At 41.9% G+C, this 57671-nt stretch carries 42 protein-coding genes and 2 pseudogenes (1 of these 44 running past the window's edge); 10 read left to right on the plus strand and 34 right to left on the minus strand.

Annotation, left to right across the window (positions count from 1 at the left end; genetic code table 11):
* Positions 1 to 413: 413 nt before the first annotated feature.
* The 12 genes and pseudogenes from ligA to rfbC form a co-directional block, all read right to left on the minus strand.
* Complete coding sequence (ligA, locus tag ACUYLD_RS14220) at positions 414 to 2429, minus strand: NAD-dependent DNA ligase LigA (protein WP_250266763.1); 2016 nt, start codon at positions 2427 to 2429, stop codon at positions 414 to 416.
* Between the two features lie 90 nt (positions 2430 to 2519).
* A complete protein-coding gene (pcrA, locus tag ACUYLD_RS14225) occupies positions 2520 to 4844 on the minus strand; it encodes a DNA helicase PcrA (protein WP_061831733.1) in 2325 nt (774 codons plus the stop codon).
* 41 nt (positions 4845 to 4885) lie between these two features.
* Complete coding sequence (locus ACUYLD_RS14230; RefSeq protein ID WP_446675341.1) at positions 4886 to 5596, minus strand: heptaprenylglyceryl phosphate synthase; 711 nt, start codon at positions 5594 to 5596, stop codon at positions 4886 to 4888.
* A gap of 126 nt (positions 5597 to 5722) precedes the next feature.
* Positions 5723 to 6595 carry a phosphatidylinositol-specific phospholipase C/glycerophosphodiester phosphodiesterase family protein gene (locus ACUYLD_RS14235; protein WP_446675342.1) on the minus strand — a complete coding sequence of 291 codons (873 nt, stop codon included), beginning with the start codon at positions 6593 to 6595 and terminating at the stop codon, positions 5723 to 5725.
* Between the two features lie 106 nt (positions 6596 to 6701).
* A complete protein-coding gene (locus ACUYLD_RS14240) occupies positions 6702 to 8102 on the minus strand; it encodes an undecaprenyl-phosphate glucose phosphotransferase (RefSeq protein WP_322163113.1) in 1401 nt (466 codons plus the stop codon).
* Positions 8099 to 9007: a glycosyltransferase family 2 protein gene (locus ACUYLD_RS14245; protein WP_061831728.1), complete on the minus strand. Its 909-nt coding sequence runs from the start codon at positions 9005 to 9007 to the stop codon at positions 8099 to 8101. Before ACUYLD_RS14245 ends, ACUYLD_RS14240 begins: the two co-directional genes overlap by 4 nt.
* Before the next feature lie 372 nt (positions 9008 to 9379).
* On the minus strand, positions 9380 to 9472 hold the full coding sequence (locus ACUYLD_RS14250) for a putative holin-like toxin (protein ID WP_219727884.1): 93 nt from the start codon (positions 9470 to 9472) through the stop codon (positions 9380 to 9382).
* Between the two features lie 184 nt (positions 9473 to 9656).
* Positions 9657 to 10298, minus strand: coding sequence for a hypothetical protein (locus tag ACUYLD_RS14255; protein WP_446675343.1), 642 nt, complete (start codon positions 10296 to 10298; stop codon positions 9657 to 9659).
* Between the two features lie 15 nt (positions 10299 to 10313).
* Positions 10314 to 10601, minus strand: a pseudogene (locus ACUYLD_RS14260) (glycosyltransferase); the annotation flags it as partial.
* A 157-nt stretch (positions 10602 to 10758) separates the two neighbouring features.
* On the minus strand, positions 10759 to 11631 hold the full coding sequence (rfbD, locus tag ACUYLD_RS14265) for a dTDP-4-dehydrorhamnose reductase (protein WP_446675344.1): 873 nt from the start codon (positions 11629 to 11631) through the stop codon (positions 10759 to 10761).
* Position 11632: 1 nt separating this feature from the next.
* Complete coding sequence (gene rfbB, locus ACUYLD_RS14270) at positions 11633 to 12652, minus strand: dTDP-glucose 4,6-dehydratase (protein ID WP_446675345.1); 1020 nt, start codon at positions 12650 to 12652, stop codon at positions 11633 to 11635.
* Positions 12653 to 12679: 27 nt separating this feature from the next.
* Positions 12680 to 13225 carry a dTDP-4-dehydrorhamnose 3,5-epimerase gene (gene rfbC, locus ACUYLD_RS14275; protein ID WP_446675346.1) on the minus strand — a complete coding sequence of 182 codons (546 nt, stop codon included), beginning with the start codon at positions 13223 to 13225 and terminating at the stop codon, positions 12680 to 12682.
* 83 nt (positions 13226 to 13308) lie between these two features.
* On the opposite strand from rfbC, the gene ACUYLD_RS14280 reads away from it, so the two are divergent.
* A complete protein-coding gene (locus ACUYLD_RS14280) occupies positions 13309 to 15183 on the plus strand; it encodes a hypothetical protein (RefSeq protein ID WP_446675347.1) in 1875 nt (624 codons plus the stop codon).
* 68 nt (positions 15184 to 15251) lie between these two features.
* Here the strand turns inward: ACUYLD_RS14280 and ACUYLD_RS14285 are convergent, their stop codons facing one another.
* The 8 genes from ACUYLD_RS14285 to ACUYLD_RS14320 form a co-directional block, all read right to left on the minus strand.
* The gene (locus tag ACUYLD_RS14285; protein WP_250266768.1) at positions 15252 to 16355 is read right to left on the minus strand and encodes an acyltransferase family protein; all 1104 of its coding nucleotides are present in this window, start codon (positions 16353 to 16355) and stop codon (positions 15252 to 15254) included.
* A 59-nt stretch (positions 16356 to 16414) separates the two neighbouring features.
* Positions 16415 to 17143: a sugar phosphate nucleotidyltransferase gene (locus tag ACUYLD_RS14290; protein WP_061831721.1), complete on the minus strand. Its 729-nt coding sequence runs from the start codon at positions 17141 to 17143 to the stop codon at positions 16415 to 16417.
* Positions 17144 to 17156: 13 nt separating this feature from the next.
* Positions 17157 to 18296 (minus strand): hypothetical protein, encoded by a 1140-nt coding sequence (locus ACUYLD_RS14295; protein WP_446675348.1) that lies wholly within the window; start codon positions 18294 to 18296, stop codon positions 17157 to 17159.
* Between the two features lie 69 nt (positions 18297 to 18365).
* A complete protein-coding gene (locus ACUYLD_RS14300; RefSeq protein ID WP_446675458.1) occupies positions 18366 to 22202 on the minus strand; it encodes a glycosyltransferase in 3837 nt (1278 codons plus the stop codon).
* 42 nt (positions 22203 to 22244) lie between these two features.
* Complete coding sequence (locus ACUYLD_RS14305; RefSeq protein WP_013312205.1) at positions 22245 to 22658, minus strand: adenylyltransferase/cytidyltransferase family protein; 414 nt, start codon at positions 22656 to 22658, stop codon at positions 22245 to 22247.
* A complete protein-coding gene (asnB, locus tag ACUYLD_RS14310) occupies positions 22655 to 24193 on the minus strand; it encodes an asparagine synthase (glutamine-hydrolyzing) (protein ID WP_446675349.1) in 1539 nt (512 codons plus the stop codon). The genes ACUYLD_RS14305 and asnB overlap by 4 nt, the downstream gene beginning before the upstream one ends.
* A gap of 13 nt (positions 24194 to 24206) precedes the next feature.
* On the minus strand, positions 24207 to 25514 hold the full coding sequence (locus ACUYLD_RS14315) for an ABC transporter ATP-binding protein (RefSeq protein ID WP_028542103.1): 1308 nt from the start codon (positions 25512 to 25514) through the stop codon (positions 24207 to 24209).
* 10 nt (positions 25515 to 25524) lie between these two features.
* On the minus strand, positions 25525 to 26313 hold the full coding sequence (locus ACUYLD_RS14320) for an ABC transporter permease (protein WP_235306448.1): 789 nt from the start codon (positions 26311 to 26313) through the stop codon (positions 25525 to 25527).
* Positions 26314 to 26463: 150 nt separating this feature from the next.
* Between ACUYLD_RS14320 and ACUYLD_RS14325 the strand changes: the two genes are divergently transcribed.
* Positions 26464 to 28920 carry an O-antigen ligase family protein gene (locus tag ACUYLD_RS14325; protein WP_446675350.1) on the plus strand — a complete coding sequence of 819 codons (2457 nt, stop codon included), beginning with the start codon at positions 26464 to 26466 and terminating at the stop codon, positions 28918 to 28920.
* 83 nt (positions 28921 to 29003) lie between these two features.
* On the opposite strand, the gene galU is transcribed toward ACUYLD_RS14325, so the two are convergent.
* Positions 29004 to 29885, minus strand: coding sequence for a UTP--glucose-1-phosphate uridylyltransferase GalU (gene galU, locus ACUYLD_RS14330; RefSeq protein ID WP_013312210.1), 882 nt, complete (start codon positions 29883 to 29885; stop codon positions 29004 to 29006).
* Positions 29886 to 30073: 188 nt separating this feature from the next.
* Between galU and ACUYLD_RS14335 the strand changes: the two genes are divergently transcribed.
* Both ACUYLD_RS14335 and ACUYLD_RS14340 read left to right on the plus strand, forming a co-directional pair.
* Entirely contained in the window at positions 30074 to 31105 is a 1032-nt protein-coding gene (locus ACUYLD_RS14335; protein ID WP_061831713.1) for a glycosyltransferase family 2 protein, read from the plus strand.
* A gap of 14 nt (positions 31106 to 31119) precedes the next feature.
* Positions 31120 to 31557 (plus strand): GtrA family protein, encoded by a 438-nt coding sequence (locus tag ACUYLD_RS14340; RefSeq protein WP_257785374.1) that lies wholly within the window; start codon positions 31120 to 31122, stop codon positions 31555 to 31557.
* A 136-nt stretch (positions 31558 to 31693) separates the two neighbouring features.
* On the opposite strand, the gene ACUYLD_RS14345 is transcribed toward ACUYLD_RS14340, so the two are convergent.
* From ACUYLD_RS14345 to ACUYLD_RS14360, 4 genes are all read right to left on the minus strand, one after another.
* On the minus strand, positions 31694 to 34204 hold the full coding sequence (locus ACUYLD_RS14345) for a U32 family peptidase (protein ID WP_185156289.1): 2511 nt from the start codon (positions 34202 to 34204) through the stop codon (positions 31694 to 31696).
* A gap of 423 nt (positions 34205 to 34627) precedes the next feature.
* On the minus strand, positions 34628 to 35068 hold the full coding sequence (locus tag ACUYLD_RS14350; protein WP_061829971.1) for a GNAT family N-acetyltransferase: 441 nt from the start codon (positions 35066 to 35068) through the stop codon (positions 34628 to 34630).
* Positions 35069 to 35261: 193 nt separating this feature from the next.
* Positions 35262 to 37175, minus strand: a complete 1914-nt coding sequence (locus tag ACUYLD_RS14355) for a stalk domain-containing protein (protein ID WP_446675351.1) — start codon at positions 37173 to 37175, stop codon at positions 35262 to 35264.
* A gap of 49 nt (positions 37176 to 37224) precedes the next feature.
* Positions 37225 to 38469 carry a S1C family serine protease gene (locus ACUYLD_RS14360; protein ID WP_322172732.1) on the minus strand — a complete coding sequence of 415 codons (1245 nt, stop codon included), beginning with the start codon at positions 38467 to 38469 and terminating at the stop codon, positions 37225 to 37227.
* Between the two features lie 358 nt (positions 38470 to 38827).
* Between ACUYLD_RS14360 and ACUYLD_RS14365 the strand changes: the two genes are divergently transcribed.
* Positions 38828 to 40453 (plus strand): nitrite/sulfite reductase, encoded by a 1626-nt coding sequence (locus tag ACUYLD_RS14365; protein WP_446675352.1) that lies wholly within the window; start codon positions 38828 to 38830, stop codon positions 40451 to 40453.
* Between the two features lie 319 nt (positions 40454 to 40772).
* On the opposite strand, the gene ACUYLD_RS14370 is transcribed toward ACUYLD_RS14365, so the two are convergent.
* From ACUYLD_RS14370 to uvrB, 3 genes are all read right to left on the minus strand, one after another.
* Entirely contained in the window at positions 40773 to 41984 is a 1212-nt protein-coding gene (locus ACUYLD_RS14370) for a hypothetical protein (RefSeq protein ID WP_446675353.1), read from the minus strand.
* Positions 41985 to 42394: 410 nt separating this feature from the next.
* Positions 42395 to 45256, minus strand: a complete 2862-nt coding sequence (gene uvrA, locus ACUYLD_RS14375; protein WP_430151737.1) for an excinuclease ABC subunit UvrA — start codon at positions 45254 to 45256, stop codon at positions 42395 to 42397.
* A gap of 172 nt (positions 45257 to 45428) precedes the next feature.
* The gene (uvrB, locus tag ACUYLD_RS14380) at positions 45429 to 47420 is read right to left on the minus strand and encodes an excinuclease ABC subunit UvrB (RefSeq protein ID WP_235306456.1); all 1992 of its coding nucleotides are present in this window, start codon (positions 47418 to 47420) and stop codon (positions 45429 to 45431) included.
* Between the two features lie 208 nt (positions 47421 to 47628).
* Between uvrB and ACUYLD_RS14385 the strand changes: the two genes are divergently transcribed.
* Positions 47629 to 48456, plus strand: a complete 828-nt coding sequence (locus ACUYLD_RS14385; RefSeq protein WP_028542113.1) for a flagellar motor protein — start codon at positions 47629 to 47631, stop codon at positions 48454 to 48456.
* On the plus strand, positions 48440 to 49255 hold the full coding sequence (locus tag ACUYLD_RS14390) for a flagellar motor protein MotB (protein WP_446675354.1): 816 nt from the start codon (positions 48440 to 48442) through the stop codon (positions 49253 to 49255). Before ACUYLD_RS14385 ends, ACUYLD_RS14390 begins: the two co-directional genes overlap by 17 nt.
* A gap of 236 nt (positions 49256 to 49491) precedes the next feature.
* On the opposite strand, the gene ACUYLD_RS14395 is transcribed toward ACUYLD_RS14390, so the two are convergent.
* Both ACUYLD_RS14395 and ACUYLD_RS14400 read right to left on the minus strand, forming a co-directional pair.
* Positions 49492 to 49719, minus strand: a complete 228-nt coding sequence (locus ACUYLD_RS14395; RefSeq protein WP_071558163.1) for an aspartyl-phosphate phosphatase Spo0E family protein — start codon at positions 49717 to 49719, stop codon at positions 49492 to 49494.
* Between the two features lie 206 nt (positions 49720 to 49925).
* The gene (locus tag ACUYLD_RS14400; protein WP_061829973.1) at positions 49926 to 51335 is read right to left on the minus strand and encodes a DNA-binding protein; all 1410 of its coding nucleotides are present in this window, start codon (positions 51333 to 51335) and stop codon (positions 49926 to 49928) included.
* Positions 51336 to 51590: 255 nt separating this feature from the next.
* On the opposite strand from ACUYLD_RS14400, the gene ACUYLD_RS14405 reads away from it, so the two are divergent.
* The gene (locus tag ACUYLD_RS14405) at positions 51591 to 51980 is read left to right on the plus strand and encodes a helix-turn-helix domain-containing protein (protein ID WP_023990609.1); all 390 of its coding nucleotides are present in this window, start codon (positions 51591 to 51593) and stop codon (positions 51978 to 51980) included.
* A gap of 84 nt (positions 51981 to 52064) precedes the next feature.
* Here ACUYLD_RS14405 and ACUYLD_RS14410 read toward each other — a convergent pair whose 3' ends face one another.
* Positions 52065 to 53462 carry a helix-turn-helix domain-containing protein gene (locus ACUYLD_RS14410; RefSeq protein WP_061829963.1) on the minus strand — a complete coding sequence of 466 codons (1398 nt, stop codon included), beginning with the start codon at positions 53460 to 53462 and terminating at the stop codon, positions 52065 to 52067.
* Positions 53463 to 53504: 42 nt separating this feature from the next.
* A pseudogene (locus ACUYLD_RS14415) lies at positions 53505 to 54901 on the minus strand (helix-turn-helix domain-containing protein).
* 296 nt (positions 54902 to 55197) lie between these two features.
* Here ACUYLD_RS14415 and ACUYLD_RS14420 point away from each other — a divergent pair.
* Entirely contained in the window at positions 55198 to 55773 is a 576-nt protein-coding gene (locus ACUYLD_RS14420) for an RNA polymerase sigma factor (protein WP_061829961.1), read from the plus strand.
* Complete coding sequence (locus ACUYLD_RS14425) at positions 55745 to 56884, plus strand: DUF4179 domain-containing protein (protein ID WP_322158781.1); 1140 nt, start codon at positions 55745 to 55747, stop codon at positions 56882 to 56884. Before ACUYLD_RS14420 ends, ACUYLD_RS14425 begins: the two co-directional genes overlap by 29 nt.
* 56 nt (positions 56885 to 56940) lie before the next feature.
* On the opposite strand, the gene ACUYLD_RS14430 is transcribed toward ACUYLD_RS14425, so the two are convergent.
* Both ACUYLD_RS14430 and ACUYLD_RS14435 read right to left on the minus strand, forming a co-directional pair.
* Positions 56941 to 57303, minus strand: a complete 363-nt coding sequence (locus tag ACUYLD_RS14430; RefSeq protein WP_061829959.1) for a hypothetical protein — start codon at positions 57301 to 57303, stop codon at positions 56941 to 56943.
* Positions 57304 to 57372: 69 nt separating this feature from the next.
* Positions 57373 to 57671 carry the 3' portion of a hypothetical protein gene (locus ACUYLD_RS14435; RefSeq protein WP_061829958.1) on the minus strand. It continues 28 nt past the right edge of the window, so only the last 299 of its 327 coding nucleotides appear in the window; its start codon lies off the right edge, out of view; its stop codon occupies positions 57373 to 57375.

The following is a 57671-nucleotide window of genomic DNA, read 5'->3' on the forward strand; positions in this document are numbered from 1 at the left end:
CGTTCGTCCTGAGCCAGGATCAAACTCTCCATTAAAGACCAACCGAAGTTGGTTTATAGAAAGAGCGATAAGCTCATTTTTAATGCTAGCGATTCTTCTTTATAAAAGAAGAAATCTTTGTTTCATCATCCATTTGTTCAGTTTTCAAAGAACTTGTCTGTTCTCGTTCGTTCAACGAGCCAGGAATTATATCATATCATGTTGGTTGCTTTCTTGTCAAATCTTTTTTTCAATTATCTTTTCAGCAACCTCGCTTCAAGAAATGATACTCTCAAAGCAACGTCTAATAATATATCATGCCTAAAGTTATTTAGCAAGCATTTATTTATATCTATTTTATTTCCTACTATACAACAGATAATAAGGCAGCCACCCCGCCCCAGAGCGGAATGACTGCACTCATTGCAAAACTATTATTCTTGTTCCAGCAGTCTGATAAATTCATCCTCATCTTCTATGGTGTCAATTCCGAGCTGTTGGGCCTTAGCCAGCTTACTCCCAGCCTTTTCACCAGCTATGACTAGATCCGTCTTTTTCGATACAGACCCCGCAACTTTGGCTCCCAGCGCCTCCAGCTTGGATGCAGCTTCGTCACGCGTAAGCTGATGCAAGGTACCTGTAAGCACGACCGTTTTGCCACTGAAAAAGCTGTCTGTCTTCTTCTCCTGTGGAGCTTCAGGGGCCTGAGCTTTCACCCCTAGAGACAGCATCTTTTCAATTCCCGCCTGAGTAAATGGATCTGCAAAGAAAGCAACAATGCTTTCGGCTACGATCCCGCCCACATCCGGTAGTTCTATCAGTTCTTCCACCGTAGCGGACATCGTCTTGTGCAAATCACGGTAGTGTTCAGCCAACATGCGTGTTGTTGCTTTACCGGTATTTGGTATACCTAGAGCATAAAGGAAAGAAGCCAAATCTCTCTCTTTACTCTTTTCAAGTGCTGCCAAGAGGTTACTGGCCTTTTTCTCACCAAACCGCTCCAGCTTCACAAGATCATCATATTGGAGTGTATACAGATCCGCAGGCTCGCGCACTTCCAGTTCGTCATGCAGCTGTATGGCCGTTTTGTCACTGAATGTCTCAATATCCATAGCATCACGTGATGCAAAATGGGAAATACGAGCTACAATTTGTGGTTTACAACCCAGCTTATTGTCGCAAAATAAATGGGCACCTCGCTGCTGCAACGGAAACCCGCAGGCTGGACAATGATCTGGTACGACAATTTCCTCTCCGTCGTGCTCAGATGTTACCTTTCCTAATATCTCCGGAATGACATCGTTTGAGCGACGGATAAACACACGTGCACCCAAAGCAAACTTCAGGTTTTTGCGCTCGATGTCACCAGCATTGTTCAGTGTACAATTTTGTACAGTGACTCCCGCCAGTTCTACCGGCTCTACCCTTGCAAGTGGGGTGATTTTACCCGTTCGTCCTACATTCCACTCAACCGAGTTAAGCACCGTAGTTGTTTCCTCGGCTTCGAACTTATAGGCCACCGCCCAGCGCGGGAATTTATCGGTATACCCGAGAGCCTCACGTGTGCGCATATCTGTAATTTTCAATACTGCCCCATCAATGAGGTAATCCAATCCGGCACGAGATTCTTCAATCTCAATCAGTTGCTCCATTACATCTTCAAAATTATCAAAGTAAGTCAAGTAAGGGTTTACCTTAAAATGATTTTCACGCAGGAAAGTCATCATTTCCTGGTGGCTGTTAAACTGGATCCGGTCTGCATAACCCACATTGTAGAAAAATGCATTCAATCGCCGTTCTGCTGTCACTTTGGGATTCAAGTTACGCAAAGCGCCAGCTGCGGCGTTGCGTGCGTTTTTAAGAGGGTCTGCGGCAGTCTCATTATATTTGGACAGTACAGAGAGATTCATTATCCCTTCTCCCTGAACTTCAATAGTTCCATTTCGAAAAGGAATTGTAAGTGGCACGGATTTAATTGTTTTTACCTGCGCCAATATCCCCTCACCCACCACACCATTACCGCGGGTAGAAGCCTGTACCAGCTGTCCATCAGTATACGTCAGGTTAAGCGTTAGACCATCAAATTTAAGTTCTATCGCATAACCTGGAGATGGCAAAGGTTGCTCTGGGTTCTTGGTATTGTAATCATTGACCAGCTTCACGACACGCGCGTTCCATGCACGCAGCTGTTCCATATTCTGAGCTTTATCAAGGCTCCATAATGGGGCAAGGTGGCGATGCGGTGTGAACCCTTTGAGTAACTCCCCGCCCACACGCTGTGTCGGCGAATCCGGCAGCACAAGACCGCTCGTCTGTTCAAGCGCTACCAGCTCGTCATAAAGCACATCATATTCTTTGTCGCTGATCTTGGGTTCATCCAGTGTGTAGTAATGATAGTTATATGTGTTCAGTTCAGCAACAAGCTGCTCCATCCTGTGCATTGGGTTCATGCAGGCGTATCCCTCCGGGAACTTCATCAGGGCAGAGGTCCTAAGCCAAGCTGCCACTCATGAGGTTCGAGATTTAATGATGTTTGAGATTTATTCTACTTTTGTAATCGGTGCAAAGCCAGCTAACAGTCGTTTAACCCCTACTGGAGCCGGGAAAGCAATTTGAAGCTCCATATCATTCCCCGTCCCTTTTACAGCTACAATAGTTCCAATCCCCCATTTACCATGCTGTACCTTGTCTCCAGCAGCAAAAATGGAGGGGCCTCCTGCCGAAGCAGCCGGAGTGGGTTTCGCGGATGAGGATGTCGTTACTGTTACGCGAGGTGACGCGGAAGCGGACGAACCACTACGGCTCATCGTATCAAACGAGCGTTCTCCACCAAAGTTGCTGCCACCACCTTTATTCAGTCCGCGCCCACCATAAGATCCGCCTACATTGCCTGAACGACGGTAGCGGTCACGTTTGATGATCGTATCCTCTTTTAACTCGTCCGGAATCTCTTCGAGAAAGCGGGAAGGCGGGTTAGCTGTGGTGCGGCCAAACAGAGTGCGCATCTGTGCGCATGTAAGGAACAGTTGCTCCTCTGCACGGGTGATCCCGACATACGCCAATCTGCGCTCTTCCTCCAGCTCTTCGTTATCCAGAAAGGCACGACTATGGGGGAATACTCCCTCCTCCATACCGACAATAAATACGATGGGAAACTCCAATCCTTTGGCGCTATGCATGGTCATCAATACAACCGCATCGCTTTGCTCTTCTTCATCGTCATTCATGGAATCAATATCGGCAATCAGCGCAAGGTCGGTCAGGAAGGAGACGAGTGACTTGTCTTCCGCTCCTTTTTCAAATTCCATGGTTACCGACAGGAACTCATCAATATTCTCCAAACGTGAACGTGACTCGAGTGTATTCTCGTTTTGCAGCTCCAATCGATACTGAGTGGTTTCCAGCATTTTTTCTGTTAACTCGGTAACTGACAGGTAGTCTACCATCCGACTTAAACCTTCGATCATATCGTAAAACTCTACCAACGCATTGCGCGTACGTCCTGCAAAGCCCAAATCGTCTACAACTTGAAGGACACGGAAAATTGAAACTCCACGTTCTGCTGCAGCTGCCTGCAATTTGCCGACGGTGGTGTCTCCGATGCTTCGTTTTGGCACATTAATGATTCGGATCAAGCTGATGTCGTCGTCAGGATTGGAGAGCAGGCGAAGATACGCCAGCAAATCCTTAATTTCCTTCCGATCATAGAACTTGATACCGCCCACGATCTGGTAAGGAATATCCGATTTAATCAAAATTTCCTCCACAACCCGAGACTGAGCATTCGTACGATACAAAATGGCATGATGGCTATAGGTTTTGCCCGCATTAATATTCTTATGAATTTCGGAGGCGATAAAGTAGCCCTCATCATGCTCAGAGTCAGCACGATAAACTTTAATCTTGGCTCCGCCTTCTTTGTCAGTCCATAGTTTTTTCGGCTTGCGGCCTGTATTTTGACCAATAACTTCGTTGGCAGCATTGAGAATATTTGAGGTGGACCGGTAGTTCTGCTCCAGCAAAATGGTGCGCGCTTCCGGGTAGTCCTCTTCAAAATTCAAAATGTTGCTAATATCCGCCCCCCGCCACCGATAGATGGATTGGTCACTGTCACCTACTACGCAAATCCGGTGATGCTTGTCGGCCAGCATTTTGCACAGCATGTACTGCGCACGGTTCGTATCCTGATATTCATCAACATGAATGTATTGAAATTTTTTCTGATAGAAATCCAGTACCTCAGGTACTTCTTTAAAGAGCTGAATCGTTGCCATGATCAAATCATCAAAATCAAGAGAGTTGTTATTTTTGAGTCGTTGTTGGTACTTGGTATATACCTTCGCCACAATCCCCTCAAAATAGTCGCCAATCTTGCGTTCATACATTTCGGGAGTGACCAGTTCATTTTTAGCCGTACTCATCATAGACTGAACCGCTTTGGGTTCAAACTTTTTGGTGTCTATATTCAGATCCTTCATGCAGCTCCGAATGACAGACAATTGATCCGTAGAATCCAAAATGCTGAAATTCGAGGTAAATCCAATCCGCTCGATATCCCGACGTAAAATACGTACACACATCGAGTGGAAGGTGGATACCCACACATCTCTTCCCTGTGGGCCAATCAGCTTGGATACGCGATCCTGCATCTCACGCGCGGCCTTGTTCGTAAAGGTAATCGCCAAAATGCCCCATGGAGCTGTCTTGCGGGTCGCGATGAGGTAGGCTATTCGGTGCGTGAGCACCCGTGTTTTACCACTGCCTGCGCCAGCCATAATCAGCAGCGGACCATCTACCGCCTCCACAGCCTGACGCTGAGGCGGATTAAGGCGAGCTACCGCCTCGTGTATATCTATTGATTGCATGCGTGCATGCTCCTTTCCCTGAGCTTCCATAAATTCACGTTCTATACTTCCAATTTCACAGCTACCGTCTCCAGCGCTTTCGCCAAGTCACGATAAATGATGTTTCCTACTACAATGGTGTCACAAACGGTAGCCGCTTGTAACGCGGTAGATTTATCCACGATACCTCCCCCGTATAGGACACGAGAGCGCTCCGTACTGCGATGTATTTTCTGCACCAGCTCCATATCCCCAAAAGCACCGCTATATTCCACATATACAATCGGCAGATGCATGAGCTTGTCAGCAATCTGTGCATATGAGACGACAGATGAAGCACCCAGCGAAGTATCTGCTCCGGTAAGCTTAGCGACCGTAGAATCACCGTTCAAAACAATATATCCTTCCGCCACAAGCAAATCCCACGGGATCATATAACCGAACTGTTCAATCGCTCGTTGGTGCTGCCCTAGAATCCAATTACTGTCAGTGGTATTTAGTACCATGGGAATCATATATAGATCAAACCCTGGCACTACTGCCTCCAGATCGGACACCTCAAGCACACACGGCACCTCATAACGCCGAACTCGCGACAGCAAATCCACCGTATTTTCATAGGTAATACCTGAGGAACCTCCTACCATAATCGCATCCGTACCAGACATACACACGGCGTCAAGCGCACCATCATCCAGTTCCTTGTCAGGATCAAGCTTAAACACATGCCTCCATGATTGAATTGAATCTGCCAACACACATTCCTCCAGCATTCATTGCTTTTGTCATGATCCAGGCGAGCCGAATTCCAATATCCAAAAGCGTTCTATGCTAAGTCTATGATAGTGCTTAAAAGGTGTCAATGTTCGTATCAAATGGGAACACCCCGTTCAGACAACTCATGGTCGTAAAGCATACAACCAACTGCGTTCACTAAGTTCTTTTTCCGTTAAAATATCTGTATAGAAACCTCGTACACCCATCTGTTCATACTCAGCCGCATCCTTCAACTCATTAATGGTATTTACGTAGCACACCGCCCCTGCCTGACGCAAACTTTCCACTAAAGCACCACTCACCCGACTCTCTGGTAAAGTTACTGCCGTTATATCATTTTGTTGTACAAATCGAATGATCTGGTCGTCCTTATCTTCTGTGGCATAGAGCGTATAAATAATGGATGGGTAAGGATAAATACTTCGTAACGTCCGCAACATTTCTTCATTATAAATTTGAGGAACAATACGGGACAAAAGCTCGGGATTTTTCTCCTGTGCCTGACGGGTCAGTTGTGCAAACAACTGTTTGATTTGGACAGGGTCCTGTTCTTTCGTATCGGTCACAATATAAGCATCCGGGTATGTTTCCAATAAATCCAATACATCCTTCCAATCTACTGGGGTATAGGAACCGTGTATGGGGGTGTTCTTGAATTGATGATAGCTCCAAGGTTTCCCGCCCTGTTCCGTAGCAACTGCATGTTCCTGTTGCATTTGCTCTGTAAAAGATTCTGTCCATTCATGGCGCGCCACCAATTGTCCATCCGATGTAAACATCAGGTCGACCTCGAATACGCGGCTACCTTTTTTATAATTTTCCACAAACGCTTCACGCGCATTAGTATAGGCCAAACCATCAACGGCTCCCATGGCATGCGAAATCACACGGTGCGCGGTAAAGCCAGTATGTTCTTCTGTAGATTTTCCTTTGTATGCCAGTAAAAATGTGCCGATTAACATTAAAAGAATAACCGCAACAATCAATCGTTTCATGGGGTGTCACATCCTTTTCGTACAGGTCAATACCCCACATACGCATGCTCAAAACAACTGCCAGACGCAAAAGCACCCTCCGGCTAAACCGAAGGGTGCTTCTGTATTAATACGCGTTCTTGAAACCGTTGCGAATCGTGCGGAAAATAATTTTAATATCGAATAAGAGCGACCAGTTCTCAATATAGAAGATGTCATGCTTAATCCGTTCCTCAATAGATGTATCTCCACGCAACCCGTTGCTCTGTGCCCAGCCTGTGATTCCAGGACGAACATGATGCTTCACCATGTATTTTGGAATTTCCTCACGGAACTGATCCACATAATAGGGTCGTTCTGGGCGCGGACCAACGACACTCATATCACCCAGCAGAACGTTGAAAAATTGAGGCAGCTCGTCGAGACTCGTTTTACGAATAAAAGTACCAAAACGTGTGCGTCTTGGGTCATTAGCAGTCGTCCAACCCGTATCTTCAGTTCCAGGAGGCAGTACCTTCATCGAACGAAATTTGTACATTCGGAAGGTGCGACGATTCAAGCCCACCCGCTCTTGCTTAAAAATGATGGGCCCTCTGGATGTGATCATTACACCAATCGCCACTGCAAGCATGATCGGAGACGTCAGAAGAATCGCGAATAAAGAGAATAAAATATCGAATAGACGCTTAAACAATCGATTCCCCGCCACATCCAGTGGAATATCCCGTACATTAATCATCGGCATACCTGCAAAGTTATCAAAGTACGGACGAGCCGGCAAATAATCGAAAAAGTCGGGGATTATAAGCGTGCGCACTCCAGCCTTTTCACACATGTTGATAATCTTGGGGTACTTATCATGGGCATCCAGCGGCAGCGCCAGAATGACTTCGTCAATCATCAGACGCGACAGCGTAGCCTCCAATTGATCTAAGCCTCCAAGAATCGGGCGGAAATGCGCCGCTTCCTCTTCACTCCAATGCCGCTTATCATCCAGAAAACCCACGACCTCGTATCCTAGATCAGGATACTGTCCAAGATTATGATAAAATCGTTGACCTAGAGTACCCGCCCCGAGAATAAGCATGAATTGCTTGTTGTACCCTTTTTGACGGAGAACTTTAAGAATTTGCTTCAAAAAGAACCGGTAAAACAAAATAAGCAGCACATTTCCAACCATATAGATCGCCAGATAGGACCGCGAAATGTCGATTTGCTTCACGAAGAACATCACACTCAACAGCACGAACAGGCCAACAATATGAATTTGGGTGACGCGGAATACGTCATCTGCAAATCGTTTTTTGCGTTTGGGCGAATAGAGCGAGAATAACATCCCCAGCACTACGGCAATCAGGCCGTAGATTAAGCTCCAGCCTCCATATACTTGAATAGGAAGCGGTTCTTTATAGGTGATCCATTCACTTTCAAATTTGAAAAACCAAGCGATCAGAAAGGACAACTGAATGACCGCGAAATCCGCCACAATATATAATTGGGTTAAAAAACGCTGATTTCTGCGTATCATGCTTTCACCTCAGTACGAGATTGTTCCCCGCTGTCCGGCTTGACCGGTGCAGACAACTTATTTTTTAGAAAGGCCATTCCAAACTTCACCGTAATTCCCGCATATACAGCCATATTGGTGATCCAACTGTATTGCTGTTTATAATGCTTACGATGAAATACCCACATAGCTCTATGAAACTCATAAATAATTTTCAAAGGACGACGGCGAGCGCTGCCCCCTTTGATATGAATAATATATGTGCGCGGGTAGTAGTAAATGCCCCACCCGGCTTGCTTAATCCGGTAACACCAGTCAATATCCTCACCATACATAAAAAAGGTTTCGTCCAAGCCCCCAACCTGGTCAATTGTCTCTCGGCGCACCAGCATAAAAGCACCTACCAGTACATCTACAGGATACTCATCGTCCGGGCTTAGATGCCCAAGCTGATATTGATTGTACTTCGGGTTATCCGGGTAACGCTTCGACCAGCCGAAAGCGTAGTAAAAAGAAGCTGACGGCGTTGGAAATCCTCGCTTACAAGCCTTATCTAGCGAGCCATCTGGCAAGATGACCTTACAGCCCGATGCCCCCATCTCCGGATGCGTGTCCATAAACTGAATCATTGTATCCAGCGTATCCGGCTGCACCAACGTATCGGAGTTCAGCAGCAATACATAACGCCCGCTGGCTACTTCCATCCCCTGGTTGTTCGCCTTGGCAAAACCTGTATTATTCTTATTGGCTATCAACGTAATCTCCGGGTATGCAGCACGAATAGCCTCAACAGATCCGTCACTAGAGTGATTATCAATCACAATCACTTCATATCGGTACTGCGACTTTGACGCATACACCGATTGCAAACAATCCAGCGTCAATTGACATGTATTATAGTTGACGACCAGTATGCTTACATCCATATTTAAAACGCTCCTGACAAATTCAGTAATCTATTCTACTATCGCCTATTATAGCATACCGCGCAGACCACGGGGCGCAAAAAAGCACATAACTTGTAACCTTACATAGTTAGCAAAATTTCAAAAAATTCGATTCCAGTCGCTCCAAAGTGCAAATATAGACAAACGAAACCATTTCGATCTATATATTGTTCATTGGAAGTCGCTTATTAGATTTTTGTAAAATCCTCGGTTGAGGTCTAAAATTCATCGTGGTAAGATATACATGGAAAAAGGGCTGGTGCCAGCCAGCCCCTGCGCAACCAACGCTCCAAGAGCGGACGGTTTTGGAACAATCAGGCCCGAAAATAGACCCTTCCTTGCGGGGGCGGTCTATTTTCGTTTGTTAAACTCTAACAGTGTGACGATTAACGCCCCGAACGTCAGCATTAAACTGAGCGCCTCAAACACTGTCACAGGCTTCACCCCCCTCCTCGGGAGAGTTAGCCGACCGCCCTTGGCAGCTCTATCGGTTGCACGTTTCAATTATACTATATTTTTCCATAAAGGAACACGCATTCGATGGTATTTTATCTAGTATTCATTTGCACCTTTGACTATTTGACGCTTATATATGGAAAAAAGTTTCAATATTTTTCTTTCCAACCCCCTATAACTTCCTCATTATGAAAACCAACTTATAAATCCAGTTGTCCAACCGTGACTGCCTGTAAAATGGAGACTGCCAAATATATTTCATACGAGAAAATACACCCTTTTGGTAGCTGGCCAGGAATTGATCCATATCTTTATACATTTGAGGAGACATGTCTTGTCCATAAAGTTGGATAAATTGCTGGGCTTGTTTGCTTAAAATATGGCGATTTTTTCCTTTTGCAAATCTACTTAGTCTTTTCCTCCACTTGCTAACCCACCCATCCGTAGAACCTCCCAGCACATTGTTTTGATGCTGCCGATACCAAATGTACGGCTCGGGGTCAAAAACAACCTTACCAAAAGAGGAAGTGCATAAGTAAATCCACCAGTCATGCATAATAATATTATCCAAAGAATCTGGGATTCTCTTTTTCACGAGCTGAAGTGTTTCTTTATTGATCACCATGGTACAACCTACACATACATTCTCAATGAGAGCATTATAGAAGGATACAGGTCGGGGGATGTCAGCTGGCCATACTTTGAGTGGTTCCAATGTTTGAGAGACCATTTGAGTAGCAGAACAGTACATCAGCGGTCGGCTACCATCCTGCTCCCTGAGATGAGCCACAGCCTGAGCAAGTTTATTCGGCATCCACACATCATCCTGATCACAAAAAGCATAATAGTCGAATGTATCAGACGATCTTTGAATCAGATCAAAAAAGCTTTTAATAACCCCTACATTGCTCTCAAGGCATAAAAAAATCTGTTGAGGATAACGTTGCTTCAGCGCGCTCAACTTGGCAACCGTATCATCTGTCGAGCCATCATCACGAATTAGAATCTGAATTTCTACGTCTTTTTGATTGATGAGACTTTCTATTTGCTCATCTAAGTAAGCTGCTCCATTATATGTAGATAATAAAATTTGTACGTTAGGTCTGTTCAGAGTAATGACCTCCTTCTTTTAAAATGTGCAGTAGAGGGACAATATGTTTCATCTGCTTATACATTATAATGCTCATCATCCTTAATCAACATAGGCCCTAATATCAACAATCTCCCAATCATGAACTGATGGGAGATTGTTGATATTTATAATAAGGTTTTATTTACTCGGATTTACTAAGATACTCCTGCAAAAAATCACGCAATCCCTTACGCCAATCGCGCAAATCATTCAACCCGTTGGTTCGGATCGCGATATGCTCCATAACAGAGTTACGTGGCCGCGCTGCTGGTCTGGGGAATTGCTCTGTGCTGCATGGCTCCAATTTCGCTGTGATCTTGGCATTTAATATTTCCGCCGCATCCTGTAAAATAGCTTGCGTAAATTCATACCAGGTACAGGAGCCGCTATTGGATGCATGGTATACGCCGTACTTCTCCGTTTGAATCAATTCCGCCAAAAAGCGTGCCAGATCCACCGTATAGGTAGGTGAACCCTTCTGATCATTTACTACCTGGAGGAGCGGCTTCTCCTGTCCAAGCTTCAGCATCGTTTTGACAAAATTGTTCCCGTGCAATCCATATACCCAAGATGTACGAACAATAAAATACCTAGAGGAAAGTGTTTGGGTCAATACCTCCCCCGCCCGTTTGGACTTTCCGTAGATACTCTGCGGATTGGTATTATCGTACTCATGATATGGCTGTTTTGCCGTTCCATCGAACACATAATCTGTGCTGATATAAACCAGCTTGGCTCCAACCTTTTCCGCAGCCATTGCCATATTACGTGTACCTGTCGCGTTGACTTTATAAGCCCCGTCTACATCGGTCTCCGCTGCATCCACAGCCGTATACGCTGCACAGTGGATTACGGCATCAGGTTGGTACTGTTCCACGATCTTCACAGCCTGCTCCAAATCCGTGATATCCAGCTGTTCCCGATCATATCCAAGAACATCATGTCCTTGATCCTGAAAAACGTTTACTACATCTTTACCAAGTTGACCGGATGCTCCAGTAACCAGCACCTTCATTTTACGCATCCCCCAAGCGGGAACCGTACTGCTTTGCATAGTATTGTTGGTATTCGCCGGATTGAATACGAGTCCACCATTCTTCGTTGTCTAAATACCAGCGAATCGTTTCTTTAATGCCTGTTTCAAAAGAGTGCTTTGGCTTCCAGCCCAGCTCATTCATGGTCTTCGTTGGATCAATGCCATAACGGCGGTCATGTCCTGGACGATCCTGCACATACGAAATCAGAGAATCCGGCTTGCCCAGCTCCTCTAATACTGTTTTGACGATATGCACATTTGTCCGCTCGTTATTTCCCCCGATATTGTATACTTCACCCAGTTTACCCTGATGAATGACTAGATCAATTGCGCTGCAATGATCCTCTACATACAACCAGTCGCGAATGTTCAAGCCATCCCCGTATACAGGTAGCTGTTGGTCGCTCAATGCACGTGAGATCATTAGCGGGATCAATTTTTCAGGAAACTGATATGGACCGTAGTTGTTAGAACAACGTGTGATGTTCACTGGTAAACCGAAGGTTTCATGATATGCACGAACTAGCAGATCGCCGCCTGCCTTGGATGCAGAATAAGGGCTATTAGGCTGCAACGGAGTTTCCTCCGTAAACAATCCTGTTTCTCCCAAAGATCCATACACCTCATCTGTTGATACCTGTACAAACTTGGTCACGTTATATTTCTTGGCCGCGTCCAGTAGCACTTGCGTACCCAATACGTTTGTTTTCACAAACACTTCCGGTTCCAGAATACTCCGATCCACATGTGACTCTGCTGCAAAATTAACCACCACATCAATCCCCTGCTGCATCAGTTGGTCAATCGCTTGTGCGTCGGTAATATCTGCTTTGATGAAGCTATGCTTGGGGTTATTTTCAATGGATTTCAAATTTTCCAGGTTACCTGCATAGGTAAGAGCATCTATATTTACAATTTCATAATCTGGATGCTGTTTTAACATATACAATACAAAGTTACTGCCTATAAATCCGGCCCCGCCGGTGACAAGAAGTTTCATACTGACCTCCTAAATCTTATTATTCCTCTAATCAAAATTAATGTCAGCGTCGGCCAGTGCCGGATGCTTCTGATCCTTCTCTGAAAGAATAGCATGAGAAGTTGGCCAATCAATCCCTAGTGCTGGATCATTCCACAGAATTCCACGATCATTTTCCGGTGAATAATACTCGTCAACCTTATACAGCACTTGAGTGTACGGAACAAGCGTACAGAACCCATGAGCAAAACCCTTGGGCACCAGTAGCTGACGTCTATTATGTTCACTTAAGATTACCCCGACCCATTGACCGAATGTTGGAGAACTTTTACGAATATCCAAAATCACATCGTAGATAGCTCCAGAGAGCACACGAATGAGTTTGGTCTGTGCTTTAGGATTAAGCTGATAATGCAAACCACGAATCACACCGGCTTCTGCAGACAAGGATTGGTTATCTTGAATAAAAGCATGGTCTATTCCGTTTTCTTTCATGATCTGTTCATTGTAACTTTCCATAAAAAAACCACGGTGATCACCATGAACCACGGGTTCAATGATTTTTGCACCTGAAAGTACTTCCTTTATTATCATTCACGAAACCTCCAACATCTTGAGTATATACTTTCATTTATGATTACTATAAAATTAATAAGCACACTATATTGGGAGGGAATATGCTTTTGAATTTATCGAGAGTTAATAAAAATTTTGTTTGGTCCTATTTGGTTTTGACGTGGCTACTTATCCCGATTCTAATACTGTTTAAAGTCGATTCTTACTATATTTCCATATTATTCGGTCTAAATATTGCACAGTCGTTTGTCATAGGTGCTACATACATTTTACACATTAGTGGTATCTTAACATATGCCAAGAAAGAAATAATGGTGCAATACCTAGCTTTTGGCGGTTATCTAGTTGGAATAATATTCATTTACGCCTTCCTTCAAAGGGAACAATTCATTTATTATTGGGACTTTTCAGCCTATTGGAATACATCCATACAATTTAATAACCTTTTAAGTACAGATTTTATAGCAGCTTCTAAACAAATCTATGCAAGCATTTTAAGAGATGATTATTCCGTTTTCCCAACAATCTTTCTCTCTTTACCATTAAAGTTCTTAGGTACAAGCTACATGAGCTATGTCTTGGCAATCTATACCTGCTTCTTGTATCCTTCTTGTTTGATACTTTTCTTATTATGTATCAAGATTGCTGATCAAATCCAGTTAAACACAAAATTGAACATTTTCATGATCTTTGTACTTACATTTACCTTTCCAATTATGATAGCTCCTATGTTAGGTGGATATCTGGATTCTATAGGACTTATTTTTATTTGCTTGTCGCTTGTTATCTTATTTAATAATGACTTTGAACGCTTAAATTTAAAAGCAGTTTTACTCTTAGCTGCTTGCCTAGTATTACTAACATTTACAAGAAGATGGTATGGGTTTTGGATCGTATCTCTTTTTGGCTCGATCAGTATCGCTTTTTTGTTCAAATGGATTCTAGAAAAAGAGTTTCGCTTCAAGCAGCTCTTGCAGGTTATTTTAAATTTTTCCATTATAGGATCTTCAAGTGCATTATTTCTTATTATATTCTTCAATGAATTTATTCAAAGAGCCCTAACCAATAACTTTAAAAACGCCTACTCAGCTTATTATTTTGGTGACGTCTTAAGTAACTTACAGAATTTATTTTATCATTATGGTGCCTTCATTTTTCTGATAGCTCTTGTTGGTTGCATAGGCTTGTTATTTATTAGTAAAACTAGGTATATATCAATCTTTCTAGTTACAAACTTGTTTATTACGTACTTTCTTTTTACAAGAATTCAAAGCTTAGCTTCTCAGCATTATTATCTTCTTACCGTGAACGTATTAATTTTATTTATTTGTGGCGTTATTCTTATTCTAAACTATTTGTCCAAGATAAAATATGCAAAAAATGTTTTCTTAGTTATTCTAGTTTATTTAGTCGCTTGTAATTTCTTGGTAACGTTCACTAATGTAAATGCACGTCCTGTTACCTATTTTTCTTCTTTATTCAGTGACTTTAAACAAACACCTAGAGTAAGAACAGATATACCTGTTTTAAAACAATTAACGACTTATCTTAAGGAAATCTCATCAGAGCAGCATAAAGTATATGTTCTGTCTAGCTCTGGAATTCTTAATGATGACATACTCAGACAGATTGAAATGCCTGACAATAGCAACGCTCTTCCATTTATGAATCTGACCCATCACGTTGATTTAAGAGATGGTTTTCCAGTGCCGTTTTTTGAGTCCGATTATGTCGTGATCGCATTACCTACACAATACCATTTAGGTGAAAGTGGTCAAAAAGTTGTAGGTATACTCGCAGAAGAGGTTATGAACGGATCTCTTAAAAATAATTATAAACCTTTAAAGAGCTATGCCCTTGATAATAACGTTAAAGCCATAGTCTTGAAAAAGACATCATCCATCACGAAGGAAAAAGTTGAACTAATACGTTCACAATTCAAAAAAATATACCCTGACAATCCAGATCTTTTCTAATTCAATACAGATGTCGATGCATACAAAAAAGCCCTCGATTTTTATTCGAGGGCTTTTTAAGTTAATCGTTAAACAATCTTACTGGGAATTGTTGCTGTTTTATTAGAACTACCAGAACTAAATTTTTTGCCAATCAGGAAAGGTAAGAATCTATTAAATAGTTCAATAAAAAGAATACAACTTAAGAAGACAAGCAAGGTAGAAATAACAACAAATGAAATTCCATCTAAATACATATTTGTTGTAACAGAAAACTTCTCGTAAAAATTCACATTCTCCCAGAAGCTAAGTATTAATCCATGCAGACCAAAAATAATTAAAGAGTTTTTACCAAAATAGGACAGTAAACTAGATGACTCAATTTTTTTGGATAAGTATATATAAAATATTAAACTAGCCAATACCGACAGATAAAATAATACATAATTATGTCCATAGTAATTTCCTGACATGCCTGGTTTATCATTTATTAAAAATAATAAAAGACCCAGAAAGCCCGCTGCGTAAGCAAAATATGGTTTATTAATTCTAATTTTTTCAATAAAATATTGTTCATTCAATTTGAATATATAACCACAAATAATTAAAGAGGCTGCATTAATTGACGTGCCAAATGACCAAGGAAGTGCATGTGTGTCAAGCTTGCTTAAGAATGCACCAAGTATGGATAGCAATATCCAAAATATATACATATAACTTCTTTTGGACGAAATTTTCAAGACCAAGTACGAAATGATTTGGGCTAAGAAAAGACAAGGTAGGAACCAAAGAGACATATTTAGAATACCTAAGTGATCTCCATCTGCATATAAAAAAGTTTCAATAACAACCATTGGATCGAGCGTTCCGACAATCCCCATCCAATGCATCCAACCAAAATACAGTAGTGAGCATAAATACAGAGTCGTATATGGTAAAAGGATTGTTTTGATTTTAGACCACAAAAAACTACTAAACTTATACTTCTGAAAATTAGAAGTAAACCCAGAAGCAAAAAAGAAAAGAGGCATATGGAAGGAATAAAAATAGCCTATAATAAAGCTCTTATCCATCATTTCATTACCTTTAAAACCATGGGGCACCAAATGTGAGAATACTAAAAAAATAATCGCCAATCCCTTTAGTACATCCACCCACTTTATTCTAGTTGGAAGAGCTTTAACAATTTGCATTTAAATAGACTCGCTTTCTTAATTATTTAGCATAAGGTATCTTTAGTTCTATGATAATTCTAAGAAAACAGCTCATAACCCATTTCACTTACTAATTTGTTAGCAAGCATCAAAGAACTATGTGTTCCCGCATCAGTCCACCAGTTCTCTAAAATATCAAATGTAAGTTGATTTCGTTGAATATAAGCGTTATTAACATCTGTTATTTCATATTCTCCTCTTGCTGAAGGAGTCAAGGTCTTGATGATATTGAATACAGAGTGATTGAACATATAAATGCCCGTAACTGCATAATCACTCTTAGGAACCTCTGGCTTTTCTTCAATATTTACAATGTTATCGCCTTGTAGTTCTGGTACTCCATAGCGATTAGCATCAGGCACTTTATGAAGTAATAATTTCGCTCCTGATTCTTGAAGTTTGAATTTTTCAACAAATGATGATATATCATCTTTAAAAACGTTGTCCCCCAAAATAACAACCATCTTGTCATTGCCAACAAAATGCTCAGCTAAAAGCAAAGCCTGTGCAATCCCCCCGGCTTCATCTTGCACTTTGTAAGTCAGAGTAACTCCAAGGTCGACACCACTTCCTAAGAGATTGACCACATCTCCCATATGTTCTTTTCCAGTAACGATTAAAATATCATTTATATTCGCCTTTTTGAGTTTATCAATAGAGTAATATATCATCGGATATTTACCAATCGGCAACAAATGTTTGTTTGTAACTTTAGTAAGGGGGTATAATCTAGATCCAGTCCCTCCAGCTAATATAATCCCTTTCATATCTAAGTTCCTCCTATTGAAGCTCTTTTATAAGCAGCTCCATAATGGTTTTTGCACGAGCTTCCCAATTATTATGGACTACGAAGTTTTCCAGTTGCTCTTGATCATAAAAAGGGCGTTGTAGGGTATCTATATCCATTAGATATTTTCTTATTTCCTCTAAACTATGATATAGATAAATCCCTTCCTGATTTAAGAGCCTTGTTTCTTCGCTATCCACCGCTAATATCACTTTATTAAAACTCAAATACTCATAAACTTTTACTGGATTGATCGTATCAATTCTATCCGAATTCCTCAAAAAGGGGTATAAACAAATATCAAAAGCATCAATAATTGCACCAATTTCTGATTTAGGAACAGTCTCATAATATTTAATCCTATTATGCTGTTCAAAATTATAATTCAGGTTATTTCTCCCAACCAAACATACAACAAATTTCTCATCAAAATCAGTAATAGCCTTAACCGCTTCTACATCAAACCAGTGGTCAATCGCTCCCACATAGCCAAAAATATAGTAGCCCTCTTGCTTTAAACGTCTCAATTCATCAGCAACCAAGCTCTCTACATTTATGTTTAGTATAGCTGTATCCACAGCATTTTTCACTAAATAAGATTGTCTACACAATGTTTGAGAATGCTTATGCAAATGATTACTTGTAGAAATAACCAGATCCGCCTTGGCAAGTAATTCAAGTTCCCACTTTTCGAGTAATTTCTTCATTAATGCATTGTTAGTTAGAAATACATAGTCGTCCATTCGATCAAACACAATCTTCTTCTTATTATTATTTGATTTAATAAGAGGATAAAAGACTGGACTTCCTAACCAAATGATATCTGCACTGCAAACTAAATCTTTCAACTGTCTTTTTTCAAACCATTGATTCAAATGGAATATGTCTAAGCTTTCAAAGCTTCTAGGTAATCTCAGACTGCCCGAAGGCCTGAATATTTGAAGACTATCATTAATGATTTGATTTCTTCTCTTATAATCTGAGTTCTGCCTTACAATACTATTAAGTATGCTAATGGAGGGTTCTACAAAGGTGATGTGAACCCCCGGCATTTTAGCAAACTCTTCGGCCAAATGTTGCGGACGTTGTTTTAAATCATTCCAATAGATTGGAGAGAAATATAAAATTTTCATTTAACCGCTCCATACTAATAAAGGCACCCCTTATTTTTTATAAAAGAGGCGCCTTTAAAGTTTTATTAATTATCTATATGCTCTTGCCAACTGTTTTCGGGAATTTATATCGTTTTCCTTCATTTGTATTAATTCTTCATACGCTTCAACTGTGTATTGTTTATACAGAATATCAATTTCAACGTCTCGATTTTTAGTCGGAATCTTCTGCAAATGATCTAATTCAGCTTTAACAATTTCGAGGTGATTCTTATCTGCCTCAATATCCGATTCCATCGGCGCATACAGATCCTTTTGCAATTGGTAATTAGTCAAAATACTGTTTCGCATTGTCTTTCTAACATGCTCAACAGTATATCGGGAGGTGTCCACATCATGAATGACCTTCATTTTAGGATTAAGACCAACCTTATAGCCGATTTCTCTCATAGCAAAAGATACAACAATTTCTTCTCCTCCAGCGTAATTGTTTCCTTTACGCCCATAGGCGCTTCTAAAGCCCCCAATTCGCATTAGCGCAGCATGTCTAACCGCAAAATTGGCTCCATAAGGGAACTCCCACTGAAAATTAGAATCGATAATTTCTTCGCCTTCCACTATAAGCTGGCTCCAGTATGCTTCAGTACCTGGTTTAACCACTTCAGGCCGTTCCTCATGTGAATTGAGTATGATATTCCCACCCATGACCCCGATATCGGGACGATCTGAGAACCCTCTGATGGTTTCCTCAAGCAAGTTAGAGTTTGCAATAGCGTCATCATCAATATAGAGTATGACCTCTCCTTCTGCCCCAAATAAACCAACATTACGTGCAAAGGAAAGACCTTTTAATGGAGCCTCCATATATCGTAGGAAGGATTCGTCAATATTATAGGTTGCTCTGAAATCACGAACCAAATGATGAATCTCATCATTCAAATAATCATTATTTACAACGATAATTTCATAGTCTGCTTTATCCAACGACTGTTCTATGACAGATTTAATCGCATTCGATAGCTTTTCACTCCGCTGGTAAGTACAAATAATAACTGATAATCTCTTATTATAAGCGGGTTCACTTTCAATGACCGCCTCAATACGGTACAAGTGATCGTTCTTAACCTTCGTATTTATAAGAGAGAACAGAACTTCCGTATCCTGTGCAAAAAAGTCATAATTGCTATCTGTTTCACCATTCATTTTATCCTTTATTTTCAGATCCCACGGATAGTTAGCTACAAATGTATCTGTTGTATGCTCTGATTTATCTATAAGCAGTGCATACATAGACGATAAAGCATTAGAATCAATAAATTCAAAATCATGGACTTCGCCTGTTTTTATATATAAATAGCAAATAGGCGTTGCCAAATTAAGACCAATAATCGTATTCACTTCATCTCTTCCAACCACAGTATGTCCTTTAGCAAGAACATACTTCTTAAACTCACCAACTTCAGTAGCATCTCCCTCAATGATCCATACTAATGGGGTCAGATAAAAATCTCTTCTAAAATCATCAAGTACCATGAGTTTATATCTGTTAGAGGTGATGCCCAGTTCTTGATCTAAAGCGGTCAGTGACTTATCGTGCCAGCGATAATCATATATAGGCTCATCGAACGTCACATGTTTGAGCTCAAATAGAGAGTTCACTCTCATCCAGTAATCATAATCCTCAAGGGTATGCTTATAACTAGAATAGTCACCCAATAACCGGGTTACCTTGGCCCTATACATAAAAGCTGCACCAATCGTATTGTTAGGATATACGTTTAACTCCAATGCAGACTTAGGCAGCATAACATTGCCACTGAACTGTGGTTCTTCATACCAGCCATGGTTGGAAATCACTTGACCAGCAGAGTCGATTAACCTCATGTTCGCATATACCATACCAATATTTTCATCACTTTTAAGATCAGCTACCATCTTCTCCAGGAAATTTTCAGGGAGGATATTATCTGCACTTGTCCACGTATGATATTCACCCTTGGCTAGTTTAAAACCTCTGGATAATGTTCTTGGTATTTTACGATTTTCCTGATGAACTACTCTGATACGATGATCTGCTTTAGCATACTCATCAATAATTTCTGCCGTTGAGTCTTTTGAACCATCGTTAATAATAATGAGTTCAAAATACTTGTAAGATTGCTGCAGAATACTATCAATAGCTTTTGATACATAATCCTCACCGTTATATACAGGAAGGACGACCGATATAAGATCCTTCTCAAATTTAATCTCAAACTTATCAAGCTCCAGAGAAAATGAGTTATCTTTAGATACTTTATAATTGTAAAATTTATACTCATACCAGGTTAATAACTGCTTGTAATTCCCTTCATCTTTGCGTAGATCAATCGGCTGATCCCCCGCGTTCGTTCTGTTAAGCTTATGCGACACTTTAGATTTTATCTTTTTCAGTAAGATAGTGGTGCCATAACTTTTCCATACTCTATATCCCTTAAGAACATATATCATTTTGGACTTGTGTAAGATATGTTTAAGTTTATTCGCCATTTTCCACCTTTTAGAGTTATATATATTGTGAATCTCTGTAGACAGTCTTCCATTATATTCTTCCAACTCACTGAACTGGGTGTTCAGTTCATTATATTGACCAAATAGTTGTCTATATTGATGATTTAATATATCCAAGTTGTTTTTTTCATTATTATAATCCTGTGTAAGTTGAACATATTTCTGTTCTAATTCGTCTTTCTTTTCAGACAGGGATTTAAAATCTGCTGACATGCTACTTATTACATTTTCCTGATGATCTCGCGTTTGAATCAATGTGTTAATCTGATCCATATGCTCAACAATGTGTTGTTTTTGCTGCTCTATTTCTTGGCTTTGAGCATGATTATGAGCTTGTAATTCATTAAATTCATTATTCAGGCGTGTATGCCCTGCTCTATAAGCATGGTCCACGTCATCTTTTAGAAATCTGCTAATTACATCCATACACTTATCTATCGTCTCTCTTCCTTTAACCGGAAACATCTCTAAAGTAAATTTCCTTCTTTGTTGTATTAGTTGTTCATCTAAGATTGCATTAAGTAAGGTTTGTTTAATATTGCCGTTATCGCTCACAAAAGGAACAATGTTTTGCTGAACTATTTGTTCTTCCAAAGGTAAAATCCCCTCGAAAGATTCTGTTTGGGGATGTTGGAATATTACAATTGGAGTGTCCGTAAACAGCGCATCAAATATAGCCCCAGAGCCGTCAGACAATATCACATCAGCTTCCTCTATTAAATGAACAAGAGAAGCCTTATGATCAAGCACATCAGGAATATGAGACTTAACTAGACTAACCCGATCATGCTCCAAAAAAGAAGTGCCATGATGCAATTTCACCTTCATATTAAAGGTATCTGACATTTCTTCAATATGGTTCATAACAAGCTCAATAGACGACTCATTCCCATACGTAGGCAAATAAAGCAAATTATATTTATCCGTTTCGCGCTTCTTCCTTTGAAATTTGGCGTATTTAATCATTCCAACGATTTCAGTCTGAGTGTACGCTGCCAAAACCGAGGAATCATACAGCCCATTACAAAAGATAAAATCGAAATTTCGACTCCATGTGTCTAAATTCCAGTTTGGCTTAGCCATTCCATACTGATATCTAAACTTATAATCGGACTTAACTTCCAAATAATAAGGGAGATAAGGATAGAAGGCTATTTTATATGCCTTGTCAGGTACAGAGCTTGTTAGAGTCACTTTTATACCATTGTTCTTCAAATAATGATAGGTATCTAAGGACATGTCTCCCCAATCTTCTTCTTCAATGTGAGGGACATAAATATCACAAACGATCTGCTTTCTTTCACACTCCTCAATTAAAGGCTTAATCGTTTCATATAAAACTAGATTGTGAATGACAAAAGCTATAGATCTGTTCATATTCACTGCAAAACCTCTTCCTTTCAGGCAAAAATCTTATACTTATTTTCTTAATTTCAGTAATGTCTCATTCAGTAAAGTCGATGATGTACTCTTCGTATAGGGAAAATATATAATTTTCACTCCAACTTCCTTAAACTGCAACTCATACTGGTCCCAACGTTCATTTTGAAACCAATCATCACCAACGAACATTACGTCATATTTTAATTTTTGCCAAACCTCAAATTTATCCATGGAGTCCTGAGGAATTACAGTATCAACAAAGCTGATGTTTCTGACAATCTCAATTCTTTCCTCAAAAGGAATTACCGCTTTTTTGTACTTATATGAAACCAACTCATCTGTGGTCACACCAACAATGAGTTTATCACAGAGTGATTTAGCATTTCTCAACAAATTCAAATGCCCAATATGAAATAAATCGAAGACCCCGGAAGTATAGCCGATAATCATAAGATTTCTCCTAACGTAGTTAAATTGAAGTTAAACCATTTGTCGAATGTCGTCTTCCCTTCAATTTTCTCAGAAGATAGGACTTTTTCAAGTTGAACAGGAAAACCCACCTTTTTTCTGTTTACAATCTCTGCAGGGACAATATCTTTAAAAATTCTCTTGAGAGGAGCCTTAACAACCCCATCCTTCATTTTGTACAGAGAATTTACACCTGCAAGCCTTTCAATTAATCTATAGTCCAAGAAAGGAGATCTTGCTTCCACGGAATTTAACATTGAGGCACTATCCAGTCTTTTAAGTAACCCTCTCAAATGGGCTTGTTGAAAGAATGCAGCTACGATTTTTTGAGGCGACTTTAACTTCATGAAAGGTGCCAAAGCGTCTTCTACAATCTCTATATCATCTTCAGATCCGTAGGTGTAGAGTTCACTAAAGGTACGGATATCGAAGTCTGTAGTGCTACTAGCCCATCTGAAAATACGGTCATACCCAAAGAAAAGCTCATCAGCGCCTTCTCCACTTAATATGACTGTATTTTTAGCAGATGCTTGCTGAGTCATATGATTCAGTAACACTTCATTGGGCACAGACAGAGGCTCTTTTTTTACAGTTATAAGCTCTCGAGCTAATGATAAAAAGTGATCAGGTTCAAACAATATCGGATGATGAATGGTATTGTATCTTGTTGCTGCGATTTCAGACCACTGAAACTCATTATAATCTTCAAAACCAACAGTCCAAGTATGCTCTACTCTGGCAAGTGCGGTAATAATCGTACTGTCCAATCCCCCGCTTAGGTAACTTCCAATTTCAACATCTGCGATCTTACGGTACTCTACTGCAGAGCGAATTAGAAATTCAAGTTCCTCATCGGAAGGAGGTTCTTTTTCAGAGTAATCAATTTCCCAATATTTAATAAATTCGCCATTCTCGTAATAATATCCTGGTGGAAACTCTTTTATTTCATTATAGATAGTACGATCATTAAAAAAGCATCTCATCTTTTTATATTGTCTTACGGCTTCTTGATCTATAGAAATGTTGTGGACTAATGGGAGCAATGGAGCAATTTCAGAACTGAAAATGAACTCTTCCCCATATCTGCTGTAATAAAGCGGCTTTACTCCCATACGATCTCGTGCTACAAAAAATGATTTCTGCTGGATGTCTAAAACAATAAAACTGAACATTCCATTAAGCCAATTCAACATTTGGGGACCATATTGAATATAAAGCTTCAATAAAAGTTCAGTATCTGAGTTTGTTCTCATTTGAATTGAATAACTGGAGGCTAATTCTTTATAATTATAGATCTCTCCGTTAAATATAATCACATATCTTCCGTCATCAGAGAAAAAGGGCTGATCACTTCTCCGATCCAAATCTAAGATACTTAATCTGTTATGCCCCAGCATAAAGTTTTCACTCTGATATACACAAAGTGGGGCCGTAGGCCCCCGGTGTTTCATTATATTTAAAGAATTAAGAAATACTTCTTTATTTATGGCTACATTAGAAAACAAAATCCCACACATTTTATCACCAGCCTTAATTAATGACTTGCAAATCTATTGTGTTATCTACAAATATTAATCCTGGTACGTAATTATTCTCGGGCTTAGGAACCTCAAAAACAGCTGCTATACTTACGCTATCCAGATAAAGAGGCTCAAAAGGCTTAGGCTTCAAACCAATAGAAATGGTGTATTTACCACTTTCAGATAACAGATTACGGAAATTAAAGTTAACCTCCAGAATGCCTCCCGCTTGCATTTTCGGAACTAATTTTGCTTTATTATAGATATTCATGCCAAACACATCGACACCAGTATGGTTTCTAACCATGTAGCCAATAGTTCCCTCAGAATCTATATCTTTATAATATTGTGCCAATAAACGCAAAGTAACCATTTCGCCAAAAGGGACCTGGTTCACAACTTCTCCATTGACTAACAAGTCCGCTCTTATAAAGCGCGCATCTCCCGTTCCAGAACGAAACTCATTGGCACGTTTTGCAAAAGCAGGATCCTCTTCTAATAGCAACAGCGAACTCTTCTTATCTGTTTCGGAATTAACAAATACATCCAAAGATTGAACACGTTTCATATCTGCAATTTCCTGGTTAACAATATTTTCATAAATTTGTGCTACACGTTTCACTGGACCAATTTCGACCATGTGTCCTTTATCAATCAGCAACGCTGTATCACAAAAACTTTTAATGGTATCCATGGAATGAGAGACAAATAAAACCGTACTTTTTTTGGAGAGCTCTTTCATTTTGGTAATACATTTTGCCTGAAAATAAATATCTCCAACAGACAAGGCCTCATCTACAATCAAAATATCCGGATCAACATTGATGGCTACTGCAAAAGCTAATCTGGCAAACATACCACTGGAGTACATTTTGACTGGTTGATTAATGAAGTCCCCGATATCCGCAAAGGATACAATAGATTCAAGTTTACCATCCATCTCTATTTTGCTATACCCCATAAGGGTTCCGTTCAAGTATATATTTTCCATTCCTGTTAAATCCGGATTAAAACCTGCGCCCAATTCCAAAAGAGCAGCAACTTTCCCATTCACTTTAATGCTTCCGTTGGTGGGAGTAATCACGCCTGTGATCATCTTTAAAAGAGTCGATTTTCCAGAACCATTTTTACCAATAATACCAATCGCTTGTCCTTTATTTATGGAAAAAGACAGGTCACTGATGGCCTTAAATTCAGAATGATACTTTTTTTTAAAGGGATGAACGGCCTCTTTTAATCGCTCATTGGGATTATCATATATTTTATATATTTTAGTGACATTATTAACTTCCACAGCAACTGATTCTGTTTGATTCATCATTTTCTCCTCACAATACATCTGCAAAATGAGATTTCATTTTCTTGAAAATTTTGATTCCTATAGTACCAGCGATAATCACAATAGCCCAAAAGTAGATCGTCATTGATGGATGCTCCCAGAACCATTTGTGATCAATAAAAGTATCCCGATATCCTTCGACGATATAAAAAACAGGATTTAGTTTAAAGAAAAACTGATACTTATCTTCAACAATATTTAAATTCCAAAAGATCGGCGTAAGCCAAAAGAATAGCTGAATAAATACCGCAACAACTTGACCAACATCCTTTACAAAAACAACTAATGTCGCTGTTATGTAAGAAATGGACAAGGAAAGAAAAATCGTGGCTAATAAATAATAAAGGATTTGAATGTTATAAATCGTAAATTCAACATTGTAGATTTTAAACATAATGAAAAGAACAATGATAAAAAATACATGTACAAAAAGAGCAGACAAAATTTTCACCATCGGCAGCAAACCAACTCGGAAAACAATCTTCTTTACCAAATAATTGTTTTCTATAATACTATTGGTTGCAGTTGCTAAGCTTTCAGAAAAGAATAACCAAGGCACCATTCCTGTTAATAACCAAAGTATAAAGGGAGTATCTCCAATAGGTACATTTTTAAAACCAACCTGAAATACGACCCAATAAACAAGTATAGATACCATAGGATGTATAAAAGCCCAGAGTACCCCCATAAACGAACCAAGGTATCTAGATTTAATATCTTTTTTAGACAATTCCCAGAGTAACTTTAAATTTTTTGATAAGTTTTCAGTTAAATTCATACGAGTGTGTCACGACCTTAAACATGGTTTGGTAAGTCTCTTACAATCAAACAGTGTAAAAATTTGGTAGGTTCTTTGTTGCGATATGGCTCTAACAGCTACGATATGCTAAAATGTTGACGTATCTACAAGAAAAGGAGATTGTAAACCTTGTCGAATCCAGTATACGGGAAACAGGCCAAAACGTCGACCCGTGACGATAAAAGGCCGGCTATGTTTTGGGTGTTAATTGTTGGCATGATTCTGTTTTTAGCTTGGGCTCCCTTCCAGGCTGCACTTTTTAATGGGCAAATGCTCGATTTTGAAAAGCCTCTCTATTGGGCTATTATCATCGCCTCGATTCTGTTGATCCTGGCAATCGTATCTTATTATAAAAAATTCAAGTTGGAAGAGCAAAGGGATTGGCTGGCTGTATTAGTACTACTGCTTCCCTTGACTTATGTGCTTTCACTGACATCAGCAGCTTCACATTACCTGGCCATGAATATGGTGGTGGTACAGTGCATATATGCCGCCCTGTTTATCATCTCAATCTATCTACTCCAAGATCGCTTAGGCAATAAGATTATTCACAATCTGATTATGACTATTGCTTATGTCATTGTAGGCTTTGGCTTCATTAACTGGTTCGGACAGTGGGTGCTTGCCGGCAAGCTGGTAGGCTGGCTTAGCCAATATGTGTATCAAGACCGTTATATCAATGCAGTCATGACAGATACGAACGGGCTCCGGCTGACATCCGTGTTTCAATATGCGAATACATATGCCGCCTTTCTAATGGCTTTCCTATTCGCTGCCGTTTTTTGTCTGATGAAATCAAAATCATGGTATGGCAAGGCTACTCATGGTTTCATGTTGGTGCCCATTTTGGTCTCGCTGTTCCTGACCTTGTCACGGGGCGGTCTGGTTATGTTGCCAGTCGTTTTCGTGCTGCTCTTGCTTTTCCTTAAACCTGCACGCCAAATTATATGGATTTTGCATTGCGCCATTGCTGGTGTAGCGTCAATATCTATCTTATCGCCGATTACAAATATGGGATTACAACTCAATAAGACCTACAACGGCGGAGAGGCGGCCAAGGCTTGGGGATTACTTATTGGAGTCTCCCTTGCTGTCGCTGTCGTACTGTGGCTTGTTGAACGTTATCTGGCGCCAAGGTTGGAAAGTGCCCTCACAGGGTGGACTTCCCGTAAGTTATCCAACCTGTGGCTGCCTGTCGGATCAGTTGTGGTGATTGGCTTGCTGGCTTTTCTATTTATTGGAACTGGCCTACGCAGTGTTCTGCCTGAAAACGTCCAGGTCCGGTTTGAAAATATCAATTTCCGGCAGCATAGTGTACTAGAACGACTTGTATTCTATCAGGATGCTGCCAAATCGATTAAAGATCATCCTGTTATTGGCACCGGCGGCGGCGGTTGGGCTACTTTATATGAGAAATACCAAGACTATCCTTACACAAGCCGTCAGGCCCATAACTTCTTCATGCAGTACCTGGTTGAAGTTGGTATTCTCGGTTTTGTAATTTTCATGTCTTTCATCTTATTTATTTTCTACAAATATATCCGTAACTATATTAGACAAAATGATGAAGAACGGGATTCTCACTTTCTGTATCTCATTTTGGCGCTCTCGATCTTACTTCATAGCTTGCTGGACTTTAATCTGAGCTACGTGTTCATGGGCATACTGATATTTATGAGTCTTGGTGGTATGGCCGCTGCTATGGACAGCAAACCTCTTAGACGCTTGTCCATGAGTACTTCTGGTTTCCGAATCATGTATAGTGCAGTCATCGGCATTCTAAGCATTGTGGTGCTTTTTGCAGGTCTCCGCTTCGTGCAATCGGCCAATGCTGCCACATCTGCCAAACAGATCATGGCGGTCAGCACATCTTTTGAGGAAATCCAAAGTGCCATTAATAAGGATCTTGAACTTCGTCCTACGCACCCAGATTCGGTTATAAGATTGGCTGCACTGTACAAGAATGTGTATGATCAAACGAAAAAAGAGGAATTTTATAATGCTGCAATAGAGGTACTTAATACGGGCCTGAAGGCAGAACCGTATAATAAAATCATGTATAACTCCAAAGTTAACCTTTTAAAAGCAAAAGGTGAGCATGAGCAAGCCTTCAGTATTTTGGAAAGTAACATTTCCAACTTCAAATGGGACAATGACTGGTACAACATGTTGATTACTCAAGCTTACTCTATTGGTGATAAGGCACGTGAACAGAAGGACACCGCCAAGGAGCAGAAATATTTCCAAGCAGGCCTTGCTGCTTACCAGCAGGTTCTGGATGGGGTAGCTCATATTAAAACGGTTCCACCTGAAATTCAGTTGACACGTACTTTTGAAGTAACTCCAGGTATTGCGCTCAGCACTGGCAAAATTCAATTCATGTCAGGCAAGCCTGCAGAGGCTGCCAGCATCCTGAAAAACGGTCTGAAGGACGATTTGAGTGATGCTACGAATCGTGAGGTCGCCCGCTACTATATCGCTGCTCTGCAACAGCAGGGACAGGATGACAAAGCATTGTACGATAAGCTGATTAAAGCTGATCCGAAGGAGAGGGAGCAAATTGCTCAGTTAAAATCGGAGAAATAGTATAGAAAAAGAGACTATCAGATGATGTTATATCATCCGGTAGTCTCTTTTTTATTTGGAGAAAGAGAGGTTTGGTGAGGTGTTTATTTTTGTTGATCAATATCTTCAATAACCTGTCTCATATAAGCCAGTACTTCATCCTTGATTTCGTTATGCTGTAGAGCATAATGGATCGTTGTTTCAATGAATCCCAATTTCTCGCCAACGTCATGGCGATTCCCGTCAAATTCGTAGGCCAGGATCGGATTCTTTTCTCCCAGTTTGGACAATGCATCCGTCAACTGAATCTCCCCGCCTACTCCCGCAGATTGCTGACCCAGGATATCAAAAATATCAGGCGTCAAGATATAACGTCCCATGATCGCCAAGTTGGAGGTTGCTTCTTCCTTCTTTGGCTTTTCTACCAATCGTTCCGCTTCAGAGATTTTGGAAGTAAGTGCATGACCTTCTACTATGCCATAACGATGTACCTCGTTCCAATCCACTTGTTTTACACCTACAACAGAACGCTGATACTCATCGAACACGTCTATCATCTGTTTGAGGCACGGATTCTCAGACTCAACGATGTCATCCCCTAAAAGGACAGCAAAAGGTTCGTCACCGATAAACTTACGTGCACACCAGATGGCATGCCCCAACCCTTTGGGTTCCTTTTGACGAATATAGTGGATATCTGCCATCTCCGATGGTTTACGCACTTCATTGAGCAGATCCCATTTTTCCTTCGCAGTCAAATTATGCTCCAGCTCAAAGGAGTAGTCAAAATGATCCTCAATCGCCCTTTTACCTTTACCAGTAACGATAATGATATCCTCTATACCAGATGCAACAGCCTCTTCAATAATATATTGAATTGTTGGTTTGTCTACAATGGGAAGCATCTCTTTAGGCATCGCTTTCGTAGCAGGAAGGAACCGGGTTCCTAATCCCGCAGCAGGAATAATCGCTTTACGGATTTTCATAGGTTAAAACTCCTTTTCAACAAAGCTTACTAAATTATTCAATAATTCGATTAACGTTTGTAAATTGCTAATAGTTTATTATAGCACTTAGTCATTGCAATGTTATATAATTTAAGTAAACCATATTATAAACTAAAAAGGATAGAAATTTGAGTACCAGATATGCCAAAATTTGAGGAGAGAGTTCTTTGGATTCAATAATCAGTAACCCTGTTTTAACGTTAGTTATTCCCTGTTATAACGAAGAAGAGGTACTGCCTGAAACTATAAGCAGACTTACGGTCATTCTTGAGGAGTTGGCAGAGAGCCAGCTCATTTCTAAACATAGTAAAATGTTGTTTGTTGATGATGGTAGCCGTGATAAAACATGGGACATCATAGCATCATATAATCTAAAAAACCCTTTTGTCAGTGGTCTCAAATTGGCAAAAAATGCCGGCCATCAAAACGCCCTATTATCTGGATTAATGGAAGCTAAAGAGACATCTGATTGTGTGATATCCGTTGACGCTGACCTGCAGGATGATCTCAATGCCATCCGAGAATTTATAATAAAATTCAAAGAAGGTTATGACATCGTATATGGGGTTCGAAAAAGTAGAACCACCGACACATTCTTCAAGCGTTCAACAGCCCAAGGCTTTTATCGTGTTATGAGTAAAATGGGAGTCAATATTGTATACAATCATGCGGATTACCGTTTAATGAGCAAAAGAGTTCTCCAGGAATTAAGCAACTTTAAAGAGGTAAATCTCTTTTTACGTGGTCTAGTTCCGTTAATAGGTTATAAGTCTACTGAAGTTTATTACGATCGACATGAACGCTTTGCAGGAGAATCCAAATATCCTTTAAAGAAAATGCTCGCTTTTGCTTTCGATGGAATCACTTCATTTAGTATAACCCCAATCCGGCTTATCTCAGCGGTAGGTTTTGCAATGTTTGGCATAAGCTTATTAATAGCTGTGTACACCATTATTAGTAAGCTCGTTGGAACCACTGTCTGGGGCTGGTCTTCTTTAATGTTGTCCATCTGGTTCATAGGTGGTCTGCAACTTGTAGCACTGGGACTCATTGGCGAATATATCGGTAAAATATATAAAGAGGTAAAACAAAGACCCAAATATATTATTGAGACCCTATTAGATTCCCAGAGCACCCTAGATACTGAAAACACAAAAAAAGTGAAAAATAGTGAGAGGGAAGCTGTGGCTGTCCAATAAACAGATGCGAACAGGTGACTAATTTGACTTTATTTCAGAATAGCTTTTTCCGTTTTCTTGTCGTAGGTGTCCTAAATACAATATGCGGCATGTCCGTCATGTTCCTGCTCTTTAATACTTTAGGGACTAACTACTGGTTATCGACCTTTATTGGTAATTCTGTAGGTGCCACTGTAAGCTATTTCTTAAACAAAAGATTTACTTTCAAAAACAATGCAAGCCATGGACAGACCATTTGGAAGTTTGTCTTTATCATATTGATATGCTATTTACTATCGTATTGTCTCAGCTATCTAATCAGCCACTTCCTGATCTCAAGTCTGAGTATTAAAAACAATGCAATTTTAGGCAATCTGTCCATCCTAATCGGGAATATCTTCTATACTTTAATTAATTATGTCGGGCAAAAATTCATTGTTTTTTCCAAAAAAACGAAAGTCCAGAAAGTATAACAACACGAGATTCATAGTATTTCAAATGGACTTATTGATAAAAATAGGGTATGTGCTCTCAAAGCACATACCCTATTTTTTCTTTTTCTACGTTCAAATATCAAAATAAATAACTGTAATAACCTATAGCATCCTTTTACTTCACCAGCTGCCCACGTGTAACACCCAACTGATTCGTCGCTTTCAGCGTCTTCCATACTTGTGTTCCACTGATTTCTCCGCGCAGGGCACGGTTATAGAGATCAATAACCTCATGCACTTGCTCCGGTGTCTCCTCCAAAAATTCCACGCGGTAACGGGACACGCCCAGCTCCAGGAAGTTGGATAGGTATTCCGCGCCGGATTGCTCAATCGCGTTGTACACCGTGTTGCGGCAGCCTTCGTCCACACGGACCGGATGAGACATACCAATTCGATCACGCAGGGATGCGCGATGGTCCTCACATGGACGTCCACAGTTAGTGTAGTCGGTGCCTTCACTCATAAAGGTACAGTATACGCAATGTTCAGTATGGAACATTGGCATATGCTGCTGGATCACGATCTCCAGCTTATCGGTACGTGTACGTCTGAGCATATCGACCATTTGCTGAATGTTCAGATCGTACGAAGGCGTAACCAGATCGCAGCCAGAATCCAGGAACAGATCAGCCGCTTTATGGTTGGCTATGTTCAGCGAGAAGTCACCAATCAATTGCGGGTGATGTGCGTCCGGGTTCTCCAACCGATGTCGCAAGTAGAAATACAGTGCCCCTGGATTGCGTACCAACACAGCATCCGGCTTCAAGCGCAGGATGTTGTTGTGGTAGCCATTTTCACCCGGCATGTGAATACGCGGGGTCGCCAGCGCAATTCGACGGCCTGCAGCGTGCACAGCCTCTACGGCTGCCGGGAATTGCTTGATGAACTCGAAGTCGGCGTAGATGAATTCCACGCCGGCCTCGAGCGCAGCCTCCACCTGAGGGAGGCTGCGGCACAACGCGGTCAGCTCTGCCTGACCGCGTGCCACAGACGATGCCGGAGTCGATGCATCGTCATACACCTCGACCGTCCGCTTCGTGTACACGGGCGGTTTGGGGCGCTCGCCCGCGAGCAGTTCCACCGCCTGACGGCGGATACCGTTCAGCTCGCGCATCGGCACGATGACGTCCCCATGCAGATGGACGTCCAGTTCTTCCAGCTGGAACACCGTTCCGCCCAGTCGGCCGAACTGCTCTTCGAGCAGTTCATGCGTCATCGGACGCTTCTGGGCAATTTCGAGCTCCAGCTCGGAGTCCACGCGGACCGTTGTGCCTTTCTGCACGTCGGTCCACCATGTCGACAGCGGTTGCCCTGGAGAGCCGCTGACCCGCACATGTACCGGGAAGACCCGGTACGGCTTGTCGGTGTCGTACGACTGGCGCAGACGTTTGTCCAGCGCTGGGTCGTTGGTCTTCCAAATGCGGTCGCCCACGTGCACACGGCGCAGATCCACATCGTTGCGTCCCGCTACGATGTCGATGATCCAGCCTTCTCCGGCTTCGCCTTCAATCTTCACGCCCTTGCGGCGGATATCGTATACGCGTCCGCCTTCTTCTTTTTGCGTGGGATCTCCCGCATCGAATACAATACCATCGCCACGCTTGAGTGGTGCATCAATACGGCACACTACGCCATCACGAAGGATTTGTTCCACTCGGCCCAGATACACCCCCCGGCTTTTCGGGAATGTACCGTCAACCAGCTTCTTGTTATTGGTCCCTTCGAGAAAACCGTGCGTAAAGCCGCGTGAAAAGCTCTGCTGCAGCTCGCGGATATCTTCTTTGCTGGTCTTGGACGTATCGCCATCAAAATACTTATCAATGGCCTTGCGGTACTTGCTGACCACATTTGCCACATATTCAGGTGTTTTCAGTCGCCCTTCAATTTTAAAAGAAACAACACCCGCGTCGATCAGTTCAGGCATCAAGTCGATCGCTGCTAGATCCTTAGGTGACAGCAGATACGTCACATCTGCCATTGGTTTCTGCTCTCCATCCACCATCAGATCGTAAGGCAAACGGCATGCCTGTGCACACTCACCACGGTTAGCAGAGCGGCCGCCCCACATTTCTGAAGTCAGGCATTGGCCAGAATAAGATACGCATAACGCTCCATGTACGAATACCTCCATTGGAAGTCTCGCCTGATCGCCTATTTTTTGGATCTGTTTCAGGTTGTTTTCGCGTCCAAGCACGACCCGTTCCATATTGTACGGTTTTGTAAACTCTACCGCTTCCGGCGAGGTAATCGTCATTTGGGTAGAACCATGAATTGGAAAATCCGGTGAAATGTCGCGGATCATTTTCACCAGGCCCATATCCTGGACAATTAAGGCATCGACTCCGGCATCAATACAGGCATCGACCAGCTCCTTAGCGTCCTCCAACTCGTTTTCAAATACCAATATATTGAATGTTAAAAAACCTTTAACCCCATAGCTATGCAAAAACGCCATAATTTCAGGCAGTTCCTCCATGCGAAAATTATTCGCTCGTGCTCGTGCATTGAACTTTTCCACCCCGAAAAAGATCGCATCAGCCCCGTTTGCCACCGCCGCACGCATACAATCCCAGTCACCGGCTGGTGCCAGAAGCTCAACATCTTCTCTTCGTACTGCTGATTTCATTATTGCCCTCCCCATATGCTGAAAACGAATGATCCCCCGAGGAATAATCGTTGTTTTCAGGGCAGCTATGCTGCTTACTTGGTAATCTCATGGATGTTCCATAGACTCATTCCAAAGCTGATCATGTTTAGTCAGGGGAATGGAAGCCTACTAAGAATCATATTTTAAATCCTATCCGTCTCTATCATCTTGTCCGATCATCCACACACTGAACCATCGGTTCCTCGCGTGAATTACATCCAACTCAAAAAATCCGCATCACAAACATCTGCGGCAGAATCATTCTTATCTTGTAACTAATCTAGTGTACCAGACTGCGACCTAAGCTTCTACACTTTCCAAGCGATTCCTTTAAAAAATAATACTAAAAACACCTCCAATCCCGTCAAGCGGTGCTTTGGAGGTGAGTCATCCTATCATTAACTAGGCAAACCTATACTTCGCAAGCATTTCTCCCCAGGGTGATATTCCCTTCTCCCTGAAGCCTGTTTTACTATATAGCTTTCTAGCTAGTTCATTGTCTGGTTTATACCCAATCATGATAACATCCGTCCTATCACTGGCTTTCCTTATTTCGTCGATAACCAGCAACATCGCATTGTAGCCATAACCTTGACCTTGAAATCTTTCGTCAATCATAAATCGGTAAACCCAGTAATTTCCGTCATCCGGGTCTAAACCATACATTGTAAAACCAATTAATTCGTCATCATTATAAATTGCTTTAGATAAAAATCCATCTAAAAACTGACATTCCGCAATCGAAAAAAGGTTGGATACCATAAATCTTTTTTGCTCAGGTGTCGGTTCAAGTTCGGCACATGCTTCCCAATTATGTTTGTCGACTGCTTTTAGCGTAATCATTTTGGATTCCTCCTATACGGGGAAATCCGTATAGACTTCCCTAGTACTTACTTCACTCATTATAAGATTGGTGGTATTTGGCGGGCGCCAGTGAAGCGGGCCATTTGAATCCGAAAAAGCGTCAGCGATCGTAGGCTCAAATGGCACGCGTAGCGCTTCCCCCACAACCTCGCTAATCTTTTACCTACACCTTCTACTTCACAAAATTAAACGAATTTAACGTCGAATCCAGTGCGTTAGACTGTACAGCCGTGTTGTTCGCATCATTTAATGTTGTTGTCACAGTATACGTTTTTCCGTCACGTTCCAAAACCAATTGGTGGCCTGTGTAGCCAATGCCTTCCTCTATACGATGGAATGTAAAGGACACTGCCGGAACACCAGCAAACGTTACGTCCTTAACTTCCTCAACTTTGAGGTTTTTGTAGTTCTTTGCTTGCTTATCATAGAAATCCTTAAGCTGGGATACCGTTAGTTCAAATGATTGATCGTTGTCGATTTTGATGGAAAAACGTCCTCCAGTAAACTGGTACTCTACATCGCCCAATTCAAATTGATCGCTAATCGCGGTCCAATATCGTGGGATATTCACCGTATATTCATAGGCTTTTGACGTCTTTTTGACCGTTTTCGTTTTGTCCGTCAAATAGTCGTCTTCTTCCAACTGTCCAAAGTTACTTGCTACGGTTTGAAAATCTATTTGAAGCGAGGAGATGAGCGCGTTGAACTGATCATTTCCTTTGCTTACTTTTTCAGGCACTGCGTATTCAGCCAAATAGCGGTATCCATTTTGCTGAATCAGCACATTGTACTCTTTGACCCATCCATCGCCAAAATTATAGCGGTACTCCTGTACTAATCCTTGAACGCCTGCAACCTCCAGCGGATACGTCTTCTGTGCCTCATAAGCCGTAGACACAAATGAATCGCTCAGCCATTTTTGCAGTTGCTGGCCCCAGTTCTCCAACTTTCCATCCGCTGGAGCCGAGGTTATTTTCATGCGGAAGCTCGATCCATCATTACTTTCATATTGCATCCGTTGATCGTCCATTTTCCAGCCTGCGGGTATGCTGAGTGACACGCCGTAGTCTGGATTCCCGGCCTCGCGTGTGCCTCCTACGACAGTGGACAAGTCTTTAATACTTTTATCCTGCGCATTAAAGGAGGTTTTGAAGGAATTTAACAGTCCCGCATACTGGGCCAGATCTTTATAATTCGTTGCTTTAGCATCGGAAAAATAAACTACATACAATCGTCCGTTGTCATAGTACTGACGATTTTCCCACAATACGCCGTCCCCATCCTTCGTAATGACACGAGCATAAGGTACCTTCGCTTTCGGGAAGGATTTTCGATCGATCACAGTTTCTCCCGTTTCCTTGGCTGCCTGCACTAATTGTTGCAACAGATCGTCCGCATTCAGTGGAACCGGCTGTGACGCTGTGTGCACCTCCATATAGTAGGCACTGTTCTCATCCATAAAAGTGGAGATACTCTCATCTCCACCTCCCTGACCGATGACGAGACCTGTTGGATAGTTCATAGACCAGCCATAGTAACTGTTCCCGATCTGCGTCTTGCCCTCATCATTATCAATATTCGGTGTCTCTTCAGCTATCGTGCCCGCCTCTTCTTGTGCTTCCATCCGGATAATGATTCCGGCGCCGTTCTTCTCCAACTTACCGCCAAGCCCTTCTGCTACTTGACGCAGAGGCACCATGAGAATACCTGATGACATTTCCGGTGGAGCTGGAAGTGTCACCTTGTGACCTCTCACCCAAGCAGTACGGCTACCAATGGTCAGTGATACAACATGAGTTCCGCTAGTGATTTTAACCACATTATCTTCAGCCAATCGAATTTTGCTGTTAAATGCCTTTTTAAAAATACCAGCTGGAACCATCAGTGCACCACTTTTTGAATATGGCTTCGTAATATTGGCATTATGGCCGTTCACGATGGCTGTATTGCTGCCGCTTTGCAACCGTAATTCCAGCATGGTTTTATCTTGATCTGCTGCAACTGCTGGCAAAGCGGAAAGCAGAAGGGACAATGCGACAGCGCCGACCCCCAGCTTACGCATCATTTTTCTTTGAATATGCTTCACAGTAAATCTCCCTTTAGCTTTATTTTATAGATTCAAGAGCCGTTATTGTTCACTTTCCAGTAGTTGCCCCTTGAGCTGGCTCCGATGTTTCCTTAGGAAGCGCTACGCCGCCATCTTCAGCGGCCTCCGAACCGTTCGAATCTTCACCATCTTCTCCAGACTGAATGGACTCATAGATTTCACCATTATCTTGTGTCAGTACTAGCTTGCGCTTCACAATATCACCGTCCGACTGCATTAGTACACTCACCGTTTGACCTGGTTGATAGTTTTTAAGCAGCTCATTGACATCAATGGCCGAAGCCACACGCTTACCGTTAATGCTATACAGCTCATCGCCTTCCTTGATTTTGGCCTGAATGGCATTGGCTGAGGTAATTTTCGTAACTTTCAGAGGGTCCTCGGTAGGTAATCCAACGATAGCTGACCAGCTCTCTTCCAGACTCAGACCAAGACTGGCGCGCCGAACCTCTCCGTATTTGAAAAATTGGCCGATGACATATTTCACCGTATCCGACGGAATCGAAAAGCCCATATTTTCAATGCCGACCGCCGAGAATTTCATCGTATTGATCCCAATGACCTCACCCTTGAGATTGACCAGCGGACCGCCGCTGTTACCAGGATTGATCGCGGTATCACTTTGGATCAAACGATAAGCAGCGTTGACACCACGGTTCAGCCCGCTAACAACACCTGAGGTTGCCGAATTGCGAAGTGAAAAAGATATAGGCGTACCAATAGCCACTACCTGCTCACCTACCTGTAGACTGTTCGTTGATGCTGCCAAGGTGGCGGGTTTGAGGCCGCTTGCCTTGATTTTGACTAATGCCAAATCACTGATCGGATCGCTGTAGCTGTCGGTGATTCCGTAAGATTTTCCGTCCGAGGTTACGACCACGGCATCACCTAATCCTTCGATAACATGTGCATTCGTCACAATCCATCCATCGGTACGAATGATAACACCCGTGCCGTGAGCCAGGTTGTATCGATCTCCTCCTGCTACGGTCTCTCCCGTGGCTGAACGGCCTATGATACCGACCACAGAAGGAGATACATTTTTAACCACCTGCGGCACACGATCGACCGATAACGTATATGTACCATTTGCGCTGTTATATGCGCCGCTGGTTCCTAATGCTTTATTCATATCGCTTACGTTAACATAGACCCCACCATTAATGACTTTGGCCTTTAACGCAGTTCCACTGCTGGCTGCACCTGCCGTTCCAGAAACACATAGAGCGCTGCCCAAAGCCAGAACAACTGCCCTTTTCCCCATCTTACGCATATAATCACCATTTCCTCTCTTACATGACCCTGTTCTATCAGTTAGTCCAAATCTACCATAGAGGGGACACGTATACAATCGCTTTAAGCCCTATCTTTTTCTAAAAGGCGCCGTTTGCTACATCCCTGTCCTCTCATGCTATTTATATTATAAATTTTCCAAATCCTTATATCAAAAAAATAAGCAAAAACGATAAATAATCGTTATACCGTTTAGGTCATTCCTTCGTTTACGGGCATAACCAACTATGATACCATCACATTATATCTTAGTTTTATTGTCGGAAATAAAGAATAAAATCATGAGTCCTCTAACAAAACACTAAAGTATAAATAAGCACCCACAGGAGGTTAAAAGAATGGTCTACGAACCAATCTGGAACGCTCATCCCGATAAGCTTAACAAATTCGAGTTAGTCAAGCTGGAAAAGGACGGTCTCGACGTTATCCGTACCATTATCGAAAACTATGCCAACGAAGGCTATGATTCGATCTCTGCGGACGATATGGACCGTTTCAAATGGGCTGGGGTATATCAGCAAAAGCCCAAGGATGGTCATTTCATGATGCGGGTCCGCATCAACACAGGGATCATGACTTCAGCACAGGCACATGCATTGGCGGACATATCCGCGCTATATGGACGCGGTCTTGTGGATGTCACCACTCGCCAGGCGATTCAATTTCACTGGCTGACGGTCGAAAGCTTGCCCGATATTTTCGAAAGACTGGAAAAAGTCAATTTGTATTCCTTTGAAGCCTGTGGAGACTGCCCGCGTACCATTGTCGGTAATCCGCTGGCTGGCATCGATCCCAATGAATTGGTGGATACCCAGGAGATTGTAGATGAAGTAAACCGCTTTTTCTTATTAAATCGAGACTTCTCCAATCTGCCGCGCAAGTACAAAATGTCTATCTCCGGTAATACGTACAACAATGCACAGGCTGAAATTAACGACCTGTCCTTCACTCCGGCCACCAAGATCCTCGATGGAAAAGAAGTGATCGGCTTCCATGTGATGGTTGGTGGAGGTTTGTCCGCCAAGCCGCATATGGCACAGTCTCTGGATTTGTTTGTTCGTCCTGAGGAAGTACTGAAGGTTGCTATTGCTGTCACCACCATTTTCCGTGATTACGGCTATCGGGAAAAGCGGCACCATGCCCGCTTGAAATTCCTCGTTGCCGATTGGGGCCCAGACAAATTTCTGGCTAAGCTCACCGAGTACATCGGTGAAATGCCCGGACGAGGCGAGGACAAAACGATTGGCTGGCAAGCCGCCTATTTTGACGGTGTGCATCCTCAAGCTCAAAAAGGTCTGAACTATGTCGGTCTGAACGTGCCTGTCGGTCGCCTTAGTGCTGATGAGTTGCACGAACTGGCCGACCTGGCTGACCGCTATGGCGATGGTCAGATTCGTACCACGATGTCACAAAATATTTTACTGAGCGGCGTGCCGGATGAGCAAGTGGATGAACTACTGGAAGCCCCCGTGCTGCAACGCCTGACACCACAGCCCAAGCATTTTATGAGTCGTACGGTATCGTGCACAGGAAATGAGTTTTGCAATCTGGCGATTGTGGAAACCAAAAAACGGGCGGTTGACGTTGCCGAGTATTTGGATCAGCACGTACAATTGGATGAAAAGGTGCGCATTCATTTTATCGGTTGCCCGAATTCCTGCGGTCAAAAGCATATTGCGGACATTGGTCTGCAAGGCTCGCTTATTAAGACACCGGAGGGCTTGGTCGACGCGTTCGACATCGCTGTCGGCGGAGCGCTTGGAGCAGGCGCCCAGTTTAACAAGGCGCTCAAAGGTCGCGTACGCGGGGATCAGGTTGGACCTGTACTGGCAGAGCTCATTCTGTTCTACCAAGAAAACAGGAGCGCTGGCGAAAGCTTTTACGCATATGTACAGCGTGTAGGTATTCCGACTTTCCAGGAAAAGCTGTCTGCCATTTTACAATCCAGCCACGTTGCATCCTAAATATAGAGTCTATTAACAGCCTGCTTGTATTACATATACAAGCAGGCTGTTCAGAGTGTCGAGAAAGTCCAGAGGACTTTTCGACACTTCTATTTTTATATGGGGGAGACGCATCTTTTAAAACAAAAATCGATTTAAAACGATCTGAGGACCCTAGTTTTTAGACCACTAAGAAAGTTTTAATCCCCCTGCAAAAAAACAGGGGGTTTCTCGACAGCCTGAACAGCCTGCTTGTATTACATATACAAGCAGGCTGTTTCTGATCGTCATACAACCTCGCAATATCGTTTCCCTCAATTCCACAAAAAAAGACACCGGATTACTCCGGTATCAATATTTTCGCAAAATCCAGTACTGTTGGCTTATGAGCTCCTGTTGTAGATGTCACCACCACGTAGCCTGAAGGTATCTTGTATATCAATCCCGTATCGTATCGGATGCCGAAGGAACTATCCTCCTTATAATGAGTCCTCGTTTCCCACACCTTCGTACCGTTTCCTTTCAGGCCTGTAATGGTGATGCCATGCATCTTCGTGGTTTTACCCAGTGGATCATATTGATCACTGAACTGGACATACAACTGCTCCTCAGGCAGATACACCCGGTCAGCCGCATAGTCCTCTGTATTACTAAATAATTGTAGACCATTACTAAGCACCTGTGTACGCTTGCTGTTTCCTTTAAGCCCTGTTACAGCAATATGACCGCTCGGCAACTCACGTACTGCGGCAATTTCTTTACCTGATCCTAAGTCCAGATGGATGTCACGAATATCGCGACCATATACATCTGCTTGTACCCCAACAGGACCATTTGAGCTGTTCAAAAGCGCATAATATCCATTGTGACTGCCGACCAGCCAACCCGAGGTCACTCCGGCCGTCGTTCGATTCCATTGTAGATCGCCAGTTTCAGTGTATTTGAGTACAGTGAAGGACTGCTCCGCAAGGTTTAGATAGGAGACCAGGAAACTGCCATCCTCCAATGTCTCCAAACCAACCTGAGAATCCTGCCCATGAGATATCAAGCCATCTGTGGGTAATGTTTTGGACCACAAGGTGTTTCCATCCTCGTCCAATCGGGAAGCCTGCAAATCTCGTATTCCGTTCGGTTTTGTATAATCAACCAGAAACAGCAAGCCCCCATCCGACGTCTCCCGCTGGACTCCCCTGCTGCTTGTTCCGGGTTGTACGTTCAGGTCCTGCTGATGTTTCCATACAGCCTCCACAGAACTGTCCAGCTTGCCATATGTGACGTGTACTACACTTGCTTCTGTATCGTCCTCGACGTTCAGCATTAAAAACCCACCATTCGCTGCGGGTTGAATGTAATCATGAGCGTTTTCTAAATCCTTAATACTGCCAATTGCTGCACTTGTTTCGATTTCGGCTTGTTTGGGCGCAAACGCTTCAGACACCTCGGAGGCATAGGACGGTGCAGCACTATAACCCATCAAACATGCCGCCAAAGCAGCTCCTGCTGCCCATGAATATACACGTGTACGTAAAACTCTACTTTGCTTAATCTTCAAGCGTTCCAGCTCCCTTCATGACTTCCTCAATGATGTTGTATGAACCTTAGATGTGATAAAACTACAGACGGTTTCGCTTCAACTTGTAATGGTTGTCACGCGGGCAAGGAACTCCGTATGATGCTAAGTAATCATAAATTATATATTTACCTCTTCAAGCCCGAGCCTAAACATCCAAAACTCCAAAATTTAGAGACTACTCAGAGACTTTCTGTCGATGAATATACGTATAGATTTATTATTCCAGCGCTTGGTAAACTATGTGTCACATGCTTTAACGCAGGAATTTGATAAAAGTTTTCTTTTTTTACAAAAAAAATAAAACCCTGCAAGACGGAGGCATCAATACACTAGTTCGTATTCTGCCTTCCTGCCTGTGCAGGGTTTTTAAATCGTACGTTAAATGGTATCTATAGATCGACTGTCTGAAGCGATTGACTACGCTCGGTATCCCGTTCAAGGATCGGCTTTAAGTATCGACCTGTATAGGATTCTTCGACTTTCACGAGTTGCTCCGGTGTCCCGGTAGCCAAGATCGTTCCACCGCCGCTTCCGCCTTCCGGTCCCAAATCAATCAGATAATCGGCTGTTTTAATCACATCCAGATTATGCTCAATAACCAGCACCGTCTCTCCTGAATCAACCAAACGATGCAGCACCGTCAATAATCGGTCAATATCGTGAACATGCAGACCGGTTGTCGGCTCGTCCAAAATATAAATGGTTTTGCCTGTGCTACGACGATACAATTCGGAGGCCAGCTTCACGCGCTGTGCTTCACCGCCAGACAAGGTAGTTGCAGGCTGACCCAGCTTGATATACCCCAATCCTACATCCATCAGCGTCTGGATCTTGCGATGAATCTTCGGAATATTTTCAAAAAACTCCGTTGCATCCTCAACCGTCATCTCCAGCACATCGGCAATACTTTTCCCTTTGTATTTAACCTCCAGGGTCTCCCGATTATAACGCTTGCCTTTGCACACTTCGCATGGAACATACACATCCGGCAGAAAATGCATCTCAATCTTGATGATACCGTCGCCTCTACAAGCTTCACAACGGCCTCCCTTAACGTTAAAGCTAAAGCGGCCTTTCTTGTAGCCTCGTACTTTGGCCTCGTTCGTCTGCGAGAATAAATCACGGATATCATCAAATACACCAGTATACGTTGCAGGATTGGAACGCGGTGTACGGCCAATTGGCGATTGATCGATCTCAACAACCTTTTCGATATGTTCTAGTCCGCGAATTTCTTTATGCTGCCCTGGACGTACTCTCGCCCGGTTTAGATCACGCGCTAACGTTTTGTACAAAATTTCGTTGACCAGTGTCGATTTTCCAGAGCCGGAGACACCAGTAACAGCTGAGAAAACACCCAGCGGAATTTTGACATTCACATTTTTGAGATTGTTCTCCTTGGCTCCGCGAATCTCCAGCCACTTATCAGCAGGCTTACGCCGCTCGGTATTGACCGGAATGAACTTGCGTCCGCTCAAATACTGCCCGGTTAAGGAATTCGGGTCTTCCATAACTTCCTGCGGAGTCCCCTGCGACATGATCATCCCACCATGGATTCCAGCTCCTGGCCCAATATCAATGATATAGTCCGCCGCCATCATCGTATCTTCGTCATGCTCCACGACAATCAACGTATTACCGAGGTTCCGCATATGCTCCAAAGCACTTATCAGACGGTCATTATCTCGCTGATGCAGACCGATACTAGGCTCGTCCAAAATATAAAGCACACCCATCAGACTGGACCCGATCTGTGTCGCCAGTCGGATACGCTGTGCTTCACCGCCTGACAACGTGCCTGCCGCACGGCTTAAAGTCAGGTATTCCAGACCAACGTTAACGAGGAATCCCAGACGGCTGTTAATTTCTTTTAAAATGAGATTGGCAATCGACTTCTCCTTCTCACTCAGCTCCAGTGTATGGAAAAAGTTTGAGGCTTCACCGATAGACAAAGCTGTCACAAAAGCTATATTACGCTCTTGAATGGTTACCGACAGACTTTCTTTTTTCAGTCGGTGTCCCTTACAGGTGTTACATGGCTTTGCACTCATAAACCCTTCAATAAATTCACGTATACCTTCAGAAGCCGTATCACGATAACGACGCTCCAGATTGGGGATAATCCCCTCAAAGGTCACATAGGCTTCCTTACGTTGACCAAAATCATTCTCATAGCGGAAACGGATCTTCTGCTCTCCCGTTCCATGTAAAATGAGGTTCATTTGTTCTGTCGTCAATTGACTAACAGGAATGTCCTGCGGAATACCGTAGTGCTCGCATACTGACTGTAAAAATTGAGGATAATAAGTGGAAGTTCCACCACTCCAAGCCTGAAACGCCCCATCCTCCACACTTTTTTCAGGATCGGGAATGAGCAGATCAGGGTCAACTACCATTTTAACTCCTAACCCATCACAATCTGGACAAGCGCCAAACGGACTATTAAAGGAAAACATTCTTGGAGACAGTTCATCTATGCTGAATCCACAAATAGGACATGCAAAGTTGGAGCTGAACCGCAACTCCTCTTGCCCCATAATGTCAACGAGCAACTGCCCACCTGAAAGATTCAGTGCCGTCTCAATAGAGTCAGACAGACGCGCACGCACATCTTCTTTAACTACGATGCGGTCTACGACCACTTCAATCGAGTGCTTCTTGTTCTTTTCCAGCTCAATCTTCTCAGATAATTCACGTAGTTCTCCATTCACACGTACCCGTACAAAGCCCTGCTTGGCTATATCGGTGAACAGTGTTTTATGTTCACCTTTGCGGCCGGATACCAATGGAGCCAGAATCTGAAGTCTTGTCTTTTCAGGATACTGCAAAATGCGGTCTACCATCTGTTCAACGGTCTGTGAAGTAATTTCAATGCCATGTTCAGGACAATGAGGATGACCCACCCGAGCAAACAGCAACCGCAGGTAGTCATAGATTTCGGTAACCGTTCCGACAGTAGAACGCGGATTCCGACTTGTTGTTTTCTGGTCAATGGAAATGGCAGGAGACAGCCCGTCAATCGAATCAACGTCTGGTTTCTCCATTTGTCCGAGGAATTGACGGGCATACGCAGATAAAGATTCCACATACCGCCGTTGCCCTTCCGCATAGATCGTATCGAAAGCCAATGACGATTTACCTGAGCCGCTAAGCCCTGTCAGGACGACGAACTTGTCCCGTGGAATCGTCACGTCAATATTTTTGAGATTATGCGCGCGTGCGCCTTTGATGATGATGCTTTCATTCGCCAAATGTTTCATCTCCTTAGCCGTAGTTCACGTCATGCTATATCGCATTGGATTATCCCATGGAAGTGATATATCGCAAAGAGAACGACCACATAGGCCGCCCTCACTATTTTTAAAAGCAAAGCAATCAAACATTTTATTTTCATATGTTTTGCTTCTAGCTTATTCTCAATCTTTAATCAGCTCGTAACTCCAGCAAAGCGTCACGCAGCTCGGCTGCCCGCTCGAACTGTAGGTTCTTGGCGGCGTCTTTCATCTCTGCTTCCAGACGCTGAATGAGTGATTGACGCTCCTTCTTGGAAAGTTTACCCGTCTCATTAGGAAGGTAATCATTCTTAGACTCTGCCACCTTGGTTGCTTCAATAACATCACGAATCTTTTTACGGATGGTTTGCGGGGTAATCCCATGTTCTTCATTGTACTGAATTTGGATCGCACGACGACGTTCCGTTTCCTTTATCGCTTTATCCATAGAATCGGTAATCTTATCGCCGTACATAATAACACGACCGTCACTGTTCCGTGCTGCCCGTCCGATCGTCTGAATCAGAGAGCGCTCAGAACGCAGGAAGCCTTCTTTGTCCGCATCCAAAATCGCGACCAGCGATACTTCCGGCAAATCGAGACCTTCCCGCAATAGGTTGATCCCGATCAATACATCGAAGGTCCCTAGACGAAGATCCCGCAAAATAGCCATCCGCTCCAACGTCTTAATTTCGGAGTGCATATACCGAACCTTGATGCCTACTTCTTTTAAATAGTCAGTCAAATCTTCAGACATCTTCTTCGTAAGTGTGGTCACCAGTACCCGTTCTTCACGTTCTATGCGAAGCCGTATCTCACTAATGAGATCGTCAATCTGCCCCTTGCTCGGACGCACCTCAATAATCGGATCAAGAAGCCCGGTAGGACGAATAATCTGCTGTACCATCGTTTCGCATTTCTCCATCTCATAGGGTCCTGGAGTAGCCGATACATAGATGATCTGACTTACCTTGTCCTCGAACTCTTCAAACTTCAACGGGCGATTATCCAATGCGGATGGTAGACGGAAACCATGTTCTACCAGTACATTCTTACGTGCTTGGTCACCGTTATACATGGCACGAATCTGCGGCAACGTAACATGGGACTCGTCAATGACGATCAGCATATCATCCGGGAAATAATCCATCAGTGTATATGGTGTCGCACCTCGCTCGCGGAATGTCAGTGGACCTGAATAATTCTCGACGCCGGAACAAAAACCAACCTCTTTCATCATCTCGATATCATAGCGGGTACGTTGTTCCAAACGTTGTGCCTCTAACAGCTTCCCTTGCTCCTTCAACTCCGTTAACCGCTCTTCAAGCTCACGTTCAATGTTGACCAATGCTACCTTCATCGTATCCTCATGAGTAACAAAGTGAGATGCCGGGAAAATGGCAATATGATCACGTTCACCGATCAATTCACCCGTAAGCACATTAATCTCGGTAATTCGTTCAATTTCATCCCCGAACAGTTCTACACGTATAGCATGTTCCCCATGGGAAGCCGGGAATATCTCCACAACATCCCCCCGTACACGGAAAGTACCCCGCACGAAGTTGATATCGTTCCGCTGATATTGAATATCGACCAAGCGGGACAAAATCTGATTGCGGGGTTTCTCCATGCCGACTCTAAGCGAAAGCAGCAGGCTTGAATATTCTTTCGGTGAACCCAAACCATAAATGCAGGAGACACTCGCTACAATAATAACGTCACGACGCTCAAACAGAGAGCTTGTCGCTGAGTGGCGAAGTTTATCAATCTCCTCATTAATGCTGGAATCCTTCTCAATATACGTATCGGAAGACGGAATGTATGCTTCCGGTTGATAGTAATCATAGTAGCTGACAAAATAATCGACTGAGTTATTCGGAAAAAACTCTTTAAACTCACTCGCCAGTTGAGCAGCCAAAGTCTTATTATGTGCAATAACCAGCGTAGGCCGATTCAACTTGGCAATGGTCTGTGCGATGGTAAACGTCTTACCTGTTCCCGTAGCACCCAATAGCGTTTGATGCTTCTTTCCTTCTGCAATTCCCTCTACCAATTCAAAAATGGCCTGAGGCTGATCGCCTTGAGGTTGGAATTCCGACTGAATTTCAAAAGTCTTATCGCTAACAACGATATCACTCATTGCCCTGCATCACCCTTATCGTCTAAAATGGAAACATCATGATTTTACACCAGTCGAGCTTTAACGTCTTTACCTGTAACTCTATGTCGATATTTCCCGAGCAATGATACTTGGGAAATATGGTTGGATAAGAATGTTTGTTCCCGTATTATACCTCTTTCTTACCGTGGATGCAAACGATAAGTCTTGAATAGGAGTGAATTAAATTTTGGATATCACCATCGTATTGGGCATCATCGCCGGAATCATAGCATTAATCGGTGGCTTCTTATGGGAAGGCGGCGAATTTACAGGGCTGCTTCAAGGTACATCGGCTCTCATTGTATTTGGGGGCACTTTCGCCGCAGTTGTGATCAGCTACCCAGCTTCCAAGCTGAAGACGATCCCCACCGCCCTACGGATGGCATTTAGCCGTGAGGACAATCCTACGAAGCAATATATAGAAGATTTGGTTTCCATGGCTGCCACCTCACGCCGATCCGGTGTGCTTGCGCTAGAGCGTACTTCATCAGAGCATCCGAATGCATTTTTGCGTGAAGGTCTTCAGTTGGTCATCGACGGCACCGAGCAGGAGCAGATCAAACAGATTTTAGAGCTTGAGTTAGATGCCATTGAACACAAACATGAAGGGTATGCCAAAATATTTGAATCCGCAGGCGGTTATGCCCCTACGATGGGGATTATCGGTACTGTCATGGGCCTGATCCATGTACTGGGCAGCCTGACCGAGCCTACTGCGCTTGGTCCGTCCATTGCTGTTGCTTTTATTGCAACACTATATGGCGTTGCTAGCGCCAATCTGATCTTCCTGCCCATCGCATCCAAAATAAGAGCTGCCAGTGAGAGTGAAATTATCACTATGGATTTGCTGCTGCAAGGTATTCTGGCTATCCAAAACGGAGAGAATCCAAAGCTTGTACGCAAAAAGTTGGAGTTCTTTATCCGCTCAGAGCAAAATATAGATCACAAACCGCCTCGTCGTTCACGCACAGAGGACGCTTCTCCAAAGGAGGACTTCCATGAGAGCGCGCGGTAAGCACCGTGGGGGTCAAGGAGGCGGCGGAGACCATCGTGACCGCTGGATGATTACCTATGCCGATCTGATCACCCTGCTGCTCATATTTTTCGTTGTGATGTATGCCATGAGTAGTCTGGATGCTAAAAAATACGATGTCGTTGTTCAATCCCTCCAGGATACGTTCCACAAGGGAGATTCTATTTTGGAGCAAGGCTCGGGTATTACAGGTACTGCCGATCGTTACACCAGCAAGAATCCACCCACGACCAAGCAACCAGCAGCCGATAAAAAGGAAGCTGGATCGACCAAGCTCACCGAACGTGAACAAGCATTCCGCACGCAGGAAAAAGAGCTGCAAAATCTAATGGGTGTCATTCAAGAATATATTACAGACAACAAACTGGAAAACCAGATTTTCGTGTCAGATCAGCCGCGTGGTATTGTCATTACACTGAATGACCGCTTTTTATTCGATCAAGGTAGAGCTGCACTCAAGCAAGGCTCTGCCAACACGCTATCCAAGTTGGCCAGTCTATTTCGAGATTTGAAAACACCGATTAGCATTGAGGGCCATACGGACAACATTCCGTTCACTCGCTCCTCGAACTCATCGACGTATAAGGACAACTGGGAGCTTTCCGGCGCACGGGCACTATCAGTACTCCGATTCTTTCTCGACAGAGAGCAACTTTCACCCTCAGGATTTCAGTATGCGGGGTATGCAGATACCCGGCCGGTTGGTGACAATAGCACCGAAGCTGGACGACAAAAAAACCGTCGTGTCGAAATCACCGTGCTTCGCCAGCTTCAACAGTAAAACCCAAAAACCTCCTGAGTCACGCAATAACGTGAATCGGGAGGTTTTTTTGATACATACTCATCATTAATACATGGCTTCCGCTCTGATGTAGACGCAAAACAATAAACCGTACGAACAACGTGTATAAGAGCGGCGTACGAGATGCAATAGAGATTATTTTGTTTATTCTATATCCCACTATGTATTAGAAGCCCTGTTGAAGTTAGGTTTTATCTTGTCATAATACTTGATAATTAATAAGATAGGACAAGCTCGTGTTGCTTCTCTTGTATTTGTGAACTTTGGGGTATACTCTGTTGTCTGCGATAGCTATATTTCCAGTCACTGTATTTATTAAGGAGTCGATCCAACTCCATGGACTTGACTAACACCCGCCGATCCTTCAATCCCACCTCATTCGCCAAATCATTTAGTTCCTTCCGCTTTTCTTCGATGCATTCCTCCAATTGTTTCCATTTCACATCAATAAACCTCCTGTTCGGTGTGGTATTTACATTAGTTTACAAGCTGATACCTTCCCTACAGGTTAAAAATATAATAAAACCCAGTTCATTCCTTTAACGGGATGAATCAAAAAAGCCAGCCTCAGTAAGGCTGGCTTTTTGATAACTATTAAGCTCCAGTTCCATGTCCAAAAACAGTAATAGTATGGGTCAATTCAAGGAAACTAAAAAGCCCTATAATTAGCATGTATTTCAGGTTTTTTACTTGCATTGGTTAAAACCTCCTCCATGATACTTTCATATTCTGCTTTTTGGTCTTTCGTGGCCTCAAGTCTGAATCTTTCGAACAAAGCTGTACAGACCATACACTTTTCTTTGTTATTGATTTCAAGATATTTTCTTAAGCTTTTTAAAATATAATAAACACCTTTCTCATGGAGAAGGTTATTAAACATATATATGGCCAGTTGGTAACACAAATCAGCATAAGTGTCATAACTAAATGACTGCTTATAATAACTCGTACCAACAGATAATTCAGTATTAAAGGACGTAAGTTCGTTAGAAAACTGCTGTAGAATATGTTCTATCAAAAAATCATACTTGTTAGCCGACTCTACTATCGTTAATAACCCCAATAAAATTTCAGGAGGGTTACTTTTAAGAAATTGAATATACATTGGCAAACTACTTGTATCGCCCATAAGAATATTCAAGTTAAGTTGATTAGCATTTGCCCAAAGTGTGAACCTTTGCACTTCTTGCTGACCAATTTCCCCTAAATCTTCAAACCAACTCAAATCGGCATAGCCAGAAATAAACTGCATGGCCTCTTCGTATTTCCCTTGCTTTTCCAACGCATTTCCCTTCGTCAAGTAACCTTGACCATAGTAGACAACTAAATGTCTCTCAGTTTTCAATGTAGAATTCTTTTTATTAGTTTCTCTACTTTTACTTACAATAGTTGCAAGCGCTCTTAATTCATCTGCATAACGCTCTGCTTCTTTCCAATGATGCAAGTTGTAATAAAGATTTGACAGTTTAAGCAGACCATCTAAATGATAATCTAAGGGTACCCGATTTCTAAAGGGTACAAATCTTAGGGCGGCTTCCAAATTTATCTTCATATTTTCACTAACAGATATTGAAAAAATTCTATAGTGACTGATAGCCAACCTCTCGGAATGTTGGTATTTTTCATTTTCAATCACACATTCATAGAAAGGAATTGCCTCTTGTAACTTCCCTTCTTCATAAAGCTCCTCTGCCAAAGCAAATATTGTTGGAATGTGGTTAAGATCTTCCATTAAGCGTGAAAGCACTTTCTCCACGCATCGCAGATTTCCTACTTCAACACAACGTATCAGGAACGGCTTGACCCTTTTCCAATGTGGTCTTCCATCATAAAAACATTCATCCACATACAGGTCATACAACCAGCCCTCTGGATAATTAAACGCTTTAGTAATCAAGTCCATTTGTCTTACGGAGATAGGTTTAGGCGGATTCCCATTAAGCATAGCACTAAATATGCCCCGATTAAGACCCGTAGCTTGTCCAAAACTATTAAAAGTGTAGCCACCAAGTTTTAGTTCTTTCTCAATTTCCGAACGGATCGTGGTTGCATTTTCCAATAAAAACACCCCCGGCGTATTCAGATGATTTTAAAAAATCACCCTCCTCGACAATCAATTACAATATACTAGAAATTATATGAATAAATTGGATGACGGTCAACCCCTTTTCTACACTGTTTTATTATATTATGGAATTTGATGTTTATTAAATAGTTCTCATAAAAACTAAATATATAACAATTTAGGCAATTCAATTACCTCCACGCCTGATCTGGCTTTGTCTACACTCATACTATAGGAGTGTGGAGGTCTATGGAAACGACGAAACTTATAGGAACGAAAATTCGCCAATTTCGAAAATTGCGTGATATTACACAAGAACAACTGGCAGAAGCATCCGATTCAACAGGCTCCTACATAGGGAAGTTGGAACGCGGTGAAGTCAATGTGCAGATCAAAACATTAGAGAAAATAGCAGAGGCGCTGAACACAAACGTATTTGCATTTTTTAACTTTAATTCATATGAAGAACTCAAAAGCCAGCCCTGGATATGGGGATGTATTCATATTCTTTCCCAGCAGAGTGAAGCGGAACAGAATAAAGCTTATCGGATCTTAAAAGAACTGTTCACCTCTTCAGAGGGTGAGCTTTTAGTGAGTAAATCAGGTGATTCGGATGCTAATGATAAATTAAATTCTTAGAATTAGCGGTGCGCAATACTCTCTAATGTAAAAAAGGCTATGTCTCTCTACCTATAGTAGAAAAGTACATAGCCTTTTTGAGTTTTAAGGCGTCATTTGCTTAATGTTATATTCGACAGCTTTAAGTACTTTTTCATATTCTGCCCGTTGTTCATGTGTCGAATGGTCTTTGTATTTCTCAAACAATAACGTGATAGACCTGATATAGAAAGCCTTATCATTCAACTGTGAGGTTGCTTTGAGACTGTTCAACATACTATCGATCGCCTCAGAATAGTTCCCCTTATTAAAATAATAGCGACTAAGCTCAAGAAAAAAGCGAGAATAGGTCACTAGGTCATAGTTCGTCATATAATAAGAAATATTTGTGCGTAAGTTCCTAGATTCATTAATATTCTCAGCAAAAAGGATCAAAATATCGTCTACTGTGTAATTGTAGGTATTGGCCGACTCTATTATGGTTAGTAGTCCAAGTAATATTTCCTGAGGATTATTCCTAATAAGTTCCACATAAGCGGGTAAATTAGTCATATCTCCCATTAGAATTTCTAAATTCAAACGGTTTGCCTCTGCCCACATTTCAAATTTCTGTGCCTCTAAAACTCCCACTTCATCTAGCCCTTTAAAAGAAGTCAATTTTTCATAGTAAGGTATAAATTTCATTGCTTCTTCATACAGCCCTTGCTTTTCAAGGGCAACTCCCTGTATTAAATAGGCTTGACCATAATAGACGATTAGATTTCTTTCTGTATTTAGAGGCTTGATTTCATGTTTTTTCAGCCTGGTTAGAATCTGCTGTTCAAAAATATTTTTTGTGATCTCCTCAAGTTCTTTAGCATATTGTATAGTTGTCTCACAATCATCAACTTGGTAGTACACATTTGCCAGCTTTAATAAAGCATCCAGTTGATGATTTTCAGGCAAGTTTCTGCGATATGGAGCAAATTTTATAGCTTGTTGACGATTATTCTCCAGATCTTTGTTTAAAGAGCAAGAAAATAGCCTATATTGGCTGACAGCCAGCCGCTCCGAGTGGTAATATCTTTCGTTTTCTATCACACACTCGTAAAAAGGGATCGCTTCCTTTTCTCTGCCTTCAAAATGTAACTCTTCTGCAAACTCAAATACCGTCGACACATAGGATAAGTCCTCCGTTAGTCTCGACAATACCTTTTGAATACACTCCTTCCTCCCCAACTCCACACAACGCAATAAAAAAGGTTTGATCCGTTTCCAGTGCCCTTTCCCCTCGTGAAAGCATTCATCTATGTATAACTCATACAACCAGCCTTCGGGATACCCTAATGCCTTAGTAATCAAGTCCATCTGCCGAACGGAGATGGGCTTGGGTGGGTTACTGTTCAGCATGGTGCTGAATGTACCACGGTTAATACCAGATATTTTACTAAAGCTGCTAAATGTATAGCCTCTCTGCTTTAGTTCCGTCTCTATCTTCGAGCGGATCGTAGGTGTATGTTCCATGTACATCCCCCTTGTGTGGTCAGATAACCATTAAATATTAGTTCAGGGAACCAATTGCTTCATACCAGAACGTACTTCTTCAAGCACTTTTCCATATTCTGCAAGTTGTTTATGTGTAATATGGCCTGTTAGTTTTTCGAATAACAAGGTTACTCCTTTAATAAAAGTACTCTTCGTATTTAACTGAGTGGATACCCTAAGGCTTTTTATTATATTGTCAATAGCTTCTGAATATCTGCCTATGTTGAAATAGTAACGCGCAAGTTCCAGATACAAGCGGGAATAATTCCATAAAAGAGTACTTATTTGATAGTGTGATGGTGTTGAGACGAATTTCTCATAATCAGCAATTTCGTCAGAGAAAACATCTAGGACATTTTCTAAAGAGAAATTATACTTGTTTGCCGACTCTATAATGGTAATCAGACCATGAGAAATTTCTTGGGGATTTTGCTGTATAAGCTCGACATAAGCTGCTAAGCTGCTGACATCTCCAATTAAAACTTTTAAATTAAGAAGATTAGCCTTTGCCCATAATTGGAGCATTTTCACCCCTTGTAGACCATTTTCTCCAATCCCTCAAACCATGACAAATCTTCATAATAGGGAATGAATTTTAAAGCCTCTTTATACATTCCTTGATTCTCCAACGCGTTCCCGTGCAATAAATACCCTAGACCATAGTATACGACAAGGGGCTTCTCACTATTGAAGTTATCCGGTTTCCTATTTTTCGAACAACTATAAACTTGCTGATGATAGACACTTATAGCCAGTGTCCGAAGTTCTTTCGCATACTTTATCGCATTCTCCCAATTACTTGTGTTGAAATAAACATTAGTTAACTTCAATACTCCATCCAACTGATGATTCTCTGGCAAGCTTTTGCGAAATGGATCGAATTTAATAGCAGCCTTCAAGCTGCTTTCTAAATCTTCAGTAAGCGAGTAACAAAACAACCTGTATTGACTAATAGCCAAGCGCTCCGAGTGGTAATATCTTTCGTTCTCTACCACACACTCGTAAAAGGGGATCGCTTCCTTTTCCTTACCTGCTTCGTGCAGTTCTTCTGCAAACTCAAATACCGTCGATACATAGGACAAGTCCTCGGTTAGCCTCGACAATACCCTTCGAATATAGTCCTTTCTTCCTAACTCCACACAACGCATTAAAAAAGGCTTAATCCGTTTCCAGTGCCCTTTCCCCTCGTAAAAGCATTCATCTATGTACAACTCATACAACCAGCCTTCGGGATACCCTAATGCCTTAGTAATCAAGTCCATCTGCCGAACGGAGATCGGCTTGGGTGGGTTACTGTTCAGCATGGTACTGAATGTACCACGGTTAATACCGGATATTTTGCTAAAGCTGCTAAATGTATAGCCTCTCTGCTTGAGTTCGGTCTCTATCGTCGAGCGGATCGTAGGTGTATGTTCCATTTCAATCCCCCTCAATATAGTTACAGATATATCGTAAGTCATACTTAACATGTGATCTCGACCATAAGAACTTCATTACATTACAAAATAATTAAAATAGTGAAATATATGGTCTATAAAGTCATTTTATTTTATGATGCCTTAGAAGGAAGTCTTTTTTTAATGAATCCCGTGATAATTGAAAAGTTAAATGAGGTACATCTGGAGAAGCATTAAAAGCAAACTTCAAGTTTTTTTAGTTGAATGTCACAAATGCATATCTTTTTCAGTTATATAGGCAGAAGGGAGGGACGTTAATGGAAAAGCTAAATACAAATAATCAAAACGCAGATATCAATCTTGTCATAGAGCAGGTCCAAGCAGGCGACAAACAAGCATACACACATATCATACGGCGTTATCAACAACAGATTTTTTTATACTGCTACTATTTACTTAAAAATCGGGAAGAAGCGGAAGATGCTGCTCAAGAAATATTCATTAGAGGGCTAGAACATATACATCATTTTGTACCTACCGTCTCTTTTTCAGCTTGGCTTTACAAAATCGCTCAAAATCATTGTACTGACCTATTAAAAAGAAACGCTAGAACATTCAAGTCCTTCATTCAGTACAAACTGAATCTAAAGCAACAGCCGATACACGAATATACAAATTTAATTCACGAGTTACTGGATCAGCTATCATTAAAAGATCGTCAAATTTTATTATTACGTTCGCTTGAGGATTACAACTACGAAGAGATTGCTACAATTATGGGGCTGAAATCATCCACGATCCGAAAAAGATATGAGCGACTCCGTAAAAAGCTAATCAACTACAATGAAAAGGGAGGAAAACAAATTGAGCACTCATTTAAACCCGGAAGATAAAGAAATTGAGCACTTACAAAAGCTTATTCGGAATACCCCATTCCAAGTGGATTTAATAGATAGAACTATGGAACGCTATAGTAATATGAAAACAAGACGCTATGAGCGCTCTAACTCTCGTTCAAAAAGGGTTCGCAATACTTTTTTCGGAACCTCCGCTGCACTTGTAGTAGCGTTTGCACTTGTCGTTAGTACTGGATTTATTTCACCAACAATGGCTGCATCCTTAAAACAAATTCCAGGTATTGATTCTATATTCCAGCTTGCTGGTGATCTTGGTTTACAAACAGCAGACGAAAAAGGGCTAGTATCAAAGCCCAATCTTAGTGATACTCACGATGGCCTGACTCTCAGCGTACCAGAGGTCATGTTTGATGGAACACGTGTATCCATTGCCTTAGAACGACAAACCACTGACAAAAGATTTTTAAACACTGAATTACCCTTATTACTTGATGACTTAATATTTTTTATTAATGGAAAAGAAATCAACTCTTCTTATGCGCCTGCAAACACTACTAACTCTATTGACCCATATATGATACCTGGAAAAAATAAAAACTCAACAATTATACAGTTTTCAGATTTACGCAACCAAGGAGGTAAATCTTTCCCAGATAAGTTTGATTTAACAATTTCCATGCCTGTCTCTGGTATCAAGCAGCCCTTCAAAATAGAAATTCCAGTGGAAAAAAACACAAAAAATAACCTGACTTTTACGCCATCTCTTAAACGAAAGTACCAAAACATTGACTATACTCTAGAAAAAGTTGAGTTCACGCCTATTACAACCAGCATCACTACTCGCATAAAGCTACCTACTAATTCGAAAATTTCGTCACTTCCTTTTTTGAGTTATGAACTTTACGATGATAAAGGAAAGCAACTGAATTTTATTAGCAACAATGGTTGGAGTGCTACGGATGGAAACGTTCTGATAAATGATTCAAGATTTGAACCTTTCATCTCTCCCCCCAAAGCAATTACTATAAAGGTCTACAAAAATATCTTAAACAAGGATGATAAGAGCAAATTTGAACTAGGGAAAGATGGAAATCCGAAAATAGAGTATTTCCCTGATCTGGAGATTACTTACCCAATTAATCCGTAAAAATAAGTAAGTGAAGGAAGTGAAGCGTACTTCACCTCCTTCACTGCATATAAATACTATCTTTCAACCTTAAAAGTATAAACTCCAAGTTTGTCTCCATTAGATTTAAAGGCTTCAACCTGAGCTGAACCATAGCCAATCATCTTAGCTTTATTTCCATGAAGTTCGACAACATCACTTCCATACAAAATCATCCAGTTAGAACCATCCATTTTATACGTGCTACCTATGCCTAAACGAAGTACGGGACTATCCTGCTTTGTAATAGGTGGCTTTTCTCCGTTGGCAGGACTAAAGGTTACGGTTACTTTTGCTGGAGCTCCAACAGATATTGTTGAACTTACTGGTGAAGCGGATGCTATTCCCCCTAAAGATAAAGCTAACGCAGAAATTGATAGTGCTAAGATTGCTTTTTTCATTTGTCATTTCTCCTCTTTAATTATTTTCCCTTACTCAGTAAAATCTATAATTATTATGCTAGGTTTAATTCACATAACATTTACTTGAATTGTCTTGATAAAAATACCTGAACTATTAAATACTTTCACGTCAGCCGTTCCATAGTTCATACCTTTAATTATAGATTTACTTTCGTTCACTAAAACTCCATTGTTGCTGACAATGACCAAGGAGTAGTCTCCAAGTCGAAGATACCCTCCTTTGGTTATTTTGTATAAATCTTGAATTGATGTAGTGCCTAATGCATTCTTTGCCTGATAATTGTCAAACGTTAAAGTACTTCCCGAAGCAAACACCGAACTACTAAGCGATAAAGCAAGTACACAGA

It is taken from the genome of Paenibacillus sp. SER-28, from assembly GCF_052906305.1.

Coding starts and splice junctions, on each gene's coding strand:
- ligA (WP_250266763.1), bottom strand. CDS start 2,429: ATGAACCCAATGCACAGGATGGAGCAGCTTGTTGCTGAACTGAACACA.
- pcrA (WP_061831733.1), bottom strand. CDS start 4,844: ATGCAATCAATAGATATACACGAGGCGGTAGCTCGCCTTAATCCGCCT.
- ACUYLD_RS14230 (WP_446675341.1), bottom strand. CDS start 5,596: ATGCTGGAGGAATGTGTGTTGGCAGATTCAATTCAATCATGGAGGCAT.
- ACUYLD_RS14235 (WP_446675342.1), bottom strand. CDS start 6,595: ATGAAACGATTGATTGTTGCGGTTATTCTTTTAATGTTAATCGGCACA.
- ACUYLD_RS14240 (WP_322163113.1), bottom strand. CDS start 8,102: ATGATACGCAGAAATCAGCGTTTTTTAACCCAATTATATATTGTGGCG.
- ACUYLD_RS14245 (WP_061831728.1), bottom strand. CDS start 9,007: ATGGATGTAAGCATACTGGTCGTCAACTATAATACATGTCAATTGACG.
- ACUYLD_RS14255 (WP_446675343.1), bottom strand. CDS start 10,298: ATGCCGAATAAACTTGCTCAGGCTGTGGCTCATCTCAGGGAGCAGGAT.
- rfbD (WP_446675344.1), bottom strand. CDS start 11,631: ATGAAGGTGCTGGTTACTGGAGCATCCGGTCAACTTGGTAAAGATGTA.
- rfbB (WP_446675345.1), bottom strand. CDS start 12,652: ATGAAACTTCTTGTCACCGGCGGGGCCGGATTTATAGGCAGTAACTTT.
- rfbC (WP_446675346.1), bottom strand. CDS start 13,225: ATGATAATAAAGGAAGTACTTTCAGGTGCAAAAATCATTGAACCCGTG.
- ACUYLD_RS14280 (WP_446675347.1), top strand. CDS start 13,309: ATGCTTTTGAATTTATCGAGAGTTAATAAAAATTTTGTTTGGTCCTAT.
- ACUYLD_RS14285 (WP_250266768.1), bottom strand. CDS start 16,355: ATGCAAATTGTTAAAGCTCTTCCAACTAGAATAAAGTGGGTGGATGTA.
- ACUYLD_RS14290 (WP_061831721.1), bottom strand. CDS start 17,143: ATGAAAGGGATTATATTAGCTGGAGGGACTGGATCTAGATTATACCCC.
- ACUYLD_RS14295 (WP_446675348.1), bottom strand. CDS start 18,296: ATGAAAATTTTATATTTCTCTCCAATCTATTGGAATGATTTAAAACAA.
- ACUYLD_RS14300 (WP_446675458.1), bottom strand. CDS start 22,202: ATGAACAGATCTATAGCTTTTGTCATTCACAATCTAGTTTTATATGAA.
- ACUYLD_RS14305 (WP_013312205.1), bottom strand. CDS start 22,658: ATGATTATCGGCTATACTTCCGGGGTCTTCGATTTATTTCATATTGGG.
- asnB (WP_446675349.1), bottom strand. CDS start 24,193: ATGTGTGGGATTTTGTTTTCTAATGTAGCCATAAATAAAGAAGTATTT.
- ACUYLD_RS14315 (WP_028542103.1), bottom strand. CDS start 25,514: ATGAATCAAACAGAATCAGTTGCTGTGGAAGTTAATAATGTCACTAAA.
- ACUYLD_RS14320 (WP_235306448.1), bottom strand. CDS start 26,313: ATGAATTTAACTGAAAACTTATCAAAAAATTTAAAGTTACTCTGGGAA.
- galU (WP_013312210.1), bottom strand. CDS start 29,885: ATGAAAATCCGTAAAGCGATTATTCCTGCTGCGGGATTAGGAACCCGG.
- ACUYLD_RS14345 (WP_185156289.1), bottom strand. CDS start 34,204: ATGAAATCAGCAGTACGAAGAGAAGATGTTGAGCTTCTGGCACCAGCC.
- ACUYLD_RS14350 (WP_061829971.1), bottom strand. CDS start 35,068: ATGATTACGCTAAAAGCAGTCGACAAACATAATTGGGAAGCATGTGCC.
- ACUYLD_RS14360 (WP_322172732.1), bottom strand. CDS start 38,469: ATGCGTAAGATGGGGAAAAGGGCAGTTGTTCTGGCTTTGGGCAGCGCT.
- ACUYLD_RS14365 (WP_446675352.1), top strand. CDS start 38,828: ATGGTCTACGAACCAATCTGGAACGCTCATCCCGATAAGCTTAACAAA.
- uvrB (WP_235306456.1), bottom strand. CDS start 47,420: ATGAGTGATATCGTTGTTAGCGATAAGACTTTTGAAATTCAGTCGGAA.
- ACUYLD_RS14390 (WP_446675354.1), top strand. CDS start 48,440: ATGAGAGCGCGCGGTAAGCACCGTGGGGGTCAAGGAGGCGGCGGAGAC.
- ACUYLD_RS14405 (WP_023990609.1), top strand. CDS start 51,591: ATGGAAACGACGAAACTTATAGGAACGAAAATTCGCCAATTTCGAAAA.
- ACUYLD_RS14410 (WP_061829963.1), bottom strand. CDS start 53,462: ATGGAACATACACCTACGATCCGCTCGAAGATAGAGACGGAACTAAAG.
- ACUYLD_RS14420 (WP_061829961.1), top strand. CDS start 55,198: ATGGAAAAGCTAAATACAAATAATCAAAACGCAGATATCAATCTTGTC.
- ACUYLD_RS14430 (WP_061829959.1), bottom strand. CDS start 57,303: ATGAAAAAAGCAATCTTAGCACTATCAATTTCTGCGTTAGCTTTATCT.